The sequence below is a fragment of the Methylomonas sp. Uni0009 genome (genome assembly GCF_054188105.3).
On the sequence record NZ_JBTAFN010000004.1, the window covers coordinates 1 to 56,836 of the forward strand.

Annotated in this window: 60 protein-coding genes (1 of these 60 cut by a window edge); 42 read left to right on the plus strand and 18 right to left on the minus strand. The window is 49.5% G+C overall.

The window, feature by feature from the left end; genetic code table 11:
• The 4 genes from ACWAU0_RS23405 to ACWAU0_RS23420 form a co-directional block, all read right to left on the minus strand.
• Positions 1-279 (minus strand): hypothetical protein (locus ACWAU0_RS23405; RefSeq protein ID WP_522069947.1); only part of this gene is annotated, 279 nt, incomplete at its 3' end.
• Between the two features lie 36 nt (positions 280-315).
• Positions 316-1,578, minus strand: coding sequence for a putative O-glycosylation ligase, exosortase A system-associated (locus ACWAU0_RS23410; protein WP_458139404.1), 1,263 nt, complete (start codon positions 1,576-1,578; stop codon positions 316-318).
• A gap of 58 nt (positions 1,579-1,636) precedes the next feature.
• Positions 1,637-2,596: a glycosyltransferase gene (locus ACWAU0_RS23415; RefSeq protein ID WP_458139405.1), complete on the minus strand. Its 960-nt coding sequence runs from the start codon at positions 2,594-2,596 to the stop codon at positions 1,637-1,639.
• A gap of 172 nt (positions 2,597-2,768) precedes the next feature.
• Positions 2,769-3,398 (minus strand): polysaccharide deacetylase family protein, encoded by a 630-nt coding sequence (locus ACWAU0_RS23420; protein ID WP_458139406.1) that lies wholly within the window; start codon positions 3,396-3,398, stop codon positions 2,769-2,771.
• A 136-nt stretch (positions 3,399-3,534) separates the two neighbouring features.
• Between ACWAU0_RS23420 and ACWAU0_RS23425 the strand changes: the two genes are divergently transcribed.
• The 7 genes from ACWAU0_RS23425 to sufD all read left to right on the plus strand — a co-directional run bounded on the left by ACWAU0_RS23425 (position 3,535) and on the right by sufD (position 9,695).
• Positions 3,535-3,735: a hypothetical protein gene (locus ACWAU0_RS23425; RefSeq protein WP_458139407.1), complete on the plus strand. Its 201-nt coding sequence runs from the start codon at positions 3,535-3,537 to the stop codon at positions 3,733-3,735.
• A gap of 33 nt (positions 3,736-3,768) precedes the next feature.
• A complete protein-coding gene (locus ACWAU0_RS23430; RefSeq protein WP_458139408.1) occupies positions 3,769-4,218 on the plus strand; it encodes an SUF system Fe-S cluster assembly regulator in 450 nt (149 codons plus the stop codon).
• 14 nt (positions 4,219-4,232) lie between these two features.
• Positions 4,233-5,681: a Fe-S cluster assembly protein SufB gene (gene sufB, locus ACWAU0_RS23435; RefSeq protein ID WP_458139409.1), complete on the plus strand. Its 1,449-nt coding sequence runs from the start codon at positions 4,233-4,235 to the stop codon at positions 5,679-5,681.
• 491 nt (positions 5,682-6,172) lie between these two features.
• Positions 6,173-6,388, plus strand: a complete 216-nt coding sequence (locus ACWAU0_RS23440) for a hypothetical protein (protein WP_458139410.1) — start codon at positions 6,173-6,175, stop codon at positions 6,386-6,388.
• Positions 6,389-6,418: 30 nt separating this feature from the next.
• Positions 6,419-7,072, plus strand: a complete 654-nt coding sequence (locus ACWAU0_RS23445; RefSeq protein WP_494522119.1) for a hypothetical protein — start codon at positions 6,419-6,421, stop codon at positions 7,070-7,072.
• Positions 7,073-7,659: 587 nt separating this feature from the next.
• A complete protein-coding gene (gene sufC / locus ACWAU0_RS23450) occupies positions 7,660-8,409 on the plus strand; it encodes a Fe-S cluster assembly ATPase SufC (RefSeq protein WP_458139412.1) in 750 nt (249 codons plus the stop codon).
• A complete protein-coding gene (gene sufD / locus ACWAU0_RS23455) occupies positions 8,406-9,695 on the plus strand; it encodes a Fe-S cluster assembly protein SufD (protein ID WP_458139413.1) in 1,290 nt (429 codons plus the stop codon). Before sufC ends, sufD begins: the two co-directional genes overlap by 4 nt.
• Here the strand turns inward: sufD and ACWAU0_RS23460 are convergent.
• Positions 9,690-10,250 carry a Uma2 family endonuclease gene (locus ACWAU0_RS23460; protein WP_458139414.1) on the minus strand — a complete coding sequence of 187 codons (561 nt, stop codon included), beginning with the start codon at positions 10,248-10,250 and terminating at the stop codon, positions 9,690-9,692. The two genes, sufD and ACWAU0_RS23460, sit on opposite strands and share 6 nt — an antisense overlap.
• Before the next feature lie 80 nt (positions 10,251-10,330).
• Between ACWAU0_RS23460 and ACWAU0_RS23465 the strand changes: the two genes are divergently transcribed.
• The 15 genes from ACWAU0_RS23465 (at position 10,331) to ACWAU0_RS23535 (ending at position 21,690) form a co-directional block, all read left to right on the plus strand.
• The gene (locus ACWAU0_RS23465) at positions 10,331-11,554 is read left to right on the plus strand and encodes a SufS family cysteine desulfurase (RefSeq protein ID WP_458139415.1); all 1,224 of its coding nucleotides are present in this window, start codon (positions 10,331-10,333) and stop codon (positions 11,552-11,554) included.
• The gene (gene sufU, locus ACWAU0_RS23470; RefSeq protein WP_033157393.1) at positions 11,554-12,006 is read left to right on the plus strand and encodes a Fe-S cluster assembly sulfur transfer protein SufU; all 453 of its coding nucleotides are present in this window, start codon (positions 11,554-11,556) and stop codon (positions 12,004-12,006) included. Before ACWAU0_RS23465 ends, sufU begins: the two co-directional genes overlap by 1 nt.
• Positions 12,007-12,016: 10 nt before the next feature.
• Positions 12,017-12,787, plus strand: a complete 771-nt coding sequence (locus ACWAU0_RS23475; protein WP_458139416.1) for a class I SAM-dependent methyltransferase — start codon at positions 12,017-12,019, stop codon at positions 12,785-12,787.
• A gap of 35 nt (positions 12,788-12,822) precedes the next feature.
• Complete coding sequence (locus tag ACWAU0_RS23480; RefSeq protein WP_458139417.1) at positions 12,823-13,137, plus strand: non-heme iron oxygenase ferredoxin subunit; 315 nt, start codon at positions 12,823-12,825, stop codon at positions 13,135-13,137.
• A 95-nt stretch (positions 13,138-13,232) separates the two neighbouring features.
• Positions 13,233-14,021 (plus strand): prolipoprotein diacylglyceryl transferase, encoded by a 789-nt coding sequence (gene lgt / locus ACWAU0_RS23485; protein WP_458139418.1) that lies wholly within the window; start codon positions 13,233-13,235, stop codon positions 14,019-14,021.
• Positions 14,022-14,106: 85 nt separating this feature from the next.
• Positions 14,107-15,204, plus strand: a complete 1,098-nt coding sequence (gene prfB / locus ACWAU0_RS23490) for a peptide chain release factor 2 (protein WP_171694740.1) — start codon at positions 14,107-14,109, stop codon at positions 15,202-15,204.
• Between the two features lie 51 nt (positions 15,205-15,255).
• Positions 15,256-15,489: a hypothetical protein gene (locus tag ACWAU0_RS23495; RefSeq protein WP_129871371.1), complete on the plus strand. Its 234-nt coding sequence runs from the start codon at positions 15,256-15,258 to the stop codon at positions 15,487-15,489.
• A gap of 69 nt (positions 15,490-15,558) precedes the next feature.
• Positions 15,559-15,789, plus strand: a complete 231-nt coding sequence (locus ACWAU0_RS23500) for a DUF433 domain-containing protein (protein ID WP_033157397.1) — start codon at positions 15,559-15,561, stop codon at positions 15,787-15,789.
• 8 nt (positions 15,790-15,797) lie between these two features.
• Positions 15,798-16,154: a DUF5615 family PIN-like protein gene (locus ACWAU0_RS23505; protein ID WP_256438970.1), complete on the plus strand. Its 357-nt coding sequence runs from the start codon at positions 15,798-15,800 to the stop codon at positions 16,152-16,154.
• Positions 16,155-16,193: 39 nt separating this feature from the next.
• Positions 16,194-17,690 (plus strand): lysine--tRNA ligase, encoded by a 1,497-nt coding sequence (gene lysS, locus ACWAU0_RS23510; RefSeq protein ID WP_458139419.1) that lies wholly within the window; start codon positions 16,194-16,196, stop codon positions 17,688-17,690.
• Positions 17,691-17,744: 54 nt separating this feature from the next.
• Positions 17,745-18,233, plus strand: a complete 489-nt coding sequence (locus tag ACWAU0_RS23515; RefSeq protein ID WP_458139420.1) for a flavin reductase family protein — start codon at positions 17,745-17,747, stop codon at positions 18,231-18,233.
• Between the two features lie 223 nt (positions 18,234-18,456).
• Complete coding sequence (locus tag ACWAU0_RS23520; protein ID WP_033157401.1) at positions 18,457-18,675, plus strand: Nif11-like leader peptide family natural product precursor; 219 nt, start codon at positions 18,457-18,459, stop codon at positions 18,673-18,675.
• A gap of 133 nt (positions 18,676-18,808) precedes the next feature.
• Entirely contained in the window at positions 18,809-19,627 is an 819-nt protein-coding gene (gene folP / locus ACWAU0_RS23525; protein ID WP_458139421.1) for a dihydropteroate synthase, read from the plus strand.
• Positions 19,624-20,538, plus strand: coding sequence for a 1-aminocyclopropane-1-carboxylate deaminase/D-cysteine desulfhydrase (locus tag ACWAU0_RS23530; protein ID WP_458139422.1), 915 nt, complete (start codon positions 19,624-19,626; stop codon positions 20,536-20,538). The genes folP and ACWAU0_RS23530 overlap by 4 nt, the downstream gene beginning before the upstream one ends.
• A gap of 102 nt (positions 20,539-20,640) precedes the next feature.
• Positions 20,641-21,690, plus strand: coding sequence for a hypothetical protein (locus ACWAU0_RS23535; RefSeq protein WP_458139423.1), 1,050 nt, complete (start codon positions 20,641-20,643; stop codon positions 21,688-21,690).
• Positions 21,691-21,694: 4 nt separating this feature from the next.
• Here ACWAU0_RS23535 and ACWAU0_RS23540 read toward each other — a convergent pair whose 3' ends face one another.
• From ACWAU0_RS23540 to ACWAU0_RS23560, 5 genes are all read right to left on the minus strand, one after another.
• The gene (locus tag ACWAU0_RS23540; protein WP_033157405.1) at positions 21,695-21,904 is read right to left on the minus strand and encodes a dodecin; all 210 of its coding nucleotides are present in this window, start codon (positions 21,902-21,904) and stop codon (positions 21,695-21,697) included.
• Between the two features lie 5 nt (positions 21,905-21,909).
• Positions 21,910-22,536: a thiamine phosphate synthase gene (gene thiE, locus ACWAU0_RS23545; protein WP_458139424.1), complete on the minus strand. Its 627-nt coding sequence runs from the start codon at positions 22,534-22,536 to the stop codon at positions 21,910-21,912.
• The gene (thiD, locus tag ACWAU0_RS23550; protein ID WP_458139425.1) at positions 22,533-23,318 is read right to left on the minus strand and encodes a bifunctional hydroxymethylpyrimidine kinase/phosphomethylpyrimidine kinase; all 786 of its coding nucleotides are present in this window, start codon (positions 23,316-23,318) and stop codon (positions 22,533-22,535) included. The genes thiE and thiD overlap by 4 nt, the downstream gene beginning before the upstream one ends.
• Positions 23,315-25,270, minus strand: a complete 1,956-nt coding sequence (locus ACWAU0_RS23555) for a BRCT domain-containing protein (RefSeq protein ID WP_458139426.1) — start codon at positions 25,268-25,270, stop codon at positions 23,315-23,317. Before ACWAU0_RS23555 ends, thiD begins: the two co-directional genes overlap by 4 nt.
• Before the next feature lie 194 nt (positions 25,271-25,464).
• Positions 25,465-25,977, minus strand: a complete 513-nt coding sequence (locus tag ACWAU0_RS23560; RefSeq protein WP_033157409.1) for a transcriptional repressor — start codon at positions 25,975-25,977, stop codon at positions 25,465-25,467.
• Between the two features lie 197 nt (positions 25,978-26,174).
• Here ACWAU0_RS23560 and ACWAU0_RS23565 point away from each other — a divergent pair, with 197 nt between their 5' ends.
• Entirely contained in the window at positions 26,175-27,410 is a 1,236-nt protein-coding gene (locus tag ACWAU0_RS23565) for a diguanylate cyclase domain-containing protein (RefSeq protein WP_216614699.1), read from the plus strand.
• 44 nt (positions 27,411-27,454) lie between these two features.
• Here ACWAU0_RS23565 and ppdK read toward each other — a convergent pair whose 3' ends face one another.
• Positions 27,455-30,193, minus strand: coding sequence for a pyruvate, phosphate dikinase (gene ppdK, locus ACWAU0_RS23570; RefSeq protein ID WP_458139427.1), 2,739 nt, complete (start codon positions 30,191-30,193; stop codon positions 27,455-27,457).
• Between the two features lie 143 nt (positions 30,194-30,336).
• Between ppdK and ACWAU0_RS23575 the strand changes: the two genes are divergently transcribed.
• Positions 30,337-31,518 (plus strand): BaiN/RdsA family NAD(P)/FAD-dependent oxidoreductase, encoded by a 1,182-nt coding sequence (locus tag ACWAU0_RS23575; protein ID WP_458139428.1) that lies wholly within the window; start codon positions 30,337-30,339, stop codon positions 31,516-31,518.
• Between the two features lie 14 nt (positions 31,519-31,532).
• Here the strand turns inward: ACWAU0_RS23575 and ACWAU0_RS23580 are convergent, their stop codons facing one another.
• Positions 31,533-32,078, minus strand: coding sequence for a flavodoxin (locus tag ACWAU0_RS23580; RefSeq protein ID WP_458139429.1), 546 nt, complete (start codon positions 32,076-32,078; stop codon positions 31,533-31,535).
• Between the two features lie 428 nt (positions 32,079-32,506).
• Between ACWAU0_RS23580 and ACWAU0_RS23585 the strand changes: the two genes are divergently transcribed.
• From ACWAU0_RS23585 to queA, 8 genes are all read left to right on the plus strand, one after another.
• Entirely contained in the window at positions 32,507-33,814 is a 1,308-nt protein-coding gene (locus ACWAU0_RS23585) for a citrate synthase (protein ID WP_458139430.1), read from the plus strand.
• Positions 33,815-33,832: 18 nt separating this feature from the next.
• Positions 33,833-34,009 carry a DUF1674 domain-containing protein gene (locus tag ACWAU0_RS23590; RefSeq protein WP_415878690.1) on the plus strand — a complete coding sequence of 59 codons (177 nt, stop codon included), beginning with the start codon at positions 33,833-33,835 and terminating at the stop codon, positions 34,007-34,009.
• A gap of 38 nt (positions 34,010-34,047) precedes the next feature.
• Positions 34,048-34,419, plus strand: a complete 372-nt coding sequence (gene sdhC, locus ACWAU0_RS23595; RefSeq protein ID WP_458139431.1) for a succinate dehydrogenase, cytochrome b556 subunit — start codon at positions 34,048-34,050, stop codon at positions 34,417-34,419.
• Positions 34,420-34,432: 13 nt separating this feature from the next.
• Entirely contained in the window at positions 34,433-34,813 is a 381-nt protein-coding gene (sdhD, locus tag ACWAU0_RS23600) for a succinate dehydrogenase, hydrophobic membrane anchor protein (protein ID WP_171694755.1), read from the plus strand.
• A 3-nt stretch (positions 34,814-34,816) separates the two neighbouring features.
• The gene (gene sdhA, locus ACWAU0_RS23605; RefSeq protein WP_458139432.1) at positions 34,817-36,601 is read left to right on the plus strand and encodes a succinate dehydrogenase flavoprotein subunit; all 1,785 of its coding nucleotides are present in this window, start codon (positions 34,817-34,819) and stop codon (positions 36,599-36,601) included.
• Positions 36,601-37,383 carry a succinate dehydrogenase iron-sulfur subunit gene (locus ACWAU0_RS23610; protein WP_240348263.1) on the plus strand — a complete coding sequence of 261 codons (783 nt, stop codon included), beginning with the start codon at positions 36,601-36,603 and terminating at the stop codon, positions 37,381-37,383. Before sdhA ends, ACWAU0_RS23610 begins: the two co-directional genes overlap by 1 nt.
• Positions 37,380-37,622, plus strand: a complete 243-nt coding sequence (locus tag ACWAU0_RS23615; protein ID WP_415878687.1) for an FAD assembly factor SdhE — start codon at positions 37,380-37,382, stop codon at positions 37,620-37,622. The genes ACWAU0_RS23610 and ACWAU0_RS23615 overlap by 4 nt, the downstream gene beginning before the upstream one ends.
• A gap of 149 nt (positions 37,623-37,771) precedes the next feature.
• The gene (gene queA, locus ACWAU0_RS23620; RefSeq protein WP_458139433.1) at positions 37,772-38,791 is read left to right on the plus strand and encodes a tRNA preQ1(34) S-adenosylmethionine ribosyltransferase-isomerase QueA; all 1,020 of its coding nucleotides are present in this window, start codon (positions 37,772-37,774) and stop codon (positions 38,789-38,791) included.
• A gap of 20 nt (positions 38,792-38,811) precedes the next feature.
• Here queA and ACWAU0_RS23625 read toward each other — a convergent pair whose 3' ends face one another.
• The 6 genes from ACWAU0_RS23625 to ACWAU0_RS23650 all read right to left on the minus strand — a co-directional run bounded on the left by ACWAU0_RS23625 (position 38,812) and on the right by ACWAU0_RS23650 (position 47,241).
• Positions 38,812-39,273 (minus strand): type IV pilin protein, encoded by a 462-nt coding sequence (locus tag ACWAU0_RS23625; RefSeq protein ID WP_084153333.1) that lies wholly within the window; start codon positions 39,271-39,273, stop codon positions 38,812-38,814.
• A 183-nt stretch (positions 39,274-39,456) separates the two neighbouring features.
• Entirely contained in the window at positions 39,457-44,502 is a 5,046-nt protein-coding gene (locus ACWAU0_RS23630) for a PilC/PilY family type IV pilus protein (protein ID WP_458139434.1), read from the minus strand.
• A 53-nt stretch (positions 44,503-44,555) separates the two neighbouring features.
• On the minus strand, positions 44,556-45,056 hold the full coding sequence (locus ACWAU0_RS23635) for a pilus assembly PilX family protein (RefSeq protein ID WP_205453859.1): 501 nt from the start codon (positions 45,054-45,056) through the stop codon (positions 44,556-44,558).
• A gap of 8 nt (positions 45,057-45,064) precedes the next feature.
• Positions 45,065-46,135, minus strand: a complete 1,071-nt coding sequence (locus tag ACWAU0_RS23640; protein ID WP_205453860.1) for a PilW family protein — start codon at positions 46,133-46,135, stop codon at positions 45,065-45,067.
• Positions 46,132-46,602 carry a type IV pilus modification protein PilV gene (gene pilV / locus ACWAU0_RS23645; RefSeq protein WP_101051604.1) on the minus strand — a complete coding sequence of 157 codons (471 nt, stop codon included), beginning with the start codon at positions 46,600-46,602 and terminating at the stop codon, positions 46,132-46,134. The genes ACWAU0_RS23640 and pilV overlap by 4 nt, the downstream gene beginning before the upstream one ends.
• Before the next feature lie 6 nt (positions 46,603-46,608).
• The gene (locus ACWAU0_RS23650) at positions 46,609-47,241 is read right to left on the minus strand and encodes a GspH/FimT family pseudopilin (RefSeq protein WP_171694761.1); all 633 of its coding nucleotides are present in this window, start codon (positions 47,239-47,241) and stop codon (positions 46,609-46,611) included.
• A 413-nt stretch (positions 47,242-47,654) separates the two neighbouring features.
• On the opposite strand from ACWAU0_RS23650, the gene ACWAU0_RS23655 reads away from it, so the two are divergent.
• The 10 genes in view from ACWAU0_RS23655 to ACWAU0_RS23700 are tightly spaced (at most 45 nt apart) and all read left to right on the plus strand, a layout consistent with a single transcriptional unit that may run on beyond the window.
• Complete coding sequence (locus ACWAU0_RS23655; RefSeq protein ID WP_033157425.1) at positions 47,655-48,017, plus strand: response regulator; 363 nt, start codon at positions 47,655-47,657, stop codon at positions 48,015-48,017.
• A 39-nt stretch (positions 48,018-48,056) separates the two neighbouring features.
• The gene (locus ACWAU0_RS23660) at positions 48,057-50,147 is read left to right on the plus strand and encodes a chemotaxis protein CheA (protein ID WP_205453861.1); all 2,091 of its coding nucleotides are present in this window, start codon (positions 48,057-48,059) and stop codon (positions 50,145-50,147) included.
• 19 nt (positions 50,148-50,166) lie between these two features.
• Positions 50,167-50,682, plus strand: a complete 516-nt coding sequence (locus ACWAU0_RS23665; RefSeq protein WP_051670100.1) for a chemotaxis protein CheW — start codon at positions 50,167-50,169, stop codon at positions 50,680-50,682.
• A 42-nt stretch (positions 50,683-50,724) separates the two neighbouring features.
• On the plus strand, positions 50,725-53,070 hold the full coding sequence (locus ACWAU0_RS23670) for a methyl-accepting chemotaxis protein (RefSeq protein ID WP_458139384.1): 2,346 nt from the start codon (positions 50,725-50,727) through the stop codon (positions 53,068-53,070).
• A 45-nt stretch (positions 53,071-53,115) separates the two neighbouring features.
• Complete coding sequence (locus ACWAU0_RS23675) at positions 53,116-53,622, plus strand: chemotaxis protein CheW (RefSeq protein WP_033157428.1); 507 nt, start codon at positions 53,116-53,118, stop codon at positions 53,620-53,622.
• Positions 53,619-54,380 carry a ParA family protein gene (locus tag ACWAU0_RS23680; RefSeq protein ID WP_033157429.1) on the plus strand — a complete coding sequence of 254 codons (762 nt, stop codon included), beginning with the start codon at positions 53,619-53,621 and terminating at the stop codon, positions 54,378-54,380. The genes ACWAU0_RS23675 and ACWAU0_RS23680 overlap by 4 nt, the downstream gene beginning before the upstream one ends.
• On the plus strand, positions 54,380-54,889 hold the full coding sequence (locus tag ACWAU0_RS23685; protein WP_458139385.1) for an STAS domain-containing protein: 510 nt from the start codon (positions 54,380-54,382) through the stop codon (positions 54,887-54,889). Before ACWAU0_RS23680 ends, ACWAU0_RS23685 begins: the two co-directional genes overlap by 1 nt.
• 24 nt (positions 54,890-54,913) lie before the next feature.
• Positions 54,914-55,750 carry a CheR family methyltransferase gene (locus ACWAU0_RS23690; protein ID WP_171694765.1) on the plus strand — a complete coding sequence of 279 codons (837 nt, stop codon included), beginning with the start codon at positions 54,914-54,916 and terminating at the stop codon, positions 55,748-55,750.
• Positions 55,747-56,385 (plus strand): chemoreceptor glutamine deamidase CheD, encoded by a 639-nt coding sequence (cheD, locus tag ACWAU0_RS23695; RefSeq protein ID WP_458139386.1) that lies wholly within the window; start codon positions 55,747-55,749, stop codon positions 56,383-56,385. Before ACWAU0_RS23690 ends, cheD begins: the two co-directional genes overlap by 4 nt.
• 9 nt (positions 56,386-56,394) lie before the next feature.
• Positions 56,395-56,836 carry the beginning of a protein-glutamate methylesterase/protein-glutamine glutaminase gene (locus ACWAU0_RS23700; RefSeq protein ID WP_458139387.1) on the plus strand. It continues 620 nt past the right edge of the window, so the window shows 442 of its 1,062 coding nt (coding positions 1-442); its start codon is at positions 56,395-56,397; the stop codon falls past the right edge of the window.

Sequence of the window (56,836 nt, forward strand, 5' to 3'; positions counted from 1 at the left end):
TAAGCCTGTGATGAAATTAAATTCTATCAATGTAGTAAGCTTTGATAGTGAATAAGCTGCAATAGAACCGGGTAAGGATGTCAGAAAAAATATGACAAATAACCAAGTGGCTAACCTGGTTAGGGCGAAAACCACATAATACCCAAATTTTTTTTCTATTTCTTTTTGGATACCGGGTCCGGTACGAGAATAGTTGTGTAAGGTAAGTATTATTAATGTAATAGTAAACAGCAGTGCGGCAGCAGATGAGCAGTAGAGGGACACCAGTATTTTTTCCATCTCTATTTTATTCGATTGGATGAGTATGATTGGTGGCTAAATTATTATATTTCGATTTTTTTTGTACTGCTGTTCATTTATGCGTGCTTTTTCCGAAAACTCTTGCAATGCGAATTTTTTAATTAACATCGATATAAATACTAAATGATAAATCAAATCCCAGTAGGATAAGCCGAGGAAAGCGGTGCCAACCATATAGCAAATGATCGAGGTTCTGACCATTAGGCTGTAATGGCGTACCCATTCCATGCCTTCTACTCGTTTCGCTTGACTCGATAAACGGGTTAAGCCAAGAACGCTACCCAGTATCAGCGAAATCCATAATCCAAATGCAATAAAGCCATGCTCAGCAAGCATTTCTACGTAAGAACTGTGCCAATCCCTCATCGTGACATGTATCCAGCCATCGAATCCCGCCCCGGTAAACGGGTGGCTCAGTGCATGATTCCAGCCATCTGTCCATGCTTCGATACGTGACATGGCGGATGCGTCCTCCTCATAGGTTTCCAGAGTGTGCATGCGTCCGAACCATTCTTCAGGCAAATAGGGGAGTACAAAAAATGTACCGACAATTACTAGAGGGATCATCAAGTATTTACGTTTGCTGTTTGAGATCAGCGTAAACGTCAGAGCGATCATGGTAAGTAGTGCACCTCGCGACCATGATGATAATGAAGCGGCATAAATGATAGGAATGGATAGCAATATTCCTTTTTTAAGCCAGCTCTTCCGTACTTCTTTTTCCCATACTAGTAGCAATGGCACTGCAATCAACATCGCAACGGCAAATAAATTGTTGTCTTCGAATTGCGTATTGGGGGGGCCGTATACGCGGTGACCAAAGCCGGTTAGGATGGCAAATATACCACCTTTTACTGCAACAAGGCCGATAGAGGCGCCTATGGTGGAAATCAAATAATAGAGTTTCTCTCTGGTATTGATGAGTACCCATGTGAAATAGAATGGCACAAATACCTTTGAGACGAACAAAAATTTTTCCCAGGCAATATCCTGTAAAGGCGATTGGGTTGTGGTAAATATAAAATAGAACCAAAGTGTTATAAAAACTGAAATTCGCCAGTCCTTAGGGATGGGCTGTTTATCTTTGGTGTTGAACGTGCTGACAACAACTACCAAAAATAACACATAGTATACCGGTAGCGAACGTACCGCTCCCCAGGCATAGGCGTGCGGATTCAAGTAGCTGAATATTGCTAATGATAGCACCCCCCACCATGGTTTTTTTAATGCGGCAACTATGCAGCATATCAGAAAAATAAGAACAACTATGTCGCGCACGGAGTTTAATTTAGTAGGTTTTAATGCATTTAACTAAGCTTTTAATGGACAGATTAATTTAATTATTTATTAATAATTTGTTTTTCCAACGTGAAAAACAGCCACATATTTGCCCGAGAGAGTAGCTGATATTCATTGCCTGGCGCAGGCTATGTTTTGCGGTAAATGCCAATGCAAGCCATTGCCAAGTTTGGCGGACAATTTGCGAGATTAAGAATGGCGGTATGCCTAGGTAGGTGCGATGGTAGACCGGAAAGTCATTAATCGCTCCGCGATAGCCGGCCAGAAAATGAACATCTAAAAAGTAGCGCCGCCGCAGTCGCCAAGGTTCGACGGCGTGAAGTATTGCCATGTCCGGGCGGTAACGTATTCGGCGCTTTTGCTGGAGCAGCACATTAAACATCATCACATCTTCGCCTCCTCCTATGGTTTTACCTTTGCGGTCATACCTGCGATCAAAGCGCAATGCCGGATCGTTTCGGAATATCGCCATGTCGTATGCAATGTTGCCGGCCCAAACCGGTGTGGTGCTGTCTTCTATCCAGAAAGCTTGTTTGCCGTGATCTAGCGCACCTAGAAATCCCAACAATTCGTCGTCAAGCCATTCCGGACGCTTATGGTGCGTAAAGTCTATATCGATTCGTCCGCCAACACATTCGGCGCCTTCGCTGAAATATGCGTGTGTAACGGTTTCTAAAAGTCCGGTTAAAGGTAGTTCATCGTCGTCGATAAACACCAGAATGTCGGAATTGATTGCCTCTTGTATGGCTCTGTTGCGCGCTGCGACTATGCCTTGGTTGGGCTCGTGCACCCAGCGGAGCGTCGGGCCGGGTAGTTGCTGAAGTTGTTTCAATACCTCGCTTGTCGCGTCGCTACTGTTATTGTTGACAGCAAGAATTTCAAATGGAATCGGACAAGATTGTGCGCGCATGGCAAAGACCAGGTTCTCCAGTCTTTCCGCTCGGTTGTAGGTGCAAAAAGCGAATGTGAGCTTTTTAGAGGCTTTTTCCAGGCTCATTTTCGATATCTAAATGCAGAGAGTGGTAAAGAGTTGCCGGGCAAAGTCATGTTCTTAGGGTTTTAGGTTTTAGGCTCGGCGTAAAAGTATTGAATTCTGGTGGGGACGAATTTATGCGCTGTTTATCGCTGTTGGTTCATAGCGACGCTAAACGCTGCATTGGTATTTGTCATCAACTCGTATGACGCAGTTTATCCCAAACACGGTTCGCATAGTAGCGAGTCATCTTTTTCCACGATACGTCGTTGTCCGCAAAGTTTAGTTTGCGGGCTAGTGTGCTGACGCTGTCGCCGGAGAATATGGCAATACGCCTAACTAGGTAAGGGTTTGGTTCGCTATCGAACCAGCCGGGGCGGGTGGTGCAAGCCATACTATAGCCTGTCTGTTCGGCTATGGTGATTGAATCCGAGTTGAATCTACCAAAGGGATAGGCCAGGCTGCTGACTTGGGTTGACAATAAATCTTCGAGGACAGCTTTGGCTTTTGAAAGTTCGAATTGTTGTTGGTCGGAGCTGAGTAAGGATAGGTCTGGATGCGAGCAGGTGTGCGAAGCAACTTCCATTCCGGCTGAATGCATTTCAAGCAGTCGTTCAGTCGTTAGCATCCGTGTCTGAGTGGATGGTTTGCCTAGCCAATGGGCATGACCGCCGATGCAATCGGTAGCGATAAACCATGTGGCCTTCATCCCAAGCGTCATCAGAGGCAAAAAAGCCCCCGAATAGTTGTCTTCGTAGCCATCATCAAAAGTAATGACCACACTTTTTTCAGGTAGCGATTTGGCGCTTTGCAAGTCTTTGAACAAAACCGTTGTCCAACCTTCTTGCTGTAGATACCGCAAATGCTTCGCAAACAAGTCCGCGCTTATCGAGTAATGCGACTCGGGTTGAGCGTCGGGCGTACCGTGATACATCAAAACAATAGGGCTGCGAGTTTGGGACATGGCTTTTATCAAATGGCTTATGTTTCGTTCCTTAAAAATAAGTGTATTGCAAAAAACCAAGATTTTCAGGGAAAAGTTATCTCAGGCTGTTTTCCGGGATGCTAAGCCAGATGGCGCAGTGCGCGAAAACCCAAAAAAGCGGTGTCCATGCGAAAGTAAAATTTTTAATAACCAAGCTATTTACTCAGGATTTAAATAAGACTAAAATAGTCCTAAATGAAAAGAGAGTGTAATGTTAAGGCTGAGTAAGTTGACGGACTATGCCACGGTTATCTTGAGCTATATGGCCAGAGATACGAGTCGCGTGCACGGTGCCCTGGAGATCGCAGAAGCGACCGGCATCGCTCAACCTACGGTCAGCAAAATATTAAAGATTTTGCTGAAGGCTGGCGTGTTGAGTTCCATGCGGGGTGCCAAGGGCGGTTATGCGTTGGCAAGAGATCCTGGCCGAATTACCGTGGCCACCGTGATTAGTGCTTTGGAAGGACCGATTGCCCTGACCGAATGCACGGCTTCTCATAAAGGCTGCGATCAAGCCAGCGGTTGCCGGATTCAAGGCAATTGGCATTTGATCAACCAAAAGATCGCCAATGCGCTGGAATCGGTGACCTTAGCCGATCTGATTTTGCCTTTTAAACCGCCGGAAGAAGTCTCCATTCCGGTTAACCAGTTGTTTCGCTAATTATTGAAAAGATTATGTCTACCAGCGCACAAGAAATTGAATATCTCATCAGTCAGGAATACAAACAAGGTTTTGTGACCGAACTGGAAGTAGATACCTTTCCGCCAGGCTTGGACGAAGATGTGATTCGCCGCTTGTCCAAAGTCAAAAACGAGCCGGAGTTCATGCTGGAATATCGCCTGAAAGCCTTTCGGCATTGGCAAACCATGCCGTCGCCAGACTGGGCGCAGCTCAAGATCGATCCTATCGATTATCAAGCTATCAGCTATTACTCCGCGCCCAAATCAAAAAAAGCCGGCCCTAAAAGCCTGGATGAGGTCGATCCGGAGTTGCTGGATACTTATAAAAAACTCGGCATCCCGCTCGACGAGCAAGAGCGACTGGCTGGGATTGCAGTGGATGCAGTATTCGACAGTGTGTCGGTAGCTACTACCTTCAAAGGCAAATTGAAAGACGCCGGCGTGATTTTCTGCCCGATTTCCGAAGCCCTGCACGAACATCCTGATTTGGTGAAGCAATATCTCGGTAGCGTAGTGCCGACCGGCGACAATTTTTTCGCCGCCTTGAATTCAGCGGTATTTACCGACGGTTCCTTCGTTTATATCCCCAAAGGCGTACGTTGCCCGATGGAATTGTCCACGTATTTTCGTATCAACGCCGCCAACACCGGCCAGTTCGAACGGACTTTGATCATCGCCGACGAAGGCTCGCATGTGTCGTATCTAGAAGGCTGCACGGCACCGATGCGCGACGAAAACCAGTTGCATGCGGCAGTCGTAGAATTGGTTGCTTTGGATAACGCTCAGATCAAATACTCCACCGTACAAAACTGGTATCCGGGCGACAAAGACGGCAAGGGCGGTATCTATAACTTCGTGACCAAACGCGCCGAATGCCGTGGGCATAACTCCAAAGTGTCCTGGACCCAAGTCGAAACCGGCTCGGCGATTACCTGGAAATACCCAAGCTGCGTATTGCTGGGCGATGACTCGGTCGGCGAATTTTATTCGGTGGCTTTGACCAACAATCTGCAACAGGCCGACACCGGCACCAAAATGATCCACATCGGCAAAAATACCCGCAGCACCATCGTATCGAAAGGGATTTCCGCTGGCCGCGCGCAAAATACCTATCGCGGTTTGGTGAAGGTCGCTAAATCGGCCGAAAACGCGCGTAATCACACCCAGTGCGACTCGCTGTTAGTCGGTGACAAATGCGGTGCGCATACGTTTCCTTACGTGGAAGTGAAACAGCCGACTGCCCAGGTTGAGCACGAAGCGACCACATCCAAAATCAGTGAAGACCAATTGTTCTTTTGCCAGCAGCGTGGTTTGTCCGCGGAAGATGCGGTGTCGATGATTGTGAATGGCTTTTGTAAGGAAGTGTTTAAGGAGCTGCCGATGGAGTTTGCGGTAGAGGCGCAGGCGTTGTTGGGGATCAGCCTTGAAGGAGCTGTTGGTTAAAAGGTTTTTTGTTCCCTCTCCCTCAGGGAGAGGGCTAGGGTGAGGGGCTTTTGAATTTGAGGTGTCGTTAAGGTGTCACTATCGCGACGGATTTTTTTGAAGTCGGGTCTCGGCCCGACAGCCGAAATACTTTCTTTTGCGTGGCCAAAAGAAAGTATTCAAAGAAAAGGCCACCCGACATTCCGTCTTAATCCTGCGCTTCTCGCTTTTGACGAGGGTTTTCGGAAGGGGCTTCCTGCCCCTCCGAAAACGAGCGGCATCCCTGCCGCTCCCCTGCGGGCTATTCTCGCCAAAAGCTGCGATGCTCGGGGCGGAATAACGGGAACAACCCCGTCGCGGATTTAAAGCAGTTGGATGTTTTTTGATTGGGAAAGAATTTGTAGGATGTGCCGACGAAAGGAGGCGCATTGTTGGCGACTGTGTTCAGCACATCCGAGCTTGACCGGAACAGTAGGCTATCGTTGATTATAAATATTTTCAGGAGGCAGATAATGGCATGGGTTGAAGTGAATATGGATGGTGAAAAATACAAAGCTTTAACACACGCACTTCACGCTATAGGATTCACACCTACAAGTGGTAGACCTTATAAGGACGAAATTGATGTTGTTTGGCGTAGCGCAAGAGCACAATTAAAAAAAGATGGTTTTTGTTCTGTTATCAGGAATGGTAAAGAGCACAAAATTCAACTTTGCAGTAATAAATAGTTGAATGTGCCTAAAGCATATAATGCAGATATGGAAAATCAACAGAAATTATCTAATCCAAGGTTTTCAGAATTAATTGAGCGTAGAATATTGTGGGCAATTATTTTTATTTTAGTTTTATCAAATGTATTAACGGTAGCGAATAACTCGTTTCAAAAATCATTATATGGTCTGCTTTCTTATATTCCAGTTGAGAGTCTTCTGAAAAATAGTCTGATCAACAATCAGAAATTACTCGAATTGGAAAAACAAAATCTTCAAAAGCAAGTCCATCACATGAATGCCAGGTGGGAGTCTCATCGTTTTAGAGCAATGGGTATTTCTAAGAACATTGGTAAACGGTTGAAAGCAAATACCCAGAGGAATGTTAGCTCGATTTTCGGTGAAGCAATTCCCTATTTGGGAGCTGCTTTAGTAGTTTCAGTGACGGTTGCTGATGTTAAAGATGCTTGCGACACCATCGGAGAAATGAGTGAATTAGCTCAATCATTGGATTTTGAAACAGATAACGAAGAGCAACTCACGGTCTGCGGAACAGAGATACCAAATGTTGATGAAGTGCTTGCTTCGGTAAAACAACATCTTGAAATTTCGGTCAATCAAGCTGAGGAGCAAGCCAAAGAATCTGCTATAAATCTTTATGATGCGATTGGCGGTACTCTTAATGTATTGCTAAATAAATAGCCGGGTAGCCCGCGTAGGTCCGATTAGCGAAGCGTAATCGGATGAATGAATTTAAATAAAGAATTAATGTTTCTATTTTCGGAAATAATTTTTTAGGTATTTAGCTAACAGATCGGGTTTTAAACATGCGTCCGATTAGGCTTCGCTAATCGGACCTACTATTTCGATTTCTAGCTTTAATTTTGGGGATGGTTTTATTCCCGTATGCCGCGCCGAGCACCGGAGCTTTTGAACGGATTAGCCCGTAGGGGCGCCGCATGGATGCGGCGCGTTGCCGAAGGGGCAGGAAGCCCCTTTCGGCAACCCCGTTCAAAAGCTTCGGAGCGCAGGGAGCAAGCGGCATCCGGGTCGCCTTTTCTTTGGATACTTTCTTTTGGCGATGCAAAAGAAAGTATCTCGGCCGTCGGGCCGAGACCCGACTTTAAAACACCGTCGCGATAGCGACACAAAAACAAAGATTTAAGTGCTAGGTTTAAAAGCCTAGCCAGGCCAATGGTGACGCTGGAGCGTCGACGACTGCGTTCCCACGCCGGAGCGTGGGAACGATAAGGTTCGGAATTATTTAAAAAACTTAGGTGACTAAACGTATGCTCAGCATCAAAAATCTCCACGTAACCATCAACGATAAACCCATTTTAAAAGGCCTAACCCTGGATATAAACCCAGGCGAAGTCCACGCCATCATGGGCCCCAACGGTGCCGGCAAGAGTACCTTGTCGCACGTGTTGTCCGGCAAAGCCGGCTATACCGTTACCGAAGGTAGCGTGACTTATAACGGCAAAGACTTGTTGGAACTGGCCCCGGAAATCCGCGCCCGCGAAGGGGTGTTTCTGGCCTTTCAATATCCGGTCGAGATACCCGGCGTCAGCAACATTTATCTGTTGAAGGCGGCGTTGAATGCCATGCGCAAGCATCACGGCTTGCCGGAAGTGGATGCGATGGATTTTCTGACCATCGTCAAAAGCAAGGTGAAGCTGTTGCAGATGGACGAAAAGTTTTTGTACCGCGCGGTTAACGAAGGCTTTTCCGGTGGCGAAAAGAAGCGTAATGAAATCTTGCAAGCGGCCATATTGGAGCCCAAATTGTGCATTTTGGACGAGACCGATTCGGGTTTGGACATCGATGCGCTGCGTATCGTCGCCGAGGGCGTTAACTCACTACGTTCCGCCGAGCGTTCGTTCCTGATGATTACCCATTACCAACGCTTGCTGGATTACATCAAGCCCGATGTGGTGCATGTGTTGGCCGACGGCAAAATCGTCAAGTCCGGCGGGCCGGAACTGGCGCTGGAATTGGAAGAGCGCGGCTACAGCTGGCTGGAAGGGCAAGCGGCATGAGCGGCGCGGCGTATTTGACTTCGTACCCCGATTTGGCGGCGAGTTTGCCTGGACTGGATTTGCCTTGGTTGCAAGGTTTCAGAAATCAGGCCCTGCAAACTTTTGCGGTCAACGGTTTTCCCGGCAATCGCGAGGAAGAATGGTGCTATACCAATCTGTCGGCGCTGAATAAAACCGTGTTTGCACCCAGTGCCAGTCAAGTTGTCGATGAAGATTGGTTGAACCAATACCGTTTGGAGGATGCCGCCAGTGTGGTGTTGGTTAACGGCCAATTTTCCGAGTCCTTGTCGCGACTGCAAGACATGGCTGGCAAAGTGTCTGTGTCCAGTCTGAAACAGGCTTTGCAAGACAATCCGGCTTGGCTGGAAAGCCGCTTGGGTCAGGCGGTGACTAGCGCCGAACACAATTTGGTGGCGTTTAATAACGCTTGGTTTAGCGACGGCGTAGTGATTGAAGTGGCGGCCAAACAGCAATTGGACAGACCAGTGCAGATTTTGCATGTGGTTACCCAAGCCGACGCATTGGCGGCGACCCGTAATTTGCTGGTGATCAACGAGCAAGCTGAAGCGGAAATCATCGAAACCTATGTCGGAAGCGTCGATAGTTATTTCACCGCCTCGGTTAACGAATGTCTGCTGGGCAGCAATTCGGGTTTGACGCTGTATAAAGTGCAGCTTGAAGCGGAAAAAGCCCAGCATTTTGGCGGGACTTATGTGAAGCAGGCGCGTGATAGCCGCTTCAATCATCACAATTTTGCCTTGGGTAGCGGTTTGGCGCGCAGCGATATTCATAGCGATCTGGATACCGCAGCCGAATGTTCCTTGAACGGGCTATTTGTGGTCGGCAAGCGCCAGCATATCGACAACCATACCCGTATCAACCACTTAAAACCGCACGGTATTAGCCGCGAGTTTTATAAAGGCGTGTTGGATAACAAGGCGCGTGGGGTGTTTCAAGGTCGGGTGATCGTCGCCGAAGATGCACAGCGTACCGATTCGGAAATGAACAACCGCAATCTGCTGTTATCGGCGGATGCCGAAGTGGATACCAAACCGCAGTTGGAGATTTACGCCGACGATGTGAAATGTTCGCACGGCGTAACGGCGGGGCAGTTGGAAGAAAAATCGGTGTTTTATCTGCAATCGCGCGGCCTGGATGAAGAGGCGGCCCGAAATATTCTGACCTTTGCGTTTGCCAACGAGATGGTGGATAAGGTTGATAACGCCGAATTGAAAGCCTTGCTGCTGAAAGAGTTATTAGAGCGGTTTCCGGCGATCAGCTTATAAGATAGCCGCGACCGAGACCTGAAGCGCCGGCAACGCCACTACATCGATGCTATCGGCTGCTGTCAGTACGGATTGATCCAGATAATCGCCGTCTTGCGGTTGCCGATACACTTCCAGGCACTGGTCGAGCAGATTGACTATCCAGTATTCGGTAATGCCATGGGTGGCATAAAGGCGCAGTTTTTGAGTGCGATCGAAGCGCAGAGTGCTGTCGGAGACTTCGATCAGCAATAGCACGTCGGCGGAGTTGGGGTGGCGGGTGGTGTAGTCGTTGGTATCGGGTTTAACCAGAACCAGATCGGGTTCCGGCTCGGACAAGTCGCCAAGTTGGACGGGGCCTTGTACGCGAACAGCAACCCCCTCGTCCCACAAGCGGGCAAAAATGCGATTTAAACGGTCAACATGCCCTGCATGGTTAAATCCAATTGGTGCCATAGTGAGAATTTCTCCTTCGATGAGTTCCAAGCGGCTTTCGGGCGGAAAAATTCCGGCCTCGCCCATGCGGTGCCATTCGGTGATGTCGGTGAGATGTTTTTGCGGAAAGACGGCGACCATAGTTTTATCCCATTAGCGAATCGACTCCCTCGATTCTAGTGTTTAGTACAGACGAAATCAATTAAACCAAACAGTTAGCGATGAGCATATTTCCAGTAGAACAAATCCGCGCCGATTTTCCCATCCTCGGCGAAACCATCCGTAACAAACCCTTGGTGTACCTGGATAACGCCGCCAGTTGCCAAAAACCGCAAGCGGTCATCGACAGCATCGTGCACACCTATAGTCACGAATACGCCAACATCCATCGCGGCGTGCACACCTTAAGCGTCCGCGCCACGGATAAATTTGAAGCTGCGCGGGAAAAGGTCAGGGCGTTTATCAATGCCGCCAGCGTTAAGGAAATAATTTTCGTGCGCGGGGCGACCGAGGCGATTAACCTGGTGGCGCAAAGCTACGGCAAATCGCAACTCAAAGCCGGTGACGAAATTATTATCAGCGCGATGGAGCATCACGCCAACATCGTGCCCTGGCAAATGCTTTGCCAACAAATCGGTGCGGTGCTGAAGGTCGCGCCGATGAACCGAGCCGGCGAATTGCTGTTCGACGAATTCGAAAAACTGTTGAACGCCAATACCAAACTGGTAGCGATCACCCAGATGTCCAATGCGCTGGGTACGATCAATCCGGTAGAGCAGATTATTGCCGCCGCCCATGCCAAAAACATTCCGGTGTTATTGGATGGTGCGCAGGCGATTCCGCATATGGCGGTGGATGTACAAGCCCTGGATTGCGATTTTTACGTGTTTTCCGGACACAAGCTTTACGGCCCGTCCGGCACCGGCGTGCTTTACGGTAAGCTGGCTTTGCTGGAAGCCATGCCACCCTACCAAGGCGGTGGCGATATGATTCGGCAAGTGACCTTCGCAAAAACCGAATACGCTGGATTGCCGCATAAATTTGAAGCCGGCACGCCGGCCATCGCTGAAATTATCGGCTTGGGCGCGGCCATCGATTACGTGACGGCGATTGGTATGGATAACATAGCCGCCTACGAAGCCGAGTTGCTGGATTACGCCACGCAGCAAGCCGAGCAGATCAAGGGTCTGAACATCATCGGTCAGGCGGCGCACAAGGGCGGTATCTTGTCGTTTACGCTGGACCGGATTCACCCGCACGACATCGGCACCATGCTAGACAGTTTGGGCATCGCCATCCGCGCCGGTCACCATTGCGCGATGCCGGTGATGGACTTTTACGGCGTACCCGCCACGGCGCGGGCCTCGTTTGCCATGTACAATACCCGCCAAGAAATCGATGTGTTGATGCAAGGCATCAAGTCCCTAATAGAGGTGTTTGGCTAATGTTTGAAGATTTACGCGATCTATACCAAGAGGTCATATTCGACCACAACCGCAATCCGCGCAATTTCCGGGTGATGGCGGATGCCAATCGCCAAGTGGAAGGTTTCAATCCTTTGTGCGGCGATAGGCTTACGCTGTTTTTGAAAATCGACGATCACGTGATTAGCGACGCCAGTTTTCAAGGTTCTGGTTGTGCGATTTCCACGGCGTCCGTATCGCTGATGACCGAGATTGTCAAAGGTAAAACCGAAGCCGAGGCCGATGCCTTGTTCAAGCAGTTTCACGAAATGACCACCGGCAAAACCGAGGAAATTAATCTGGAGGCCATCGGTAAATTGGCGGTATTGGCCGGTGTGCGCGAATATCCTGCCAGGGTGAAATGCGCGACTTTGGCTTGGCATACGCTGGATGCCGCTTTGAAAAACGAAGCCCAGTCTATTTCCACCGAATAAGTTATCGCGTGTGACGAGCTTGTCCGAACAGGGGGCGGTTGTCTATGCCGATGGCTCGGTGTTGTCCGCCAGTCAGGCGCTAGCCGAACGCTTGGGCTGGCCCTTGCTGGCCTTGCAGTGTTTACCCACCGAATTGCCGCAAACGTTCTTCCTTTGTTACCGGGATGCTTGTCTGAAGTTACTGGACAAACAAACCCTGAAAAAGGGCGGTTTGGCGGTCGATGTGGATCCGCGTCCCGGCGAACAGCATTCCTATCCAGCGCCCAAAAAAGACTTGTTGGCGCAGGCCATCGGCAAGAAAACCAAAACCGTTGTCGATGCCACGACCGGTTGGGCGCAAGACAGCTTGGTGCTGTTTCGCATGGGTTATCAATTGACCTGCATCGAGCGCTCGCCGGTGATGGCCGAATTGATTGCCGATGGTTTTCAGCGTCTGGCGCAGAAGGATTGGGTGCTGAACCGGAAGTTGCAAACGCCCGAATTACTGGTCGGAAACGCCATCGAATTACTGGGCGGTTTATCGGAAAAGCCGGATTGTATTTATCTGGACCCGATGTTTCCCGCCAAGCGCAAGCAAACCGCGGCGACTCGCAAATCGATGGCCATACTGCGCGACATATTGGGTGATGATCTGGATAGGGCGGAATTGTTCGCTGCGGCCTGGCAGGCTACCGGCAAGCGGGTGGTAGTGAAAAGCCCCGATTATGCGGAGCCGCTGGGCGGCAAACCTAGCGAAACTTATCAGGGCAAATTGCTCCGATACGACGTTTATCTAAAATAAATGGGCAGACGCAGCCCAACCCAAACGAGGCAAGCATGAGTGATTGGATAGATGTTGTAGCCGAATCGGCACTGGCAAATGGCGAGCATGTGCTGGTCGATGTCGATGGCACCGATGTGGCGATTTTTAAAATCGACAACCAATGTTATGCGATCGAAGACGTGTGCACCCATGACGGCGCTGAAATCGCCAGTGGCGAGTTGGATGGCGACGAAATCGTCTGCCCGCGCCACGGCGCCCGGTTTTGCGTGAAAACCGGCGCGGTAAAATGTGCCCCGGCTTACGAAGATGTGGCTACTTTTGCGGTACGGATAGTTGACAGCCGGATACAAGTCGAGAATCCTAACTAAACCGGCGCCAGGCAAAAGATAAACGGCGAAAAAAGCCAGTCGGCGTTAGAATTCCCGATCTTTCGCGATTCAACCGTAACAACTCCCGCATCATCATGGAACACTTCATCTGGAATATAGACCCTATTCTCGTCGACTTCGGCTTCTTGAAAATCCGTTGGTACGGCTTGATGTTCGCATCGGGCTTTGTCGGCAGTTTTTTGACCATGCAATGGATTTATCAACGCGAGGGCAAAAACATCGAAGAGCTGGACACGCTGCTTTGGTACATGGTGATCGCCACCATCGTCGGTGCGCGCCTGGGTCATACTATGCTCTACGATCCTGCTTATTATTTGTCTCACCCTTTGAAAATCCTGGCAGTATGGGAGGGCGGTTTGGCCAGTCACGGCGCGACGCTGGGTATCATTCTGGCTTTATATTTATACCGGCGCAAATACGGTGATAGTTATTTCTGGTTGTTGGATCGCGTCAGTATCCCGACCGCCCTGGCCGGTGCACTTATCCGGATCGGCAATTTCTTCAATTCCGAGATTTTAGGGATTCCGTCAGAACAACCCTGGGCCGTGGTGTTTGCGCGGATCGATCCGCTGCCGCGCCATCCGGTACAGCTTTACGAAGCGGCGTGTTATCTGCTGATTTATGGGATTTCGTTGGCGATTTATAAAAAGCACGCGGATAAACCCGGTTTTGTGTTTGGCTGTTTCATCAGCATGCTGTTCAGCGTGCGGTTTGTCCTGGAATACTTTAAAACCGAACAAGCCATGTACGACACCGGGGTGATGTTCACCACCGGCCAGCTACTCAGTGTGCCGTTCGTGCTGGCCGGCATTGGCTGTATCGTGTGGGCTATGAAAAACCATCAGCCCAAGCCTGTCGCTTAATCGTTTATAATCCCCGGCTTTTAATCGCCGGGGTTGCCCGGCGTATGCTGCCCCGTTGGGGTATCCGTTTCGGTTTTGAGAGTTCATGCAAGAAATTAATCCCATTAAATACAAGATAGCCGACCTGCGTGAACGTAGCGCCGGTCTGAAAAGCTATCTGGATTTCGATACAAAAAGTGAGCGTTTGGTGGAAGTGCTGCGCGAACTGGAAGATCCGGCGATCTGGAATAAACCGGAACAAGCGCAAGCCATGGGCAAGGAACGGGCAATGTTGGAAGGCATTGTCAATACTATCCTGGAACTGGAACAAGGTCTGTCCGACGCGGAAGAATTGCTGTTAATGGCGGTGGAAGAAAACGACGAGGACACCGTCGATACCGTGGCCGCCGATCTTGAAGAGTACGAAAAGAAAGTCGCGGCGTTGGAATTTCAACGCATGTTCGCCGGCGAAATGGACCCGAACAATGCGTTTTTGGATATTCAGGCCGGTTCCGGTGGTACGGAGGCGCAGGATTGGGCATCCATGATCGAACGCATGTATTTGCGTTGGGGCGAGGCGAAAGGCTTTAAAACCGAGTTAATCGAGGAATCGCCGGGTGACGTGGCCGGTATCAAAAGCGCGACCATCAAGTTCGAAGGGCCATATGCTTTTGGCTGGCTACGCACCGAAACCGGCGTGCATCGCTTGGTACGAAAATCGCCGTTCGATTCCGGCAACCGCCGCCACACTTCGTTTGCCTCGGTATTTGTTTCACCTGAAATCGACGACGATGTGGAAATTGACATTAATCCCGCCGACTTGCGTATCGACGTTTACCGCGCCAGCGGTGCAGGTGGTCAGCACGTCAACCGAACCGAATCCGCAGTGCGGATTACCCACGGTCCCAGCGGCATCGTCACCCAATGCCAAAGCGATAGGTCGCAGCATAAAAACAAAGACACGGCGATGAAGCAACTGAAAGCCAAATTGTACGAAATGGAAATGCTGAAACGTAGTGAAGGCTTGCAGGCGATTGAAGATTCCAAATCTGACATCGGCTGGGGTAGCCAGATTCGTTCCTATGTATTGGATCAATCTCGTATCAAGGACCTACGTACCAATGTCGAAACCGGCAATACCCAGGCGGTGTTGGATGGCTCGCTGGATCAGTTTATTGAGGCTAGTTTGAAGAGCGGGTTGTAAGTTTGATAATCATTAATTACGTCGTCGCCAAAGCATGAGTGGTGTGTTTGAATGACACAAAATAACAACGAATTTTCATCTTTATCTGATCATGAACTCGTGGATGCGTATGGGCATTCTGGAGACCCTTGGGTTCATGAAATGATTAGAGCAGAAGAACGTCGGCGCATGGCCGAGCGTGCTTTAGCTCAAGCGACAATATCCAACAAAATCGCAATCGCTTCTTTGGTGATAGCATTTGCAAGCCTAATTGTTGCGATTCTAGCATTACTTAAAACTGATTGACGCACACTGGGCATCATAGGGAAACGCTCCCGCTTTACTTCAAGCTCTGAATTTACTGTCGGAGGGACTATGAAAGGTTTTTCACGGATTACGTTTGACGCTACGGTGATGGGCGGAAAACCCTGTCTGCGAGGACTAAGGGTGACAGCGGGAATGCTTGTTGGTTTGGTGGCCAGTGGCTATTCGACCGAACAGATACTGGAGTTGTACCCTTATTTGGAAGCCGATGATGTTACGGAAGCCCTTCGTTTCGCCGCGTGGAGAGCCGAGGAGATTGAGTTACCATTGAATGCCGCGTGAAAATATTATTGGACATGAATTTATCCCCTGCTTGGACAGGTGTGCTAAACCAAGCAGGGTTCGATTCCGTACACTGGTCCACAGTCGGCCCTGCGGATGCTCCAGACGTTCAGTTATTTAAATGGGCCAGGGAAAATGAAGCCGTGGTATTTACCCACGATTTGGATTTTGGCGCGCTGTTAGCGTTGACTGGTGTGGAAGCACCGAGCGTGTTTCAAATTCGTACCCAAAATATTTCACCACAAGTGCTCGGACCGAGAGCTATTGAATTGTTGCACCGCTTCAAAACGGAGCTTGATAATGGTGCTTTGATCGTTGCCGACGAATTGCGCGAAAGAGTAAGGTTGTTGCCCTTAAGTCGCTAAATTTAAGCCTAATTTATCTCTATATAATAATTTTTGAAAATGTCAGAACTCGAACACGACGAACAAGAACAGATCAAACAACGCCGCGAAAAACTTAACGCCCTGCGCGAAGAAGGCATCGCATTCCCGACCGATTTTCGGCGCAATGTGGTGGCCGGTGAATTGTTGGCCGAATACGGCGATAAATCTGAAGAGGAATTATTAGCCGAACCGATTCGGGTGAAGATCGCCGGGCGGATGATGACGCGGCGTATCATGGGCAAAGCCAGTTTCTGCCATTTACAGGATATGTCGGGACAGATACAGGTCTATGTCGCGCGCGATAATCTGCCGGAAGGGGTTTACAACGACCAGTTCAAGAAGTGGGATATCGGCGACATTATCGGTGCGGAAGGCATCTTGTTCAAAACCAAGGTCGGCGAACTCAGCGTCAAAGTCGATGACATTCGACTGCTGACCAAAGCCTTACGGCCGCTGCCGGAAAAATTCCACGGTATCGCCGATCAAGAGATCAAATACCGTCAGCGTTATCTGGATTTGATCATGAGTGACGAGACGCGCAAAACCTTCCTAATGCGTTCGAAAATCGTCAATTACATCCGCGAATTTTTGATCGCGCGCGACTTCCTGGAAGTGGAAACACCGATGATGCAAGTCATCCCCGGCGGCGCGACTGCCCGGCCATTCACCACTTTCCATAATGCGCTGGATATGGAACTCTATCTACGTATCGCGCCGGAACTGTATCTGAAAAGACTGGTGGTGGGGGGGTTCGAACGGGTTTTCGAGATCAATCGTAACTTCCGCAACGAAGGTCTGTCGACCCGCCACAATCCCGAATTCACGATGATGGAGTTCTACCAAGCCTACGCCGAGTATGGCGACTTGATGGATCTGACCGAAGCGATGCTGAAAGGCATAGCCGAAGATGTGGTAGGAAATAGCGTTATTGAATATCAAGGTGATCAATACGATTTCGGCAAACCGTTCGCGCGGATGACAGTGTTGGAGTCGATTTTGCATTTCAACCCCGAATTGACTTTGGCTGATCTGACGGCTCGGGAAGCGGCCGTGAAAGTTGCCGAGAATTTAAAGATTCCGGTTAAAGACAGTTATGGCTTGGGCAAGGTGCAAATCGAGATTTTCGAAAAAACCGTCGAACACCGCTTGATGAATCCGACTTTTATTACCGCTTATCCGGTGGAAGTATCACCGCTGGCGCGCCGTAACGACAACGATCCGCATGTCACCGACCGCTTCGAATTCTTCGTCGGCGGCCGCGAGATTGCCAACGGCTTTACCGAGTTGAACGATGCTGAGGACCAAGCCGAGCGCTTCCAGAAACAGGTCGAGGAAAAAGAAGCCGGCGACAACGAAGCCATGCATTTCGATGCCGATTACATTACTGCGTTGGAGCACGGCATGCCGCCCACCGCCGGCGAGGGCATTGGTATCGACCGTTTGGTGATGCTGTTTACCAACTCGCCGAGCATTCGCGATGTGCTGTTGTTCCCGCACATGCGTCCCAAAAACTGATGTCACAATCAGACGTCTATGCCGTGTTATCGCTATTGGATTTAAGAGAAAATTATGAGCGTTGAAGCCAAAGAATTTAAAAATGCCCTGAAATTATGGGCCAGCGGTGTGACAGTGGTGACAACCCAAGGGCGCGATAATCAGCCCCGAGGCATGACCGCCACGGCGTTTAGCAGCGTGTCCGTGGAGCCGCCGCAAATATTGGTCTGCCTTAACCAAGCGACCGATACCGGTGCTGCATTGCTGGAAAGCCGCCGCTTCGCCGTGAATATTCTGAATAGTGCACAAGAAGACGTTTCCAATCAATTTGCCGGCAGTACCACCCAAGAACAGCGTTTTGCCAGCATTGCTTGGCAAGCCGGTGAAAATGGCGCGCCTATTTTGAACGAAGCTCTGGCGGCACTGGAGTGTCGGGTAGTGCAACAAGTTCAGGCCGGTAGCCACTGGGTGATTATCGGTGAAGTCGATAGCGTGGTTTGCCGGGAAGGTGAGCCTTTGCTTTATTACCATTCCGCTTACCGCACGGTGGCGGCGCAAGATTAAGCCAAAAATCCTCGTTGCGATTGTTGCTTGATAGAGCAGACAATTGTCGTATACCCGACAAATTTCTCATGAATTGTGTGTGAATAGACGCGATTGTTGCCGGGTTTGTTGATTTGTAACGCCATGAACCGCATGAAAAATAACGGTCATATAGATATGGCCGATTTTTTGCTTATGAGAGATTGGATTTTATCCATCTTTCAGAGTTATCACGGAGTTATCAATGTCAATCAAGGTTATCAAAGAGTTTTCTGAAAAATCCAAAAGCGATGAGGGCTTGAAAGAAAAGCTGAAAGCCTGTCTCAAAATCAAGGAGCTATTGTTATTGGGTAAGGAATACGGGTTCGAAATCGATGAAGTGGAATTGTATCCACCCAACGAACCGCAATTTGTTGAAGAACAGCTTTCAGAAAAACTTGCCAAAGCTCTGCTCAGAGTTTAACGATTGAGTGCCATCCTGCTTCCCGGCGGGGTGGCACCGTTATCGGTAAGGCGTAAAACGGCAGTCCGTAAATTCTAAAAACGACTCGACAACGGTAAACTACACGTTTGCGGCTATCGAGGAGTTTTCAAACATGTTCAATGCTATCCACGCTCCCCAACTGATGGGGATACTCAATGTCACTCCCGATAGTTTTTCCGATGGCGGCAAATTTACTGGCGTGGCGGCAGCGATAGCTCAAGCTGAAAAAATGATCGCTGAAGGCGCCGATATTATCGATGTCGGCGGTGAGTCGACGCGGCCTGGCTCCGATCCCGTTATGGCGGATGAGCAAATTCGCCGAGTGGTGCCGGTGATTAACGCGATCCGTGCGAACAATCCCCAAGTTCAAATCAGTATAGATACCACCTTAAGTCAGGTTGCAGCATCAGCGGTGACGGCGGGGGCGAGTATCATCAACGATGTCTCGGCCGGCCAAGGCGACCCTAAGATGTTGGCTTTTGCGGCAACAACGCAACTTCCCATCATCCTGATGCATATGCAGGGCACGCCCAAAACCATGCAAGATAGGCCGCATTACGACGACGTGTTGACCGAGGTACTCACCGCTTTGCAACAACGCATTTCAGAAGCATTGGCGGCAGGCGTGTTGCCGGAAAACATCGCGATAGATCCAGGGATCGGTTTTGGCAAAGGCAAACAGGACAATATCGATCTGTTGGCGCATTTATCCCGCTTCGTCGACTTGGGTTATCCCGTGTTATTGGGAACCAGCCGCAAGCGCTTCATGGGTAGCATCTGCAATGTCAGCGAACCCGCAGAGTTGGTTACCGCGACAGCCGTGACCACGGCGTTAGGGGTGATGGCGGGGGTACAAATGTTTCGGGTTCATGATGTCAAAGCCAACCGGCAGGCAGCGGATGTGGCGTGGGCCATCAAGCTGGCGCAGTGATAGATCTAGATCTGCGTTTGCAGGTATTGCAGGCTAAATTGGCGGTATCGCCGCTGACTAAGATCAACGACCCAGAGTTAACCAACCGACAGTTGGAGTTGTGGATCAAGCGCGATGACTTGCTACATCCGATTATCTCCGGCAATAAATGGCGCAAGCTCAAATATATCCTCAATCAGGCCTTACACAATGGCGCCGACAGTATCGTCAGCATGGGCGGCGCCTATTCCAATCATTTACACGCCCTGGCTTTTACCGGTAAAGCCTTGGGGCTGAAAACCATAGGCTATATTCGCGGCGAGCGGCCCACGCAACTTAATGCCACGCTGCATGATCTGCTTGATTGGGGCATGGAGCTGCGTTTTGTGTCGCGTAGCGACTACAGGCAATTGCGCGACTACAAAGGTCACGACAGCTTACCTGAACTGCAGGCCGGCCAATATTGGTTGCCGGAAGGCGGAGCTACAGACTTGGCTTTGCAAGGCGTTGCCGAACTGGTCGATGAAATTGACGTCGGCTTTCATACGCTGGCCGTTGCCTGCGGCACGGGCACCACTTTGGCAGGTTTGCTTACCTCGCCGCTAACTCAACAGGCTATCGGTGTGGCAGCGCTGAAGGGTGGCGACTTTCTAATCGACGATGTCGAGCAATTGCTGAATAAACGGGGAATGAACAGTCATGCGGACTGCCGAATTTTAGTGGATTACCATTTCGGCGGTTTCGCCAAAACGACGCCGGCTTTGTTGGCGTTTATGCAGGATTTTCAACGGCAACACGGTATCGAGCTGGAACCGATCTACACCGGAAAATTGCTGTTTGCGCTCTACGATTTAATCCGGAAGGGGTATTTCCCGGCTGGGCAGCGGATAGTGGCAATCCATACCGGCGGTTTGCAAGGCAAGCGCAACTAGCATTTCTGGTGGTTTTACCGGTTAAAAATCAAATAGATATTGAGTCATTACTCAAAATGGTGATAATAGCCGCTGCCTAAAAAATAATAACAAGGTGGCACCGTGGTTGCGCAGATCATTTCATTCCCCGAGCAAAAAAGTAGCAATAAACTGGCGGTGTCTTTCCGCTTTTTACTGAGTTTGTATGCCATTGTGCCGCTGTGTTTATTGGTCCTTTGGCTAGACGAATTCGGCTTTAATTTTGCATTACGCGATATGCTGCCCAGTAGCCCCACGCATTTTTTGTTGTTTCAAATTTTGTTCGGTACTCCGCATATCGTCGCTAGTAACCTATTATTGGTCAGTCATCAGGACTATCTGCAAGCCTTTAAAGGCAAATTAATCGCCATGACTTTGTTCATCATGGTGTTTTTCGGTATCGGCAGCCTGTTTATTCCATACCGTGCGCTATACATCATTACCGCTTGCTGGACGGTCTATCACGTTTTGAAGCAACAGCATGGTATCGCCAAAGCCGCTTGCCGCTTGCCGGGCTGGGCGTTTTACCTGCAACTGTGGCTCAGCGTCGGTGCCGGTATCTTCATTTACATGGGGATTTTTCTGAAAAACAGCCTGGAGCCGGAACAAGCCGCCCAAGTGTTGCAAATTGCCAGCGTGCTGACGACGGCTTTGGTTATCAGCACGGTGTTTTGCCAACGTTACGTGCCCAGCCGCTTGGGTATCTATTTTTTGTGGGCCAACACACTGCTGGTCGTTAGCAGTTGGTATGTTTACAGCCAGCAGTATTATTTTCTGGCGATCTTGATGCCGCGCTTGGTGCACGATATTACCGCTTACAGTTTTTACGTGACTCACGACGTGAATCGTCACAGCGAACAGCCGCAGAATAATTTGTTCCTAGCTGCAACGGCGATTCGATTACCTGTTTGGCTGGTATTGCCGCTGCTGTCGTTTGTTTTGACCTACCTGTTACAGGCTTATGGCGACGATCTGGTCAATTTATTGCTGCAAACCCTGTTTTCCACGCAAATTTATAAAGCCGTCACCTTGGGTTTTCTTGGATATTTGGCCTTGATGCATTATTACACCGAGGCGTTTGTGTGGGCCGCCGGCTCGCCGCTAAGGCGTTATATTCGCTTTAGCGGCGTCTAATCGCCTAGTGCGGCAGCGTGTAACCCACTTTAATGGTGACCTGCCAATGCGCGACCTTGCCGTTATCGATATGGCCGCGGGTTTCCACCACTTCAAACCAACGCATGTTTTGGATGGTTTCGCCGGCTTTGGCGACGGCGTTCTCGATGGCTTGTTGGATGCCTAGGCTGGATGAGCCGGTTAGTTCGACTTTTTGATAGACATGTTCTGGCATGTTATTTACTCCGCTTGAGGGTTGAATAAGGCTTGATAGGCGCGCGCGGCCGCTTCCGGTTCATGGTCAAATACGCCGCCTATCACCGCCAATAAGTCTGCGCCCGCCGCCAATAAAGTTCCACCGTTTTCCGGCAGAATGCCGCCGATGGCGACTATTGGCACATTTATAAATTGTTTGGCGCGATGCAGGCTGATAATGTCGGCGGGGGCGGCCAACGGTTTTGAACCGGACGGGAAGAAGCGGCCGAATGCGACGTAGTCGGCGCCGGCAGCGGCCATGTTCTGGGCTTTGTCCACATCGTTATAACACGATACCCCAATGATGGCGTCCGGACCCAACAGGCGCCGCGCTGCAGCGATTTCGCCATCGTCGCGACCTAGATGCACACCGTCAGCACCGATACTCATCGCCAACTCGACGCTGTCGTTAATCAACAGGGGGGCATCGTAGGCATGGCAAACTTCCAACAAAAGCCGCGCTAATTGCGGCGCATCCAGCGGATTTTTGTCGCGGTATTGAATCACTCTGGCACCGCCGTGCAAGGCCGCTTCGACGTCTTTTACAATTTGGGAAATCGTTTTGTTTTCGGGCTGGGTGATGGCGTACAAACCCTGGCGCGGAAATTTCATGCTTCTACCCAAAACAGCCGGTCGGGGTTGTATTGACCTTGTCCCGGACGGTAGGCGGCGGCTAGCGACTGCCAAGTAAATTCCTGAGCTTCGCTAACGGCGGTAAATACGTCCAGGCCTTGCGCCAACAGCGCCGCGCTGGCGCTAGCCAATGTACAGCCCGAGCCGTGATAGCTGTGCGGCAAGCGCTCCCAATTAAAGGTTTCATTCAGATCGTCAGGCATGTACAAACGGTTATGCACTAGCTCCGAGCTTTCGTGAGTGCCGGTGATCAGCACGTATTCGGCTCCCTTGCCTTGCAAGAAACGGCCGCAGTCGCCCAAATCGTTTTGTCCGGACAGGCGTCGGGCTTCCTCGCTGTTGGGCGTCAATAAGGTGGTCAACGGCAGCAGTTGCTCGACGATGACATCAATTAGTCGTTGGCCGGCCAATGCAGTGCCGCCGCCGGCTGCTAGTACCGGGTCCAACACCACCGGAATAGCCGGATGTTGCCGCAAAATTTGCGCAATCGCTTCGGCTACAGCGGCGTCGCCAATCAAACCGATTTTGAATGCGGAGACTTTAAAATCGGCCAACAGGGTTTTTGCCTGAGTGAGAATGTCCTCCGGCTGTTGCGGAATCAGCTTGTTGACGTTGCGGCTGTCTTGTTCGGTTAAGGCGGTGATGATGCTAGTCGCATGGCATTGATGGCTGATGATGGCTTCGATGTCGGCTTGCACGCCGGCGCCGCCGCTGGGATCGTGGCCGGAAAAACAGACTACCACCGGGCGGTTGCGGCTCATAAGCCGTCTCCATTCAGCAAGGCTAGAAACTCTTGTTCGCTGATGACGCTGACGCCTTTCTCGCGAGCGGCGTTGGTTTTATTGGCGCCGACATTGTCGCCAGCGACCAGATAGTCGGTTTTCGCCGACACCGAGCTACCGACTTTAGCGCCTTTGACTTTGGCAAGTTTGCTCAAGTCGTCGCGGCTGCCGCTGTGCAGGGTGCCAGTGAACACCAAGGTTTTGCCGGCTAGCGGATGGGCGTTGTCTGTGGCTTGGTTTTGCGTTGGGGTGAGAGTAAAACCCAGCGCCATCAGGCTGTCGAATAAAGGTTTGATTTTGCCAAAGCCTTCGGTGATTACCGCGGCGGTTTTTTCCGCAAAGCCCTCGATGGCGACGATGTCGGCTTCGCTGAGATTGAAAATCTCCGGCAACGCATAATGTGCCAGCAGCCGTTCGCAGTTGCCCAGACCCATTCGAAATACCCCAAACGCGGACAGAAAACGCCAGTCTTCGATGGCTTCGTTGCGGCTACGCACTAATTGATCGACCAGGTTTTGCGATTGTTTGGGGCCGAAGCCCATGCTTTCAAATCGTTCGGCTGTTAAGGCGTAAATCTGGTCGACGCGGCGGATGCCGTATTCGTAAAGCTTTTTGATCGTCGCGGCGCCGAAGCCGTCGTTGTTTTTCAGCACCCGGAAGAAATGTTCCATGCTGTTGCTGATTTGCGCCGGGCATTCCAGGTTGTTGGGGCAGACTAAATAATCGTTGTCCCAAATCAATTCGTGGCCGCAACTGGGGCAGGCGCTGGGTACTTCCGGCTCGGTCGGAAGCAACACCGCCTCGATTTTGGGGATGACCTCGCCGGAGCGGGCCAAGCGGATCAGCGCGCCAGGGCCAATGCCTTTATCCAATACCATTTTGTAATGATGGGCGGTGGCTCTTGACAATAGGGCGCCGCTAAGGCGCACCGGTTCCAGCTCGGCGACCGGCGTGATGCGGCCGGACCTTGAGGTTTGTGGCGTGACGCCAATGACGACGACTTCGGCGGTCTCCAGGTTTTCCTTATAAGCCAGCTGCCAGCGGTGGTGGTGGCGGGTGGCGCCCATTGCTTGTTTGAGTGGTTCGTCGACGATTTCCAGAATCACGCCGTCGACGTCGTAATCCAGCTTATGCCAGATGTCTTTGACGATGGTATCGAAGTTATCTATCAGTTCCTGCCAGACGCCCTCCCAGCAAGGCAATATAGCAAACGGATAAAACACGGCGGCATGATCGGCAATCGCGCGTTCGGCGTGCTCGTCCAGTTCCTTTTCCTTGATCACGCTGGCCTGGAAGTTACGGGCATTGTCGAAAAATTCGGCCAGATTGGCGTCGAAATAACTGCGGCTGACCACGATTTCACCGGCGCCCAGGCCACGTTGGCCTTGATTGGCGACTTGCAAGCCGCGCTCGAATACGCGGGTAATGTCGGTGCCCTTACGGCCGTCGCCGCGGGTATACAGCATCCGGCCGTCGTCATAGGCGGCGTAACCATCCAACTTGGGCGTGACTTTAAAAGTCAGTTCGGCAAAATTTTTATCCAATTCCAATGCAGCCTTCTCGATACGGCTGGCCCAACGCTCCACTTCTTCGCGGCCATAGGCTTTGTCGGTGGAGAGCATCACGGTTGGCAGATCGACGGTTTTACCCGCGAAAGCGGGTTCCGGCTCGACTGTGTGCAACAGCGGATGCTCGGGCTGACGTTTTTTCAGTTCTGCCAGATAAACGAAGTCGTAATCGGCATCGCTGATAATCGGTTCGCCGCCGCGATACAAAGCGTTGGCAATCTCCAGGAACGTCACTAATTCACTGTCCGTGACGGTATGCAGCAAATCCGCGTGTGTGCACAATTCGCAAAAACGATTCTCACCAAGATCGTTCGAACTTAGCGTGGTCTGCAAAAGAATAGCTTTTTGACTGTCGGTAAGCATGCCGGGGATAGATGTGTCGGGTAGGGCGGCGATTATAGAGGATAATATCGCAAAAAAAAGGCGGGAGAGAGAACTCGCCCGCCGAAGCATCTATCTTTCAAGAGGATCATGTCAACGGTAGGAAATCGCGTGACATGGGCTTAATATAAAGTTTTCTAAGGAACAAGCGTTGATCTAGGTCAATGTTTGGCGGGTTATTGAATAGCCTGTTCTTCAGCCGTGTTGGTGGCGGGGTGGCAGGTTTTACACAAGCCGTGAATTTCAATGGTTTTACGCTGCGGTACGAAGCCGGCATCGCCAAGTTCTTTGGATAATGCGCTGAGTACCGAAGGCGCGGCGCGCTCCTGAACCGTATGGCAGGCGGTGCAGATTAACAGTAGTTGATCGTGTTGAGTGCCGGAGCAGTGGCAGCCGACGAACGCATTTAAACTCTCCACCCGATGAATCAGGCCTTGTTCCAACAGAAAATCCAAGGCCCGGTAGACTGTCGAGGGTTTTGCGGCGTCGTTTACCGGCCTGATTTGATCCAGCAAGTCGTAGGCTTTAACGGCCTTATGACTGTTCCAGATCAGCTCCAAAATCTTATGGCGGATGGGGGTCAGTTGTACGCCGCGCGTTAAGCAAAGTTGTTCGGCTACACTTATCGCCCTGTGGATGCATACGTTATGGTCATGCTCTGGTGCCGGGAAAGTTGCTTGGTCGGTCATTTTGCAAAGGGTGATTGGGTTCATTCATTTTGTGGATGCGGTAAGTTATAGTGCCAGCATAAACAACCCATTTCAAATCGAATTACCAAATAAATTTTGTGTGTTTTTAATGCGCGCGGTTAAGCGCCATAGTGTGGTTGTTTGGCGGTTTCTCGGCGGACTTTTGCGAGCGGCTATAAGTAATTTTGAGGCAATAAATGAGAAGGATTACATTCCTGGTTTATGCAGTGCTATGGATTTTGTTGATTAGCCTGAACCTTTACCAGCAAGTCACGGATACCAAACAGTACGCGCAAAAAATTGCCACGCGGCAGGCAGAGATGTTTTTCGATCATATCGTCTTGATCAGAAAATGGAATGCGTTGCACGGCGGCGTTTACGTGCCTATCACCGAGAGTACTCAGCCCAATCCTTACCTGGAAGTTCCTCATCGCGATGTAGAGACCACCGATGGCAAGCACCTGACTTTAATTAATCCAGCTTATATGACTCGGCAGCTCTCGGAAATGGGTGACGAATCGGATATTGCCTTTCATATTACCGGTTTTAATCCGATTCGCCCGGAAAATCGGCCGGACCAATGGGAAGCAGAGGCATTGTTGGCGTTCCAGCAAGGTCAAAAAAGTGTGAGCAGTATCGGCACTATCAACGGGCAATCTTTTTATCGTTACATGGCGCCGCTGCATGTCGATCAAAGTTGCCTCGTTTGCCATCAGCGGCAAGGCTATAAAGAGGGCGATATTCGCGGCGGTATTAGTGTCAGTATTCCCAGTGCCAGTATCGATGCTTTTGTGAGCGAGCGTCTGGAGCATTTGACAATCACCCATGCAATTGTGGCAGTTATCGGTTTGATCGTATTGCTGTTGTCTTATTTGGCGCAAGCCAGACTAAGCCTGCGCCTGGATAAAGCCAAAAGCCGTATGCAACTGGCGTATCTGGATTCGTTGACCTTGCTACCCAATCGCCGTTACTACGATGCCTTTGTAAAAAGGGAGTGGAAGCGCGCCTTGCGGCATAAATATCCTATCTCGATGATCATGATAGACATCGATTTCTTCAAGCTATACAACGACAATCTCGGACATATCGAGGGCGATCATTGTTTGCGGCAAGTGGCTAAAACCTTGAAGCGTTTCTTTAGAAGGCCGGGCGATTTGATTGCACGTTACGGTGGCGAAGAGTTTTGCGTGGTCGCGGCCTGCGATGCCGAACAAATCATGGTGTTGGCCGAAATTCTGCGTAAAGCCGTCGAGAATATGCGTCTGCCGCATCCGGCTTCCAAAATTTCCGAATTTGTGACTATCAGTCTTGGCGTTGCCAGTATCGTTCCGAGTGACGACCTGTCTTTCGAAAGCCTGCTGCACGCTGCGGATCAGGCGCTATACGATGCCAAGGCCACCGGTAGAAACCGGGTTGGCAAACGCCGGGTTTGAAACGATGGCCAGGGCCGGTGTTTGACCGGCCCTGGCCATGTCAGTTACGAATATTTTTCCAATAGTTTGGCATGAGCGGCTGCCAAGCGAGCCACGGGAATGCGCGGCGCGGAACACGATACATAGTTCAAGCCTAGGTCGTGAACGAATTTAATCGAACGCGGATGGCCGCCGTGTTCGCCGCAAATGCCTATTTTCAAATCCGGGCGCTGCTGACGACCCAGTTCCACGGCCATTTTCATCAGTTTGCCCAAGCCCTCAATATCCAGCGTTTCGAAGGGGTTGTCTTCCAGCAGGCCTGATTCTTCGTACAGCGGTAAGAATTTGTTCTCGGCATCCTCGCGGGAGAACGAGAACGTGGCCTGGGTTAAATCGTTGGTGCCGAATGAAAAGAAAGCAGCCGTCGCGGCCAGACGGTCGGCACGGGTACATGCCCGCACCGTTTCAATCATTGTGCCGAACTTGAAGTTGAGCTTGAGTTTGTATTGCGCTTCCACTTCAGCTTGAATCTCGTCGACATAGGTTTTCACGGTTTTCAATTCCTGTGCGGTGATCACCTGCGGCACCATGATTTCCGGTTCGACCGGAATCCGTTGTTTCACGCACAATGCCGCCGCTTCCAGAATTGAACGGATCTGCATTTTGTAGATTTCCGGATAGCTCATACCCAGCCTGACGCCGCGATGACCCAGCATTGGGTTAACTTCGTACAGCTCCAGCACTTTGTCCAGCATCATTTGTTTTTTGCTGATTGCTTCTAAAATCACGTCTTCGTTGAGCATATTGAACGGTGCCGGCATTTCCGCCGGGTGCACCAGCGTATCCAGCGTGACCCGTTGGCCTTTGACGATGGTCAGGTAGTGTTTCAGCGCATCCAGCTCATCAATCAATTGGTGCTCATTGGGCAAAAACTCGTGCATAGGCGGATCCAGCAAACGCACGGTAACCGGGTGCGGCGACATGGCTTCGAACAACTGTTGGAAGTCATCGCGTTGAATCGGGAACAGTTTGGCTAAAGCCGCCTCGCGTTCTTCGGTGTTGTGCGCCAGAATCATGTCTACCACTAAGGGTAAACGGTCGGCGGCGTTAAACATGCGTTCGGTACGGCACAAACCGACACCTTTGGCGCCGTAGCTGACCGCCAGTCTCGCGGTTTCCGGCGTGTCGACATTAGCATGCACACGCAAGCGGGCTATGCTGTCGGCCCAGCCCAGCAAGGTTTTTAATTCCTCAGAGAATGAGGGCGGAATGGTGGGGATCCGGCCCAAATAGATATTACCGTTGCTGCCGTCTATGGTAATCAGGTCGCCTTCCTTGATATGGATGTCGCCGACGATAGCCAAGCGGGCGCGGACATCGACTTTGATGTCTTCAGCCCCAGCCACGCAGGCTTTACCCATGCCGCGCGCCACCACCGCTGCGTGCGAGGTTTTGCCGCCGCGGCTGGTCAAGATGCCTTGTGCAGCGAAAAAGCCGTGGATGTCTTCCGGTTTGGTTTCTTCGCGTAGCAAAATCAAATCTTGGCCGGTTTTACCCAAGCGAACTGCCGTGTCGGCGTCGAATACGCAATGGCCGCACGCGGCGCCGGGCGAAGCCGGCAGGCCTTGGGCAATGGCTTTAACTTCGTGATTGGGAGCTAATTGCGGATGCAGCAATTGTTCCAGCATGTCGGGATTGATCCGCAGCAGCGCTTGTTCTTTGTTGATCAAGCCCTCCGCCACCATATCGATGGAGGTTTTCACCATCGCGGTCGCGTTCATTTTGCCGTTTCGGGTTTGCAAACAATACAGAATGCCGCGCTCTATGGTGTACTCGTAATCCTGCACTTCGTGATAATGCGCTTCCAGTTTATTGCGCAATTCCACAAGTTGCCGATATTGTTCCGGCATTTCCTTCGCCATTTCGTGAACCGGTTTGGGGGTGCGAATACCGGCGACCACGTCTTCGCCTTGCGCATTGACCAGGTATTCGCCGTACATTTCGTTGACACCGGTGCCGGGATTACGGGTGAAACCGACGCCGGTCGCGCAGTCGTCGCCCATATTGCCGAATACCATGGTGACGATATTGACGGCGGTGCCGTTGGCAATGTCCGGGGTGATGTGAAACTCGCGGCGGTAATCGACGGCACGTTTTCCCAGCCAGGAGTTGAATACCGCACGAATGGCAATTTCCAGTTGCTGGTAAACGTCTTCCGGAAATGGCCGGCCGGTTTCTTCATGGACCACGGTCAGAAACAGTTCACTGATTTCTTGCAGTTGGTCGGCAGTCAACGCCACGTCGGCTTTGATGCCGGCCGCACGCTTAACGTTGTTGAAATGGACGTCGAATTTTTCGTCGTCGATACCCAGCGCTACCTTGCCGAATAATTGGATGAAGCGGCGATAGGCATCGTAAGCAAAGCGTGGGTCGTCGGTCATTTCGATCAAGCCGGCCAGGGTTTGCTTGTTCAAGCCCAAGTTCAGAATGGTGTCCATCATGCCCGGCATCGAGATGGCCGAGCCGGAACGTACCGAAACCAGTAGCGGGTCGTTGGCGCCGCCAAACGATTTACCGCTCAGTTGCTCGATTTCGGCGATTTGCTGACGAACTTCATCCATCAGATCGACGGGTAACTGTTTGTTTTCCAGGTAAGTCAGACAGGTTTGGGTGGTGATGACAAAGCCCGGCGGTACGTTAAAGCCCATTTGCGTCATTTCGCACAGGTTTGCGCCTTTGCCGCCCAGTAATGCCTTGTTTTTGCCGTCGCCCGTATTGAATGAATAGCTGTATTTTGGAGTCATTATGGCCTTGTCGAAGTGTTGAAGTTAAATGATGGCTGCGGGAAACGCCTTGAGTAGCTTGTCGGCGTCTCGTGATGCCGGGTATTGCGGTTAGAATACCCCACTTTTTACCTATTTTTTTGAGTCATTACAAGTTACGCGCCATGGATAAATTTGATGTCATTATCGTCGGAGCCGGCGCGTCCGGCTTAATGTGCGCTATCGAAGCCGCCAAGCGCGGCCGGCGGGTGAAGGTAGTGGAACATGCCAACAAGCCGGGCAAAAAGATTCTGATGTCCGGTGGTGGCCGTTGCAATTTCACTAACTACAGCATAGCCCCGGAAAATTACATTTCCAATAACCCGCATTTTTGCAAGTCGGCGCTTAGCCGCTTCACGCAATGGGATTTTTTGAGCTTTATACAGCGCCACCAAATACCGTTTCACGAACGATTGCATGGGCAATTGTTTTGCGATAACAGCGCCAAGGATATTCTGGATGCGCTGTTAAAAGAATGCGGGCAAGCTGGCGCGACGCTGGCGTTAAATTGTCGGGTGGAGCGATTGGAGAAACGCGACGACGGCGATTTTTTACTGCACACCAGTAGCGGTGCGATGTCTGCATCAGCCTTGGTCATTGCCAGCGGCGGCTTATCGATACCGAAAATGGGCGCCACGCCGTTTGGTTATAAAGTCGCGGAACAATTCGGCATCAAAGTTTGGCCGACCCGAGCCGGTTTGGTGCCGTTAACGCTGCAACCAGGCGATTCAGAGCGCTTTACTCCGCTGACCGGTATCGCCGTGCCTTGCCGGATAAGCAATCAACAGCAGTCGTTTAAAGAAAATATTTTATTCACCCATCGCGGTTTAAGCGGGCCGGCCATCCTGCAAATATCCTCGTATTGGCATCCCGGCGAAGCGCTGCATGTAGACTTATTGCCGGATATGGATCTGGCGGAGACATTGAAAGAAAAGCGGCGGCAAGGCAGCAAATTAAAAATCCAAAATTTACTGGCCGACTACTTACCCAAACGTTTGTTGCAAGCTCTATTGGACGAGCGGCAGTTGGATATTACTGTTGCCAATTGCGCGGACAAAGATCTGAACGTGATCGCGGAAAATCTACATAACTGGACCATCAAACCCAATGCCACCGAAGGCTATCGTACTGCCGAAGTAACCGTGGGTGGCGTGGATTGCGATGCGATTTCCTCGAAAACCATGCAGAGCTTGCAAGTGTCGGGGTTGTATTTTGTTGGGGAAGTGTTGGATGTCACCGGGTGGCTGGGCGGGTATAACTTTCAGTGGGCTTGGGCTTCGGGGTGGTGTGCCGGGCAATATGTTTGAGGGTAGCAGTACAATCAATTCAGTTTTTCCAGCAAAGCCGGCTTTACCAAGTCAAGCCAATCCAGAATTCGGGTTTTGGTCAATTCGGGTTGGTTGTGATGATCCAGCACTATGCCGACAAATTTGCCATCGACTACAGAACTGGAGTGGGTAAAGTGATAGCCATCCGTGCTCCAGGCGCCGGTCACCTCGGCACCATAAGACCGAACGTGGTGATACAAATGAATTAATGAGCTGGCAAAGCGCGCGTAGTATTTTTGTTGGTTACCCAAACCAAACAGGGCAACCCGCTTTCCGGACAAATCCGCCTCATCCAGGCGGAACAAAAACTCTTCCCAGTTGCCTTCTTCGCTGCCGGTGGTTCTGCCGGGTATTTCGCCGACGCCGTAACTGGGCATTCCCAAAATCAAGGCTTTGTAACCAAGCAGTTCCGTTACTGTTGCTTGATTAACATTCACCGGTTCGCTGGCAATTTCGTCGCCCAAAACTCGGTATATGACCTGCGCCATCATCGCTGTCATACCTTTCTCGGTGCCGTAGAAAATTCCAATCTTGTTCATTGTTAAATCTCCATCGAATTGTCTACAAGCAGCAAAGCAAAATTTAAACCATCAGTAATCTTGGGTTCTGAGTTCTCGCTAAGTCGGTAACTTCAACGCTTTGCGGTAGACTGCCCAGTGGAAAGGGGCGAAACAGTGACTAACGTATTTGGTTATCTTTGTAACAATGAAACAGACACTCTGTCCGTTGCTTACAAAATCTGACAGAAATGTTGCTGTGTTTGGCTGATGCATAACGCTTTTTCTGAATTAGACGGTTTTTTATCAACCAGCCGAACAATGGCTTGAACCTTTCTGGGCATAGGTGGTAATCATTAATGGCTTAATCTTGAGATGGTTCATGGTACAAGCGGTTGGCCTAATCACATTCGCTGTGTGATAATCGAATTCAACTGCTAAGCTTCTGCTAACAGAAAACTGAGGAAACCATGTCAAACGATACTTTACTGGTCAGGCACAATGCCACCGGAAAAGAAGTTGAATATCCGTTGTTGAAGGGGGCTTTGGGTGCAGATACTGTCGATATTCGCTCTTTAAACAAAGATCTTGGGTGTTTTACTTACGATCCGGGCTTTATTGCCACGGCTGCTTGCAAAAGCAAAATTACATACATCGATGGCGATAACGGGATTTTGTTGTATCGCGGTTATCCTATCGAGCAATTAGCGGAAAACTGCGAATTTACTGAAGTTGCCTATTTGCTGATGAATGGCGAACTGCCCAATGCGGAGCAGTTGCGTGATTTTAATGAGGAAGTCAGCGATAGGGCCATCATCCACGAAGCTTTGCGCAAATTCTTTGATGGTTTCCATTACGATGCCCACCCTATGGCGATGCTGGTCGGTGTGGTGGGGTCCTTGTCGGCGTTTTATCACAGCGATTTGAACATTAAAGATCCTGCCAGCCGCATGATCTGTGCGACCCGGCTGATAGGCAAGATGCCCACCATTGCCGCAGCTTCATACCGGCATTCCATCGGTCGACCCTTCGTATACCCCCGCATGGATCTGAGTTATTGCGAGAACTTCCTGAATATGATGTTCTCTCGTTCCTCTCAAAACTATATCGATCAAGAACATTACATCGATCCCAATCTGGTCCAAGCGCTGAATCTGTTGTTTATTTTGCATGCCGACCACGAGCAAAATGCCAGTACCTCGACGGTGCGCATGGCGGGCAGTACCGGCGCCAATCCTTATGCCTGCGTGGCTGCGGGCATAGCGGCATTGTGGGGACCGGCTCACGGCGGCGCCAACGAAGCGGTTTTGAATATGTTGGCGCAAATCGGTAGCGTCGAAAACGTCCCCAAATATATCGCCAAAGCCAAGGATCACGACGACCCGTTCCGTTTAATGGGCTTTGGGCACCGGGTTTATAAAAACTTCGATCCGCGCGCTACCATCATCCGCAAAACCTGCTACGAGGTGTTGAGCAGAACCAACACCAACGATCCTCTGTTTGAACTGGCCTTGGCCTTGGAAGAATATGCGTTGAAAGACGAGTATTTCATCGAGAAAAAACTCTACCCCAATGTCGATTTCTATTCCGGCATTATCTATAAAGCCCTGCACATCCCCGTCGAAATGTTCACTGTGATGTTTGCGATAGCCCGAACCGCCGGCTGGATTTCACATTGGCTGGAGATGATGGAAGAGCCGGCTACGCCGATCAGCAGGCCGAGACAGTTATACGTCGGGCCCCCGCTCCGTGACTATACCGCTGTGAATAATCGCTAAATTATGCAGAAAATCGACATGAAGTCAGCACAAACCAATACGCAAGAACCGCCTGAGAACGCCAAGACAGAAGCCGAGAAGACGCCGTCTGCGGAGCAAGATCCTGCCATTCCGACAGAAATTAATGGCCCGAAAGGGCCGGAGCCTACTCGCTTTGGCGATTGGGAACGCAAAGGCCGTTGCGTCGATTTCTAACAAAAAATTATTTTTCAACTTTAAATACAGGGTAAATCATGTCAGCAAACAGACCACTTTCGCCCCATCTGCAAGTTTATCGATTGCCCTTAACCGGCTTGGTGTCAATCACCCACCGCATGACCGGGGTGTTCCTTTCCATGGGCCTGGTGCTATTTGTCTATGTGCTGTTCGCCGTTGCCGCTGGTGAAGGTGCGTATGTCGCCATGCAGGCCTTTATGTCCTACTGGTTGTTTAAACTGGTGTATTGGGGCTTTATTTATGCGTTATTTTTTCATTTGGTGCACGGTATTCGCCATCTGATTTGGGATTTTTGCAAAACCTTCGAACGCATGACACTGGACAAATATGCAGTTTACGAGCTGATTGCTTCGGCGTCGTTGACATTGATTACCTTTGTGGTTTCTTAAAGGAGGGCTGGTTATGGATTACAAAGCAACATTGGAAAAAGCCGCTGATTTTTTCTCGGTACATAGCGGCTCGGGTCATTTCTGGTATCAGCGCGTCACCGCTGTGGCCTTGGTGCCATTGTCTATTTGGTTGATTGTGCTACTAAACAAGGCTCTAAATGCGCCGTATGCGGATACCGTGGATTGGTTGTCTTCACCATTTAACACCCTGGCGATTATCGCCTGGACCGTGGCAGTGGTTTATCACGCCGCGTTGGGTGTGCAGGTGGTGATCGAAGATTATGTGTCGACTATTCCGGTAAGAAACTTGGCAATACGTGCCACCAATCTGATTTTTTTAGTTTTGGGTGTCGCGGCATTGCTCGCGATTATCATCATCTTTTTCGCAAGGTAACTCATGGCCTCAGCATATAACATCATCGAACACCAACATGACGTTGTGGTGGTTGGCGCCGGCGGGGCCGGTTTGCGGGCTACTTTTGGTATGGTGGAAAAAGGTCTGAAAACCGCCTGTATCAGTAAAGTGTTTCCTACCCGCAGTCACACCGTCGCAGCACAGGGTGGTATAAGCGCCGCGCTCGGCAATATGGGTGAGGATGACTGGCGTTTTCACATGTATGACACCGTAAAAGGTTCGGATTGGCTGGGCGATCAAGATGCGATCGAGTACATGTGCCGGGAAGCGATTCCGGCCATCATCGAGTTGGAACATTACGGCGTACCGTTTTCCAGGACCGCAGAAGGTAAAATTTACCAGCGGGCTTTTGGTGGTATGTCTACGCATTTCGGTAAAGGCCAGGCGCAAAGAACCTGCGCAGCAGCCGACGTAACCGGTCATGCCATTTTGCATACCCTGTACCAACAGGCTTTAAAACACAAAGCTGAATTCTTCGTCGAGTACATCGCGTTGGATTTGATCATGGAAGAGGGCGAGTGCCGCGGCGTCCTGGCCTGGTGCCTGGATGACGGTTCCATTCACCTGTTTCGCGGCCATCAAACGGTAATGGCAACCGGTGGCTACGGTCGTACCTTTCTATCGTGCACCTCGGCGCACACGGTTACCGGCGACGGCAATGGCATGATCTTGAGAGCGGGTTTGCCTTTACAAGATATGGAGTTCGTGCAATTCCATCCAACCGGTATTTATGGTTCCGGTTGTTTGATGACCGAAGGCGCGCGCGGTGAGGGGGGGTATTTGACCAACTCAGAAGGCGAGCACTTCATGGCGCGTTACGCCCCGCATGCTAAAGACTTGGCGTCTCGCGACGTAGTGAGCCGGGCGATTACGGTCGAGATTAACGAAGGACGCGGCATCGGTCCTAAGAAAGACCATGTGCATTTACATCTAGAGCATCTAGATCCGGCTATCATCCATGAACGCTTGCCCGGCATCACCGAAACCGCCCGAATTTTTGCCGGTGTCGATGCGACGAAACAACCGATTCCGGTTTTACCGACCGTGCATTACAACATGGGCGGCATTCCCACCAACTACAAGGCCGAAGTGGTCACACTGAAAGACGGTAATCCTGATTATGTAGTACCGGGCTTGATGGCTATCGGCGAAACCGCCTGCGTTTCGGTGCATGGCGCCAATCGTTTAGGCTCTAACTCCTTGTTGGATTTAGTGGTATTTGGGCGGGCGGCGGCGATTCGTTGCACAGAGCTGATCAAGCCGGGCATGCCGCATAAGCAGTTGGCAAAAGACGCCACGGATCAAGCATTATCGCGTTTCGATAAAATCCGCCATGCCAACGGTAGCCGTAAAACCGCGGAAATCCGCATGGATATGCAAACGACCATGCAGTCTAAGGCGGCGGTATTCAGGACTGAGGCCACTCTTAACGAAGGTATTAAGGCCATAGGCCAGATTGCTGCATCGTTTGATGATGTCAAAGTGGGTGATAAATCACTGATTTGGAATACCGATCTGGTGGAAACCTTGGAACTGGACAATTTACTCGGCCAGGCTCAGGTTACTATTACTGCCGCCGGTAATCGTCAAGAAAGTCGCGGTGGCCATGCGCGTGAGGATTTCCCGAAACGCGATGACAAGAATTGGATGAAGCACACTCTGACCTGGCGGGAAGGCAATAAAGTCAAAATCGACTACCGCCCCATCCACCTGTATACGCTTACCGACGAAGTCGAAGTCGTTGCGCCTAAAGAGAGGGTTTACTAATGGTTGAATTTACACTGCCCAAAAACTCGGTGATTAAAAAGGGTAAAACCTATAAAGCCGAGGGCGCTACCAACGTCCGCCATTTTGAAGTTTATCGCTGGGATCCGGATTCTGGGGAAAATCCGCGCATCGATACCTATGAGATCGATATGGACCAATGCGGACCGATGGTGCTGGATGCGATTCTGAAAATTAAAAATGAAATCGACAGTAGTCTGACTTTTCGCCGCTCCTGTCGCGAAGGCGTCTGCGGTTCATGCGCGATGAACATCAACGGCAAAAATACGCTGGCATGCACCAAAGCGATTAGCGACTACAAAGGCACCGTGAAAATATTCCCGTTGCCGCATATGTCCGTGGTCAAGGATTTGGTCGCGGATATGACGCATTTCTTCGAACAATATACGTCGATAAAACCCTGGTTAACTGCTGAATCAGAAGCGCCTGCCGAAACCGAACGCCTGCAAAGCAGGGAAGATCGTGCCAAACTCGACGGCCTCTACGAATGCGTACTCTGCGCATGTTGTTCAACCAGTTGCCCAAGTTATTGGTGGAATAGCGATAAATATCTCGGCCCGGCAATCCTGTTGCAAGCCTATCGTTGGTTAGCCGATAGCCGCGATGAAAACGATAAAGAACGTTTGGACGAACTCGATGAGTCGTTTAAATTGTATCGCTGCCACACCATTATGAATTGCACGGATACTTGTCCAAAAGGACTTAACCCCGCCAAGGCGATTGCCGAAATCAAGAAGCTCTTGGTGGAACGCGACCATCTGTGAGCGAAAACATCAATAAGCTGCGCTGGCGTTGCCGGCGCGGTACCCTTGAGCTGGATTTGATGCTGCTCAGGTACTTAGAACATCGTTACCTCTTCGCCGACACTACGGAACAGCAAACGTTTTTGCAAATGTTGGAACTTGAAGATACTGAACTGATGCGATACTTGATGGGTGAACAATTGCCGAGCGAAGAGAATATGAAAAGCTTGGTCTTGGTAATCAGAACTATGCCGGTTTAAGTTTTGCTAAAATCTGGCTGCAAAAGCGATGCTCCTCACCATACAAAATGATCTAACGTATTAAAAAACTTCAAATAAACTCTCCTTTACGTATCTTGCGGCAGATAAAGTCCCAAGATTGTTCAAAAGTCATTTAAAACCTATTCGGAATGAAAAAGAGCGACTTCAATTATCAGTTGCCGGAGCAACTTATTGCCCAGTATCCGCTGCCGGAACGGAGCGCCAGTCGATTGCTGCGTCTGGATAGACAAAGTGCGGCAATTGCAGACTGTCAGTTTGCCGATTTTGTCGACATGATAAGCAGCAACGATTTATTGGTTTTTAACAATACCAAAGTCATGCCTGCTCGCTTGTTCGCGCATAAGTCAAGCGGCGGTAAAGTCGAAATGTTGATCGAGCGAATCGAGGATACTTACACAGCGCTTGCTCATGTTAAAGCAAGTAAGTCGCCAAAGACCGATGCCTTGTTGAGCTTGGAGAATGGCGCGGTATGCAGGGTTATGGGTAGACATAACGATTTATTCAGGCTGCGGTTTGAAACGGAAGCCGGCTTGTTTGCGCTATTGGACGAAGTAGGGCATATTCCGCTGCCGCCCTACATTAGCCGTGTTGACGAAGCAAGTGATTTGGATCGTTATCAAACGGTATTTGCCGAGCAACTGGGTGCCGTGGCTGCACCTACAGCCGGGTTACATTTCGATCAGCCAACTATGGATCGCTTAGATCAAAAAGGCGTAGCGCGCAGTTTTGTGACTTTGCATGTCGGCAGCGGCACATTTCGTCCTGTGCGGGTCGAGGATCTATCCGAACACGTGATGCACAAGGAGTTTTATAGCATCTCGCAAGATTGTGTAGATGCAGTTAATCAGGCGAGGGCCAGGGGAGGCAGAGTTGTGGCTATAGGTACCACTGCGGTAAGAGCTTTGGAGTCAGCCTCACATAGTGGCGTATTGCAGGCTGGATGCGGTGATACTGACTTATTTATCACGCCGGGTTATTCGTTCAAATCTGTAGATGCGTTGCTGACTAACTTTCATTTGCCGGAGTCGACGTTGTTAATGTTGGTTTCGGCATTCGCGGGCTATGACGCAGTCATGAACGCTTATCGCCATGCTATTGAGCAACGCTATCGATTTTTCAGCTATGGCGATGCGATGCTGGTTATTTAAGGATTTTCTGAGGGAAGATTCTATCTGCTCCAGCATGTTGAGGCATCTAATGTTGCGCTCGCTACGGTTTTGCTGCCGGTATTGTCTATTAATAAGGTACCGCATTTGTCACTGGCTTGGGCTCCGGTCGGAACCGCGCTCAAGGTATAGCTGCTAGCACTGGCGCCACTAATAGTTACCGTGTAAAACCCGGCGGTTTCTGTTGGGATCGTATAGATCGATGGTGTCCCGGTATCGCCGGTTGACGATCCACAACCGGTTACCGCAGTTCCTCCAGCAGCGGCGTCACAAAAGGTATTGGCTTCCGTAAAACGTCGCTCCATGGCATTGGTTAGTCCGAGCAATACGCCTTTGACATCCGCTCTTCGCGATTTGCGTACACTCTCTTGATAGCCAGGTATCGCGACGCCTGCAAGTATGCCGATGATGGCCACTGTAACCATTAACTCTATAAGAGTTACGCCTTGTTGTGTTTTGTTCATTTTAATTTTGACCGGTTTGGGTTTTATCGGTTATTGAAATATATAAGCCTGTTATCGCATATCGGTTTAATTCAGTGAATACACGCAAATTCGTACGACTAAACCCCGATTAACCAAAAGTCACAGGCATTAAATTCTTAGTATCAGACTAATTCCAAAATAAGCTCTGAACAACTGAGCTATTTATCTCAATTGGCGCCAAGAAGTTCTTTTGCCGCCACCACCTCCTCCGCCAGGGGTAGTTGGGGGTTTTTTAAAAGCTTTCTTGTCCAGGCCATCGCTACCGGATCCGATACCAATATTCTCAACAAGACTAAGATTTTTATGTATGCCAATGCCCAAGTCAAAACCAGTAGCAGCAACTAATTTGCCATCAATTAGCATAAGATCGTTTATATCAGCTTTACTATCATTACCGAATAAATCGAAAGAGGCTGTAGCGGGGCGTTTACCTGTAATTGCCTCCACAGTCATGACGCGGCTCGCACCACCACCCGAGCATGGGTCAGCACTCGGAATCATTGTCGAGAAAATCACTAAATCTAGATACATCACCGGTGGACTAACGACTCTTTCACCTTGAGCGATGTTCGTGGGCTTAAGGAGGTTCATAGCCCAGCCTTTTTTAAGATTGGCTGCACTGCAAGTGGCGGTGGGCGTATCGTCGTCCGTTGATGGAATGGTTGCCACCGAGTAACACACAGTATTTCTAGAGCTTACCCGTACCACGCCTGTTTCCTCTACGCCGGCAGAGTTTTTGGGGTTACCCTCATATGTGATAGTTTGCTCTTGTAGTTTCGCTCTGTCGGTGATTGCCCCAGAGTTGTCATCCCACAGGCCGTAAAAAGACTGAACCTGTGGACTCGTCGGTATGACGTTGTCAGTAGTCTCAAAATATTTGCCTGTACCGAAATACACCATAATGCCACCGGTTTGCTCTGAGCCAACTGCACCAACACTAGGTTTTCCGGTAATCGGTTGACGGTTTGCCGATGTGCATGACGTGCCTGTTGTGGTGCAGGCGACGAATAGTGGCGCGCCACTGTTAGCAATAGTCCAACTAGTTGCGGAGGTCGTGCCTACGTTGAATTTCCAAAGGTTTCCGTAGAGATCCCCGGCGTATATGGTGTCTACAATTGTGTCCCCGTCAGTATCAACCGCCTTTGGTGATGACAGACCATTTTTTTGTGCGGCGTCACCGACTCCGGTATCAAATTTTTTGATTAACGCGCCTGTCTTGGCATTCAATACAAACAACACTGCCTTACCCGCGTCGCTGTTATAACCATTCGCAACGATAACGGCCCACGTGCCGTCTTTCATTCTAGCGATAGCGGGTTGACCTATTGTATAGCCTAGGTCATTGTCATCCGTGCTAGTGAACTCCCATAAAACGCTGCTGGCGCCAAACGTATCAGGATTAGTGATGTCGAGAGCGAATGCGGCTCTGCCTCCGGCTCCTGTGACACCTGCGAGAAGGGTATGCCAGCTCGAATCGTAATACACGTCGCCAAAGCTTGACATGCCGTCAATAAAATACTGATGGGCATAAGTGAGCGATGTCAACTTGCTTAATTCCGGAAATAACGCATTCGGAACATAAGCAAAAATCTCTGTGCCGCCAGTGGTGATCGAGCCGGAGTTCTTTTTAGCGTCGAACCCATGTAGCATGCCGTCATTGGCACCTACGTAAATCATGGGTCTGCGATTTTGGTAACTCGTACTGGCCCGAAATGAAGTGTAGTCGCTACCTTCTGCTCCGGGTAGTGAACTGTATCCGAAGTCATCGGTTCCAACATAGATGGGGTCGGAGTTTACGATGTCACCGAGCTTGTTGGTAGCAATTGTGGCATTCGCTAGATCCGTGTTGTTTTCTAGGAAAGTGCCGTCAAATTTCTTGATTCTGTTTCTAAAGTTTCCGGTACCCAAGCGCTGTTCGTTTGTGTTATCCCCGCGTAACCAATTGAGCCGTAACTCACCTTTGCCGTCAGCAGTACCCGATATTTGGTTTAAATAGTCCTGCTGCGAACTGCCTGTTGGCGCGGTGGTTAAGTTTGCCCATCGAAACTCTATACCCCGTGGAGCACTAGTTAACGTTGGGTTGAGCGTGTAAATTTTGCGGCTACTTGATGTCGGTAACTTTGTGGCAGCGTCCCAGTTGAGATTGTTTGTTTCCAATGCGCCAGTAGTGTCATTGACCGGGATTGCCAACAAATGTCCGCTCCAGTCTCTGGGATCGAATTTGGCTTGATAAACCAATGTCCCGGTATTTAATTTTGCGGTATTGGCTGCTACCGCAGAGGAAGAACTGACGTTGCTGAGTATTTTGGCGAAAGCTTTTCCCAATTGTTCGGAAAGTTTACCGGCATTGGTTACCAGAAAATAACCGTCAGGAGTACCATTTTTATCTTCGTCCCATTCATTTTGGTCAAGAATGTTGTCTTTGTTTTTGTCGTTTACACCCCATTTTGCCGCGTACCAAAGCGGGTCATGTTTAATAAAGCTGGCTGAGGTGGTGGTGCCCACGTTAAATGTTCTGGATGCCGTGAGCGGTAAAGAGACGCCATCGGCCCAAGTACCACCAGGAAACTGACCTGGAGGTGTATCAAGAAAATAATCTTTATCATTTTCTCCGGCATCGGGTTTGTCACGTACTTCCAGATAAACGCCGTCCTTGGTGGTACCGGAAATAACGTAACCCATGTGCTGGGTTATGCCGCCCGCGGCATAGGTTGAATTCAGATCGACCACTACTTGGTTTGATGCATTGACCGTAAACGTATATTCCACAATCGCATCCATATCGTGATCGGCAGCTTGCTCGACGTCCTCGTAATTTATACGGAATTTTCCGTACGGGCGTCCTCCGTTAATCGCGGCATCTTTATTGCCTGGAGTAACACCCGAGACTGGTTCTACCGTGTTGACAATCTTTTCTACGTAAAAGTCTACGATCTGATTGGTGGGCTGAAAGCTGGTTGAGGACTGGGAGATGCTGGAGCCCGCTACGGATTTTGCGAAGGGTACCAAGGTTACTATCTTGCCGTTGACCGGTATTTCGATTCTGGGGAGCGGCGAAGCTAATGCCACTGCCAACGTATCAGTTTTCTGATCGCCGGTAGCGGCGTTTAGATCGGTTTGTCTGCCGTACAAAGCAATGCTACCGGCATAAAAGCCACCTAATTTGGTGGGTTCTTCCGGAGCGAGGCCACGGATATTTTTAAAGCTGTTTGCCGATTTTGCCGTGGGGGCACCGTCGCTGAGAATCCCCGATTGACCGATAAAAATATTGCTCGATTCGGATTCGTTACCCCAAATTGTATCGGCTAGAGTCGATACATTCAGACCAGACAAATCACCTGAGAACGACGAGTCAAAATAGCTGCCGGGTAACTGATTGGTATCGTAGGATGCGTTTATATCGCTTATAACCAGTTGCATTGGTTTCGCACAGCTCAGATATTTACCGCCTGTATTTGAATATGGATCAAGCCAAGTCGGCAAAGGCAATCCTAGTGTTGCATCAGGGGTATCCGTGGCTGTTATGGAGTAGGCTGAGGTGGGGGCTGCTTTACCAGCAAAATAGCGTAAACCCTCGTACATCATTTCCGCTATAGGGTTACCCCATTCGGCTGCTTCACCTTCCGTTATTGCGCGCGTGGTAATCCACCCAGAAGCGTAAGCGTGATCCGAGTAGTTGAAGGTGTTGATACGTAGGTTGTTGATTGTCTTGACGATACCGTTGGTTGTCGTAAATATGCCTGTAGTAGGGTCTACTTCGTTGGTGAAAGATTCTATGTTTTTCCTGAGTACGCCGCCCGAGATGTTCTTTTTATAAGAACCGGTCAGCAAGCCAAATGCCATCGAGTCATTTTCGCCATAGGTGTGTAGCAACCCTGTGGGTTTATAGGTTGTGGTTGATCCACTTTTGTAGGCTTTGCAGTTGGCTTCCAATTTGCCGGTTTCGCAGACGTTAACATTGACACTGTAGTCGGTGATGCTAGAGGCGGTATTCGAGGTGTCCCAGCGCAATACGAAGCTGTCGTCGCCGTAAGCCTCCTCGTGGTGGTATTCAATATCGTAAGCGACACCAGCGGTGAGATGAATAGTGCCATTATTAGTATTGCAATTGCAGACGCCATGGCCTCCGTAATATCCTGCCACTACCGTACCGTTAATCAATACTTCTACTGCATCGTCGCCATCTACCGAAAACTTGTAATTGAGACTGGCAGGAACAGTGATTTTTCCTTTTACAACGGTTAAATAACGTTCGGTACGTTCAGGATTACCATTGGCCTCCAGTCTAGTCATATTGTCAGTGCGGCGTAAGTTACCGGTGGTGCCGTAATTAGTAACAAATGTTGCATACTCCGCAGCGCTCGATGGATGGGCGGGAGCAGTATCTCCGGTTCTATAAGTTTTTCTCACCAAATTGCTGAAAACTATATCGGGAACTACCGACCAGTTAGAGCTACCCGTGGTTGCACAGGCTGTACGGCTGCCGTTATCGCAATCGCTACCGGCCACGGGCCGTTCGATGGAAAGCCATTCCCAAACGCGGTAGGAAGTATTATTTAAGACGCGCATCAAGGGTTGGCCGGTGTAACTTAAGGACACATTTGCAAATAGGTGGCTTTTCCCCGTAGCGGGCTCGGCCAACGGTGTGTAGTCTGAGATAAGGTATCCCGGGTTATTGCTAGGATTGTATTCCTTACCCCATGAATGGGCATCTTGAGGGATAAATGAGCGTTTGAGTACGGTCTTCGAGGTGGTGTCGTCGCCTCGGTAACCGCCATATAGTACCTTGCGGAGAGCGTCAATACGCGCGGTTGTAATGTAGTTAAGAAAATCACCGCTCCAGTCGCCGTCCACCGATGAACAGGTTTTATCAGTAGCTGATGGTGTTTTTGCTTTCGGTGTAAAGTATCCTCCGTCGCTGTCCACGTAATCGTAACAACGATGCGAGTCGAAATACCCAAAGTAGTCGATGCTTGGTTTATAGCCAACGTCAATTAATCCATCGCCGTTGAGGTCAGAGGCATCGTTATAAGCTTCGTAATAAAGCTTGTGGTCGCGGCCCATGGTCAGCATGACGATGGGCGGAACGCTGGAGGTTAGAAATAAAGGTTGTTGAGAAATACCTGCCGAAGCGTTGAAGCTTGCTAGCAATGTCTGAGACAGAATCAGCAAAAAAAAGGCTTTTACTTGGCGTTGCTTAGTTTTCATGATTTTGCCCTCTGCGTGTTTCTGTCTGAAATCAACATAGTCAGTACGACTCACTAAATTTGGTAAATAGACTGGAGCATGACGATAGTGTCCGCTGTGCCGCCGGTTGCTCTGGCGGTAATTCGATAGTTATGTTTTCCGGGACATGCTGCAGGTGCGGGCAAGCAGCCTAAGTCTTCGATTATGTAACGAGGATTAGCGCTGAGGTTTGACAAAACGCCCGTATAAAGCACCGAATCATTGTCGTCCCAACTTATGCTGTCCCAAACTTCCAACGTTTCCGCCGTTGCGCTATTGCAATCTTTATCGCGCGGTTTGAATCTGCCGGCAGCTTTACTGCAGGTGTAGGCATGGGTATTTAGCCAAGTTTCCCCCGCTTGCAAGGCGGACTCCGCCGCTTGAAAGGCAAGATTACGGTCACGCATATTGCCGGCCATTTTTTCTTCCAGGCTAGTGACATTGGTGCCGGTCACGCCAATGATCGTCAGAAGCATCAGCATGATTAAGGCGACGACTAGCACTGCGCCAGTTTGATTTATTTTCGACTTATTCATGGTGCCACCTATTGCAGCCGATTACGTACTGCAAGCGTCGCGTTGAACACGCGGCGAATTCGCCGGTCACCTGGGTTAATGCCAGTACTGCCGTTGTAATCGTAAGTGAGGGTTTGCGAGGCCAGATTCTCGCTGGTGCGCGCCAGGATTGAGATACGCACGCTGGCGACATGGGTGATATCGGTGACGTTAGCGGCGGTTTTATATTGGTTGGCGACCCCGTCGGCATCAGTATCTTCTCCGTAGAGAATTTGCAGGTTTTCGATGCCATCGAGTATTTCAACTGGATTGCTGCTGCTACTTGCAGCCTTGGTATTGTCGTATCGCCAAAGAGCCGGTTCTCCGCTTGCGCCTGGACGGATGAAATAGCTGTATGCGCGGTAAGCAAAGACTTCCGAGCTGGTTTTGTAGCACGGTGGGGAAGCACAAGTCGCGGGCAAAGAGACCGCATTGTGCTTAATCAGTGTCGAGGTAGTGCCTGTGGTGGCCCGGAAAAGGTCGGCGTTGCTACAGCTGGATATTAAAACCGGATCACCATCAACTATGCCGCAAGTATTGGCACTGGAAATTTGTATATCCGAGCTTGCGCTTGCCATATCTGCTGATAAATAACCGCCGCAACTTTCACCGAAAACTACTGTTATCACATCGGTGCCAGGGGTAATCGGCGTAGCTAAACCTGACAAGGCGCTTGGCAAGGCTGGGGACCAAGTGGTCGTTACCGGCGATGCCTCACTGCCGTTGTAGCCGACTATGATAGTGGCTGGTGTTGGCGACGATATAGCTGGCGCAACAACGGGCGAGGTAATTGCGGTTGTGGCAGTATTGGTGGGTGTTAAATCGGTTATGGATATACAGCCTTGAAAACCGCTTAAGCGTAAGTCTTTGCTGAGTATTTCCAACGCATAACGGCTGTTTTCTTGTAAACGGGATAAGCCTTCCTGCATCCCGTAAGTCTGCTTCGCGTTAACGAAAATCTTGATTACCCCACCTAATAGGAATGCGCCCAGAAGCAGCGCAATCATAATTTCTATGAGAGTCATGCCTGTTTGCAGGAAATAGGTCTGATTTTTTTTCATGGCTGGAAACTCATTACAAACCGTTGCGTCGCCGCCCCATCGTGGTCGTCATCCCACCAAATTTTTACCGCATACGCATCGCCGATCCCGTCGCAGTTGTGTGCGGATTTTGAATTTCCGTCCCCCGGGGTTTTGTCCTTACAAACAACACCTTCGCCGCTAGGTAATTGACTTCTTAGTTGGTCGTTCCATTGTTTTAAATCGTAACCAGCCATTTGTGCCGGTGTGCAAGTGTTTGCTAAGCAATCGTTATTCGTTTCTGCTTGGTTATCGTAGTTACCCACTGCGTTTGCTCGTACTCGGTCGGCTATATCGTAAGCAAGCAAAGTAGCCTGTGAGCGAAAATATGCACTTTGATTGTTCCGCAGGCTTGTGGATTGCAAGCCCGCCAAACCCAGCAAGCCCAGGGCAAGTATCACCACGGCGATCAAGACTTCTATTAATGTGAAACCGTTGGTTGTTTTCATCGGTAACTAAAATGGGGGTAAGCAGGAGGTGATATTCGAGGCGGTGCTTGCGACCGTGTCCTTGTTTGGTATGCCATCGTTGTTTGCATCGAGGCCCATGCGCAATCGACCGATAGGGCTAACGATTATCAGCCTAGAGGTGTTTGCTTCGGGGACGTTATTGCCGTCGCTGTTGTTGCAGATTACAAAGCTACCTCCACCATTACTTTGTCCAGAAGAACTAAAATTAATGAAGTCTGAAAAACTATTGCCTCGCAAGGTATAAGAGGCGCTTAGTGCTCCATAAGTTTTGAGAAGCACATCGTCGCCTGTGTCGAACTCGCCATTGTCATTTGCATCCGTGAAAACATCCCAGCCTTGCTCCCAATTCGCTGAAGCCCAGGCGGTCTTGTTCTTATTAGTCGATGATTTGTCGTCAACTTTGCGCACAGTCACCGATACGCCACGTTTTACCGCTTCGCTTCGCGCTAAATTCAATGCTGTGACTAATTCGTTGGCTGATGTGGTTAAGCGGTTGTTGCTGATAATCGAAGTGAAGCTTGGAATTGCAATACCCACCAGAACGCCTGCGATAGCGATGGTCACCATCAGCTCAACCAGCGTGAATCCTTTAGATGTTTCGGTGAATAATTTTTGCATGATTTATTGGATTGTGACTCAGGTAGTTGGGCGCAAATGAACTCGAACTCTGTTGCTGTTATTTGCCGCTCCGGCCTATGAAAAGTGCATTTCTACTCTGGGAATAGGGAAGCGTTGGCTCGTCAAAATCGAGTTTGAAGATAGCACAGGATTCAACAAAGTTATGCGAGTTAAACCACAATCGCAATGTGAGTGTTTACAGATTTTCGCCAAAATGGCGGTCCCTGCAACGAAGCGTCTTAGATTTTTAAAATGAGTGTTTTTCGGCAAGATCAGCTTTCTCTAACTACAATCTTAGCTGAGCTTAGCTACAATCTGAGCAATGTAAAATGCTAATCAGCTGAACTGGCAATCGCAGTTTGTGCTGATTTAACAGTTTTAAATTATGTTCGATAAATTTTGAGGAGAAAATTGTGGCAACAATTCTTGCTGTAGACGATTCCGCATCAATGAGGCAGATGGTGGCGTTTACCTTAAAAGGCGCTGGCTATAACGTGGTAGAAGCGGTTGATGGAGCGGATGCCTTGAATAAAGCGAAAGCGCAAGCTTTTGACTGCGTCGTTACCGATGTCAATATGCCAAACAAGGACGGAATTGAGTTGATTAGAGACTTACGCGCTTTACCAAACTACAAGTTTACGCCGATGTTGATGCTGACCACTGAAGCGGGAGCGGATAAAAAGCAGCAGGGCAAAGATGCCGGTGCAACGGGCTGGATAGTGAAGCCATTCAATCCCGACCAACTCTTGAAAACGATCAAAAAAGTGATGGGTTAAGCGTCCGCCTCTTCAGAGACATCAGCACCGGGTAATTCTATGTCAATCGATATGGCGCAATTTCATCAGGTTTTTTTCGAAGAGAGTTTCGAAGGACTTGACGCGATGGAATCGGGATTGCTCAACCTTGATTTGGGGGATGTTAACGTCGAAGACATCAACACCATTTTCCGCGCCGCGCATTCGATCAAAGGCGGTAGCGGAACTTTCGGTTTTACCGCGGTTTCCGACTTTACCCATGTCATGGAGACCTTGCTTGATGAAATGCGCGACGGCCGCAGAAAGATCACGCAACCGGCGGTTGATGTATTGTTGGGGTCAGTCGATTGTCTGAGAGATATGCTGCAATCGATACAAAACGGCAGTGAAGTGGATCAGTCTGATGTCGCTGGGCATAAATTAGCATTGGATAACGAGCTAAATAATACAGTGCCCAGTTCCCCTGCAGGGAGACACGCTCCGGACACATCGGCGTCAAAAAGTGCTGCGGATTTGCCGGCTGAAGAAGCTGAACAAATCGCCGGCTGGGTGATAGCCTTCAGCCCGCATTTACATTTGTTGAAGACCGGTAACGAACCGGTACGGATGTTCAGGGAGTTGGCAGCCCTGGGCCAATTGACGACAACCGTTGATTTACAAGGTGTACCCGATCTTGACGATTTGGATCCGGAAGAGTGTCATTTGTCCTGGAAATTGCGTGTTTCGGGCGATATTCCGGAGGCGGAAATTGACGAGATTTTCGATTGGGTCGAGGACGATTGCGATTTGGCTAAACAACCGATCTACAAAACGTCCACAGGTTCTGCGCAAGCCCAGGTCTCAGTAGACATCGCTATAACGCCCGTTACAAACAGCGTTCATAGAGACATCAGCCCTGAGTTTGCAAGTACCGGAGAATCTGAGTCGAATACGCTGGAGCGTAAAAACGGCAAAAAAGAGGAAGCAAAAGCCGCACCGAAAGGTTCAAGTTCCATTCGCGTGGATACCAGCAAAATCGATACCTTGATTAACATGGTAGGGGAGTTGGTCATTACGCAATCCATGCTCAGCTTATTAGGCGAACATTTCGAACTGAATAAACTTGATCAATTGAAAAACGGACTTTCTCAGCTAGAGCGGCATACCCGCGAACTGCAGGAAAGTGTGATGAACATTCGCATGCTGCCTATCAGTTTCGTGTTTAGCCGTTTCCCACGGCTGGCGCATGATATCAGCAGCAAACTAGGTAAAAAAATCGAACTTAAATTGGTGGGTGAACACACCGAAGTGGATAAGACAGTCGTCGAACTGCTCAGTGATCCCTTGGTCCACTTAGTCAGAAACAGCTTGGATCATGGCATTGAAATGCCCGATGTCAGGCTCGCGGCCGGCAAACCCGAGACGGGTACGGTTACCCTTGAAGCTTATCATCGCGGCGGGAACATCGTGATTGAAGTGACTGACGATGGTAAAGGCCTCGACAAAGATAAATTAAGGGCCAAAGCCATTGAAAAAGGTTTGATCGATCCCGATGCGATCTTAAGCGATAAGCAAACATACGAGCTGATTTTTATGCCGGGGTTTTCTACGGCCGAAAAGCTTACCGATATTTCCGGTCGCGGCGTGGGGATGGATGTGGTGCGACGTAATATCCAGGCTTTGGGCGGCAACATAGAAATCCTTTCCGAGTTAGGCAAAGGGTCCACCATTTCCATTCATCTCCCGCTGACTCTGGCTATCCTGGATGGTCAGTCGATTGCGGTTGGCGACGAAACCTACATATTACCCTTGGGTTCTATTATCGAGTCACTCCATGTCAAGGAAGACAGGCTCAATCGAGTAGCGGGCAAAGGCGAAACTTTCCTGTTACGCGGCCAATATCTGCCGATTATCAGAATGCATCAAATTTTTAACGTACCCACCGCGAAAACCACCAAGCTAACCGAAGGTTTAATTGTGGTTGTCGAAGGGCAAGGGTTGCGTTGCGGATTGTTCGTGGATGATCTGCTTGGCCAGCAGCAAGTGGTCATCAAGTCGCTCGAGGCGAATTATCGACGGATTGACGGGGTATCCGGCGCAACTATTCTGGGCGATGGTTCGGTGGCACTGATTCTTGATATCCCCGGTCTCGTGCGTTTAGCCAATCAATAAACCTAACCTAAAGCGTGTCATGTCGGAAATAATCGAACTCAGCAACACTGACCAGCAAGATGCAAAGCGCTTGGATACTAGTTTGCAGTTTTTAAGCTTTACCTTGGGCCAGGAAGAATATGGGGTAGATATTCTGCGAGTTCAGGAGATTCGCAGTTGGGAGCCGGTATCGCGAATTCCTAATGTGCCGGCTTATGAAAAAGGTGTGGTCAATCTGCGCGGTGCGATAGTGCCTATCATTGATTTACGCGAGCGATTTCAACTGGGACACAGTGATTATTCGCCTTTGACGGTCGTTGTGGTCTTGCAAGCACACATGGCCGATAAAACCAGGATCATCGGGGTCGTGGTGGATTCAGTTTCAGACGTTGTCGATGTCAATAAAAAAAGTATCCAAAGCGCGCCGAATTTTGGTGCAAAAGTCAGTACTGAATTTATCAATGGCCTGGTTTCAGTAAATGGCCGAATGGTGATGCTGTTGGATGTAGATAAATTATTAAAACTTGATGGCCTGGATGGTGAAGATGAAAGTTAAAAAAAGAGCTGTTTATGGCTGGGTTGTAATGGAGGATATGCAATGAAACTCAATCACCCTGTGACTGATCGCGAAGTCTTAATGAAGCCAGGCACCATTTTGGTCACGCGCACCAATTTAAAAGGCATTATTACCTATGCAAACGACGCTTTTATCGAAATTAGCGGCTTTAGCAAGGATGAACTTGTGGGGGCGAATCATAATATGGTTCGTCATCCTGACATGCCGCCGGCGGCATTTGAAGATTTATGGAATTGTTTGAAGGCTGGGCGCCCGTGGACCGCACCCGTCAAAAACAGGACCAAGACCGGAGATTACTATTGGGTGGAAGCAAACGTAACGCCGGTGTTCAAGAATGGCAAAGTGCAGGAATACCTGTCGGTTCGTTACGCGCCATCCCGGGAACAAATCCAACAAGCCGAATCTTTGTATGAAAAACTAAATGCCAATAAAGCCACAATACGGCCGACGGGGATTAATGCGCTCATCAAGAAATTACTGGAACTGGGCTTGTGGAAAAAAGTGGGGATTATCTACCTGATCTTTTTGTTGCCGACGATCAATTCCATTTACGATCACTATATCGAACAAAAATACCCGGAGATGTTCCTGTTTTTGGGCTTGGCCGGATTTGCCTCAATATTGGGATATTCGGTGATTCGCAGTGTTGTAAAGGCTTTAGAGAATTCGATACGTATTTCTTATCGGATGGCGGATGAACAATTCCGGAATACTATAGATTTGGACCGTGGTGATGAGATCGGCGATTTCTATCGGGCCTTATACGGCATGCAAGTTAAATTGAATTCCGATTTGGCTTATTCCAAACAGGTAGCGTCGGAAGCGATGCGCATCAAACAGGCGCTCGACAATGTGCAGTCCTGTGTCATGGTGGCTAACAACGATTTAGACATCATCTACATGAATAAGACAGTAGCCGATATGTTCCAAAATGCGGAAGCGGATATTCGCAAGCAGTTGCCTGACTTCAATGCCAGCAAACTGATGGGCGCCAACATCGATCAATTCCATAAAAAACCAGCTCACCAACGAGGCCTGTTGGCAAACCTATCCAGCACATTTAGTTCTGCGTTGGTGATTGGCGGCAGACACATGAATATCGTTGCCAACCCGGTTAAGAACGACGAAAACGAGCGTATCGGCATCGTGGTCGAGTGGTTGGATAGAACGCATGAAGTAAAAATCGAGCAGGAAATTGCCAGCATTGTGGAAGCTGTCAAAGTGGGTGAGTTGTCCAGCCGGATTGAGATGGCCGACAAACAAGGCTTTTTTGAAACGCTCAGCGAAGGCATCAACGAACTGACCGATGTGATCGAAAATGTATTCAGAGATGTTGGTAGTACCATGCAAAGTATGGCTTCTGGAGATTTGACCAATCGAATCACCAGTGATTACCAAGGGGTTTATTTAAACTGCAAGAACGATATCAATACCACCATCGATAAGCTGAACGAAATTTTCGGTCAGGTTAGCGAGTCTGCTCATTTTATTAACAACTCGTCCCAAGAGATTGCCAGCGGTAATAACAATCTATCGCAACGCGCCGAGCAACAGGCTGCGAATTTGCAGCAAACTGCCGCCAGCATGGAGGAGTTGACCAGTACTGTAAAAAATAATGCCGATAACGCTCAGCAAGCTAACGCAGTGGCCAATAACGCCAGAGAATTGGCTGAAAAAGGTGGGAATGTCGTCAAGGCGGCGGTTTCCGCCATGCAGGAAATCAACGAGAGCAGTAATAAAATCGCTGACATCATCAGCGTGATTGATGAAATTGCCTTCCAAACCAATTTGTTGGCTTTGAATGCCTCAGTGGAAGCAGCCAGAGCAGGCGAGCAAGGTAGAGGCTTTTCCGTTGTTGCCACAGAGGTGAGAAATCTGGCGCAACGCAGTGCCACGGCAGCCAGGGAGAGTAAAGAGCTGATTCAAACCAGTGTGCAAAAAGTCAGAGCAGGCACCGAGTTTGTGAACGAAACCGGTAAAGCGCTGAACGAAATTGTGGCAGGTGTGCAGAAGGTGGGGGATATCGTCGCCCAGATTGCCGATGCAAGTATTGAGCAGTCTGCGGGTATAGGGCAGGTGAATCAGGCTGTTGCGCAAATGGACGAAATCACCCAACAAAACGCGGCCTTAGCCGAAGAAGCATCTGCCGCCAGTGTTTCAATGAGCGACTTGTCGACGAATATGGTCGAGATGTTGGCGTTTTTCAAAACAGAAAAAAAATCCGGGCAGCAAAAAGTTGTTCATCAAGTCGATAGTGCCAGTGTTGTTCGTGCAGAGGCCAATAGAATGGCATCATCGCCAGCGGTTCGTCAGCCGAGTAGTTTTAAGCAAACCTCACAAGCCGACGACGAGTGGCAGGATTTTTAGCGGAGTTGCTTGATTGACCAAACCATTAGATAGGGAATAGCCGCCATGACAGCCGATTTAGAATCCAATCAGCACGTTGAGCAATTTCTGACTTTCGAGTTGGAAGGCGAGGCATATGGCATCGAAATTTTGAAAGTCCAAGAAATTAGAGGCTGGGAGCCCATTAGAAAAATTCCCAATACCCCTGATTTTGTAAAAGGTGCGTTAAATTTGCGCGGTTCCATAGTGCCGATTGTCGATCTGCGCGAACGTTTTCAGATGCAAAAAGTGGAATATACCCCGGTGACGGTCGTTATTGTGATGAGTGTCAATACTGCTTCCGGTACTTCGGTGATGGGCATCGTCGCTGATGCCGTATCCGACGTGTTGGATATTAAGCTGTCCGATATAAAAGAAGCGCCGAATTTGGGGTCGAAAATCAATACTCAATATATGCGCGGCATGTTCGTCGGCAAGAAAAATATGGTGATGTTATTGGATGTCGATAAGCTTTTAAATCCGGAAGAGTTTGTCGGTATTGCCGGGCTTGCTGCTATTGCCGAGGGTAAATGAGCGCGAGGATTGTAGCGGTCCTTAACCAGAAAGGCGGGGTAGGAAAAACCACCACTTCGGTCAATTTGACCCACGCTCTAGCTAAACTCGGTAAGAAAATTACAGTGATAGACTTTGATCCGCAGAGTCATTTGGCCGTTTCGCTAGGTTCCGTAGATACGCAAACAAGTGGGATTGATAAGGTTTTGTTGGAAGGGGCGAGTCTCGCGGAGCAATCAATTCCGGTTAGAAAGAATCTGAATTTGGTGGTTGCCGGTCCAAGATTGCAGGAAATTGAGCAATTGACGGATGGTGGAGCCAGACGTGGCGATCTGCTTCGCAGAGCTTTGCTTGACGGCAATCGCGATGAAGATTTTATCTTTATCGATTGTCCCCCTTCTTCCGGGGTATTGGTGGCCAATGCCTTGTTTGCCGCCGATGAAATATTGGTGCCGATGACCAGTGATTATTTGGCATTGCAAGGCTTGTCGCATTTGGTGGGAACCATCAGGAAATTTGAAAGTGCTTTGAAAAGGCCCTACAAATTTTCCCTGGTCATGTCCAGGTATATTCCGGCCAGACGCATGTCAAAGGAGGTATTGAGTGTCATACAAAAATACTTCCCTGGGCAAATTTTGGCGACCACCATTCGGGAAACGGCTTTACTCGCAGAGTGCCCTAGTTTTGGTAAAACCATTTTTGAATATCGCCCGGGCTGCCGTTCCGCACGAGATTTTATGGCACTTGCCGAAGACTTTTTAGAAGGGAGGATGATGTAATGGCGGAACAAAATGAAGATAGTTTGATCGGTTACGACCCTCTGGCCTGGATGCATCGATCAGATTTCAATCACGACTCACAAAAAGCCCAAGTTAGTGAAGCGGAAGCGGACAGTTCGACAGAACTTGCGAGCTCGACAGAAACAGGGTCAAACCTTGAGACAGACTTGGATCAAGTGCCGGCCGACGCCTCTGAGCCATACGCCTCTCAAAGTGAGCGAGCGGTTTTGGTATTGGATCCGGTACTGAATATTCAAAATGTCGCGGCTCTCCACCAGCGCTTAACGCAGATGCTCAGCAATTTTGAGGCTATCGATATCGACGCTTCCGGCGTGACGATGATAGATACCGCAACTCTGCAACTGTTATTGATTTTAAAGCAGACTGCAATTGGCTTGCAGAAATCCGTTTCTATCGATTTTCCTTCCGATAAGTTTATTGAAGCCTCGGAGTTGTTGGGGATTGCCGAAATGTTGGAAGTTGATCAGGCTGCATCCGGCTTTTTTTGATGGGGTACTACCCGAATATACAAAATGAAAGAAAAAGCGCGCGAGTTTGAATATACCCAAGCAGATTTTGACGTTCTAAGGAAAATATCCAACCAATATTCCGGAATCTTGGTGCCGGACGATAAATTCGATATGTTTTATTCGAGGTTGTCGAAACGGGTCCGCATGCTGGGCTTCACCAGCTTCAAACAGTATTGTCATTATTTGAAAAACAACCCGGATACTGAGTTTACTGAATTTATTAATGCTGTCACCACTAACCTCACTTCTTTTTTTCGCGAAAATCACCACTTTGAATATTTAAGCAAGACAGTTGTACCGGGCTTGCTTAAAAAACATGCCGGGACTAAACAGATTAAAGTTTGGTCTGCAGGTTGCTCAACAGGTGAGGAGCCTTATTCTTTGGCGATGACCTTGAAGGAAAGCGTTCCGGCTGATTGGACTATAAATATTCTGGCTACCGATCTTGATACGAATGTTTTGGCCACCGCCGCAGCCGGTATTTACATGGCTGACCGCGTGACAGGAATAGCCGAGCAACGCCTTAAGCGCTGGTTTCAAAAAGGTGTGGGTGGACAAGCGAACAAGGTGCGAGTTAAACCGGAATTGAAAGAATTGATAGAGTTTAAACAATTGAATTTGATGCAGGAGTGGCCCTTGAAAGGGTATTTTGATTTTATTTTTTGCCGAAATGTTTTGATCTATTTTGATCGGGAAACCAAGGCGATGTTAGCGAATCGTTACTGCGGCTTATTGGAAGAGGGTTCATATTTATTCATTGGACATTCAGAATCCTTGCATCAGCTCGATACCGGATTCAGTTTGATAGGTAACACCATCTACAGGAAGTCAATTAAGTGAGTCATGTGCGACATGTGGATAGACCGCTTATCGCCGGCTTCGAAAACGTCAATCGATATTGGGATCAAGAAAATCAAATAGTGGCGGCAAAATTAATGCCCGGTGATTACTACGTCACCAAACAGGATGAAATGATTACGACTGTGCTGGGTTCTTGCGTGGCAGCCTGTATCAGGGATGTGGTGACCGGCGTGGGGGGTATGAATCATTTCATGTTGCCGGAGACCAGTAAAAATCGCTTGAATGCCAGAGACGAAGCTGTCGTTGGCAATGCCTCTCGCTATGGCAATTACGCGATGGAACATTTGATCAACGCTATTTTGCAAAATGGCGGTAAGCGTAAAAACCTGGAAGTTAAGCTGTTCGGCGGGGGCAAAATCATTGCTACCCTGGGTGATGTGGGGGCCAGAAACATTCAATTCGTCTTGGACTATGTGGACACTGAAGCGTTGAATCTGGTTTCTCATGATTTGGGCGATATTTATCCGCGTAAGGTGAATTTCTTTCCGCATACCGGACGGGTCAGAATGAAAAAAATTAAAGATTTACACAACCAAACTATCTTCCTGCGCGAGAAGCAATATAGTTCCAGTATCAAGGACGCACCGGTTGAAGGTAGCGTAGAGCTATTTTAGGAAACCAGGATGACAAAAATTAAGCTATTGATTGTTGACGACTCGGCATTAATTCGCCAAATGTTGACGCAAATTTTTAATGAGGCAGGCGATATTGAAGTAGTCGGCACGGCAAGCGATCCGATTATTGCCCGGGAGAAAATTAAGGCATTAAATCCGGATGTATTGACACTTGACGTAGAAATGCCGCGTATGGACGGGCTTACTTTTTTACGCAATTTGATGCGTTTACGACCGATGCCGGTGGTCATGATTTCAACGTTGACCGAAAAAGGCGCCGAAGTGACCCTTGATGCGTTAGCGCTCGGTGCGGTTGATTTCGTGGCAAAACCAAAAATCGATGTCTCCCATGGCTTACGAGCCTATGCGGATGAGATTATCGGTAAAATCAGGATGGCCGCTCAAGCAAAAGTCAAAGCTTTGGAAACCAATAGGGTTAATGTCCCAGCTC

Excerpts from the sequence above, each read along its gene's own strand:
- ACWAU0_RS23415 (WP_458139405.1), bottom strand. The coding sequence starts at position 2,596 with ATGAGCCTGGAAAAAGCCTCTAAAAAGCTCACATTCGCTTTTTGCACC.
- ACWAU0_RS23425 (WP_458139407.1), top strand. The coding sequence starts at position 3,535 with ATGGCTTTTATCAAATGGCTTATGTTTCGTTCCTTAAAAATAAGTGTA.
- ACWAU0_RS23430 (WP_458139408.1), top strand. The coding sequence starts at position 3,769 with ATGTTAAGGCTGAGTAAGTTGACGGACTATGCCACGGTTATCTTGAGC.
- sufB (WP_458139409.1), top strand. The coding sequence starts at position 4,233 with ATGTCTACCAGCGCACAAGAAATTGAATATCTCATCAGTCAGGAATAC.
- ACWAU0_RS23440 (WP_458139410.1), top strand. The coding sequence starts at position 6,173 with ATGGCATGGGTTGAAGTGAATATGGATGGTGAAAAATACAAAGCTTTA.
- ACWAU0_RS23445 (WP_494522119.1), top strand. The coding sequence starts at position 6,419 with ATGGAAAATCAACAGAAATTATCTAATCCAAGGTTTTCAGAATTAATT.
- sufC (WP_458139412.1), top strand. The coding sequence starts at position 7,660 with ATGCTCAGCATCAAAAATCTCCACGTAACCATCAACGATAAACCCATT.
- sufD (WP_458139413.1), top strand. The coding sequence starts at position 8,406 with ATGAGCGGCGCGGCGTATTTGACTTCGTACCCCGATTTGGCGGCGAGT.
- ACWAU0_RS23460 (WP_458139414.1), bottom strand. The coding sequence starts at position 10,250 with ATGGTCGCCGTCTTTCCGCAAAAACATCTCACCGACATCACCGAATGG.
- ACWAU0_RS23465 (WP_458139415.1), top strand. The coding sequence starts at position 10,331 with ATGAGCATATTTCCAGTAGAACAAATCCGCGCCGATTTTCCCATCCTC.
- sufU (WP_033157393.1), top strand. The coding sequence starts at position 11,554 with ATGTTTGAAGATTTACGCGATCTATACCAAGAGGTCATATTCGACCAC.
- ACWAU0_RS23480 (WP_458139417.1), top strand. The coding sequence starts at position 12,823 with ATGAGTGATTGGATAGATGTTGTAGCCGAATCGGCACTGGCAAATGGC.
- lgt (WP_458139418.1), top strand. The coding sequence starts at position 13,233 with ATGGAACACTTCATCTGGAATATAGACCCTATTCTCGTCGACTTCGGC.
- prfB (WP_171694740.1), top strand. The coding sequence starts at position 14,107 with ATGCAAGAAATTAATCCCATTAAATACAAGATAGCCGACCTGCGTGAA.
- ACWAU0_RS23495 (WP_129871371.1), top strand. The coding sequence starts at position 15,256 with ATGACACAAAATAACAACGAATTTTCATCTTTATCTGATCATGAACTC.
- ACWAU0_RS23500 (WP_033157397.1), top strand. The coding sequence starts at position 15,559 with ATGAAAGGTTTTTCACGGATTACGTTTGACGCTACGGTGATGGGCGGA.
- lysS (WP_458139419.1), top strand. The coding sequence starts at position 16,194 with ATGTCAGAACTCGAACACGACGAACAAGAACAGATCAAACAACGCCGC.
- ACWAU0_RS23515 (WP_458139420.1), top strand. The coding sequence starts at position 17,745 with ATGAGCGTTGAAGCCAAAGAATTTAAAAATGCCCTGAAATTATGGGCC.
- ACWAU0_RS23520 (WP_033157401.1), top strand. The coding sequence starts at position 18,457 with ATGTCAATCAAGGTTATCAAAGAGTTTTCTGAAAAATCCAAAAGCGAT.
- folP (WP_458139421.1), top strand. The coding sequence starts at position 18,809 with ATGTTCAATGCTATCCACGCTCCCCAACTGATGGGGATACTCAATGTC.
- ACWAU0_RS23540 (WP_033157405.1), bottom strand. The coding sequence starts at position 21,904 with ATGCCAGAACATGTCTATCAAAAAGTCGAACTAACCGGCTCATCCAGC.
- thiE (WP_458139424.1), bottom strand. The coding sequence starts at position 22,536 with ATGAAATTTCCGCGCCAGGGTTTGTACGCCATCACCCAGCCCGAAAAC.
- thiD (WP_458139425.1), bottom strand. The coding sequence starts at position 23,318 with ATGAGCCGCAACCGCCCGGTGGTAGTCTGTTTTTCCGGCCACGATCCC.
- ACWAU0_RS23555 (WP_458139426.1), bottom strand. The coding sequence starts at position 25,270 with ATGCTTACCGACAGTCAAAAAGCTATTCTTTTGCAGACCACGCTAAGT.
- ACWAU0_RS23560 (WP_033157409.1), bottom strand. The coding sequence starts at position 25,977 with ATGACCGACCAAGCAACTTTCCCGGCACCAGAGCATGACCATAACGTA.
- ACWAU0_RS23565 (WP_216614699.1), top strand. The coding sequence starts at position 26,175 with ATGAGAAGGATTACATTCCTGGTTTATGCAGTGCTATGGATTTTGTTG.
- ppdK (WP_458139427.1), bottom strand. The coding sequence starts at position 30,193 with ATGACTCCAAAATACAGCTATTCATTCAATACGGGCGACGGCAAAAAC.
- ACWAU0_RS23575 (WP_458139428.1), top strand. The coding sequence starts at position 30,337 with ATGGATAAATTTGATGTCATTATCGTCGGAGCCGGCGCGTCCGGCTTA.
- ACWAU0_RS23580 (WP_458139429.1), bottom strand. The coding sequence starts at position 32,078 with ATGAACAAGATTGGAATTTTCTACGGCACCGAGAAAGGTATGACAGCG.
- ACWAU0_RS23585 (WP_458139430.1), top strand. The coding sequence starts at position 32,507 with ATGTCAAACGATACTTTACTGGTCAGGCACAATGCCACCGGAAAAGAA.
- ACWAU0_RS23590 (WP_415878690.1), top strand. The coding sequence starts at position 33,833 with ATGAAGTCAGCACAAACCAATACGCAAGAACCGCCTGAGAACGCCAAG.
- sdhC (WP_458139431.1), top strand. The coding sequence starts at position 34,048 with ATGTCAGCAAACAGACCACTTTCGCCCCATCTGCAAGTTTATCGATTG.
- sdhD (WP_171694755.1), top strand. The coding sequence starts at position 34,433 with ATGGATTACAAAGCAACATTGGAAAAAGCCGCTGATTTTTTCTCGGTA.
- sdhA (WP_458139432.1), top strand. The coding sequence starts at position 34,817 with ATGGCCTCAGCATATAACATCATCGAACACCAACATGACGTTGTGGTG.
- ACWAU0_RS23610 (WP_240348263.1), top strand. The coding sequence starts at position 36,601 with ATGGTTGAATTTACACTGCCCAAAAACTCGGTGATTAAAAAGGGTAAA.
- queA (WP_458139433.1), top strand. The coding sequence starts at position 37,772 with ATGAAAAAGAGCGACTTCAATTATCAGTTGCCGGAGCAACTTATTGCC.
- ACWAU0_RS23625 (WP_084153333.1), bottom strand. The coding sequence starts at position 39,273 with ATGAACAAAACACAACAAGGCGTAACTCTTATAGAGTTAATGGTTACA.
- ACWAU0_RS23630 (WP_458139434.1), bottom strand. The coding sequence starts at position 44,502 with ATGAAAACTAAGCAACGCCAAGTAAAAGCCTTTTTTTTGCTGATTCTG.
- ACWAU0_RS23635 (WP_205453859.1), bottom strand. The coding sequence starts at position 45,056 with ATGAATAAGTCGAAAATAAATCAAACTGGCGCAGTGCTAGTCGTCGCC.
- ACWAU0_RS23640 (WP_205453860.1), bottom strand. The coding sequence starts at position 46,135 with ATGAAAAAAAATCAGACCTATTTCCTGCAAACAGGCATGACTCTCATA.
- pilV (WP_101051604.1), bottom strand. The coding sequence starts at position 46,602 with ATGAAAACAACCAACGGTTTCACATTAATAGAAGTCTTGATCGCCGTG.
- ACWAU0_RS23650 (WP_171694761.1), bottom strand. The coding sequence starts at position 47,241 with ATGCAAAAATTATTCACCGAAACATCTAAAGGATTCACGCTGGTTGAG.
- ACWAU0_RS23660 (WP_205453861.1), top strand. The coding sequence starts at position 48,057 with ATGTCAATCGATATGGCGCAATTTCATCAGGTTTTTTTCGAAGAGAGT.
- ACWAU0_RS23665 (WP_051670100.1), top strand. The coding sequence starts at position 50,167 with ATGTCGGAAATAATCGAACTCAGCAACACTGACCAGCAAGATGCAAAG.
- ACWAU0_RS23670 (WP_458139384.1), top strand. The coding sequence starts at position 50,725 with ATGAAACTCAATCACCCTGTGACTGATCGCGAAGTCTTAATGAAGCCA.
- ACWAU0_RS23675 (WP_033157428.1), top strand. The coding sequence starts at position 53,116 with ATGACAGCCGATTTAGAATCCAATCAGCACGTTGAGCAATTTCTGACT.
- ACWAU0_RS23680 (WP_033157429.1), top strand. The coding sequence starts at position 53,619 with ATGAGCGCGAGGATTGTAGCGGTCCTTAACCAGAAAGGCGGGGTAGGA.
- ACWAU0_RS23685 (WP_458139385.1), top strand. The coding sequence starts at position 54,380 with ATGGCGGAACAAAATGAAGATAGTTTGATCGGTTACGACCCTCTGGCC.
- ACWAU0_RS23690 (WP_171694765.1), top strand. The coding sequence starts at position 54,914 with ATGAAAGAAAAAGCGCGCGAGTTTGAATATACCCAAGCAGATTTTGAC.